Annotated in this window: 56 protein-coding genes; 20 read left to right on the plus strand and 36 right to left on the minus strand. The window is 64.1% G+C overall.

Features of this window, described 5'->3' with window-relative positions; all coding sequences use genetic code 11:
* Positions 1-254: 254 nt before the first annotated feature.
* Positions 255-518 (minus strand): hypothetical protein, encoded by a 264-nt coding sequence (locus tag IVA74_RS12600; RefSeq protein WP_247343685.1) that lies wholly within the window; start codon positions 516-518, stop codon positions 255-257.
* Positions 519-662: 144 nt separating this feature from the next.
* Between IVA74_RS12600 and IVA74_RS12605 the strand changes: the two genes are divergently transcribed.
* The gene (locus tag IVA74_RS12605) at positions 663-2,159 is read left to right on the plus strand and encodes a diguanylate cyclase (RefSeq protein ID WP_247343688.1); all 1,497 of its coding nucleotides are present in this window, start codon (positions 663-665) and stop codon (positions 2,157-2,159) included.
* 100 nt (positions 2,160-2,259) lie between these two features.
* Here the strand turns inward: IVA74_RS12605 and IVA74_RS12610 are convergent, their stop codons facing one another.
* On the minus strand, positions 2,260-3,135 hold the full coding sequence (locus tag IVA74_RS12610; RefSeq protein WP_247343690.1) for a UTP--glucose-1-phosphate uridylyltransferase: 876 nt from the start codon (positions 3,133-3,135) through the stop codon (positions 2,260-2,262).
* A 202-nt stretch (positions 3,136-3,337) separates the two neighbouring features.
* On the opposite strand from IVA74_RS12610, the gene IVA74_RS12615 reads away from it, so the two are divergent.
* Complete coding sequence (locus IVA74_RS12615; RefSeq protein WP_247343693.1) at positions 3,338-4,735, plus strand: lytic murein transglycosylase; 1,398 nt, start codon at positions 3,338-3,340, stop codon at positions 4,733-4,735.
* A 183-nt stretch (positions 4,736-4,918) separates the two neighbouring features.
* The gene (locus IVA74_RS12620) at positions 4,919-6,613 is read left to right on the plus strand and encodes an SGNH family hydrolase (RefSeq protein ID WP_247343697.1); all 1,695 of its coding nucleotides are present in this window, start codon (positions 4,919-4,921) and stop codon (positions 6,611-6,613) included.
* Between the two features lie 162 nt (positions 6,614-6,775).
* On the opposite strand, the gene IVA74_RS12625 is transcribed toward IVA74_RS12620, so the two are convergent.
* Both IVA74_RS12625 and IVA74_RS12630 read right to left on the minus strand, forming a co-directional pair.
* The gene (locus IVA74_RS12625) at positions 6,776-7,144 is read right to left on the minus strand and encodes a CsbD family protein (RefSeq protein ID WP_247343700.1); all 369 of its coding nucleotides are present in this window, start codon (positions 7,142-7,144) and stop codon (positions 6,776-6,778) included.
* 60 nt (positions 7,145-7,204) lie between these two features.
* On the minus strand, positions 7,205-7,942 hold the full coding sequence (locus IVA74_RS12630) for an SDR family oxidoreductase (RefSeq protein ID WP_247343703.1): 738 nt from the start codon (positions 7,940-7,942) through the stop codon (positions 7,205-7,207).
* A 96-nt stretch (positions 7,943-8,038) separates the two neighbouring features.
* Between IVA74_RS12630 and IVA74_RS12635 the strand changes: the two genes are divergently transcribed.
* Positions 8,039-8,818, plus strand: coding sequence for an SDR family NAD(P)-dependent oxidoreductase (locus IVA74_RS12635; RefSeq protein WP_247343707.1), 780 nt, complete (start codon positions 8,039-8,041; stop codon positions 8,816-8,818).
* Positions 8,819-8,959: 141 nt separating this feature from the next.
* On the plus strand, positions 8,960-9,847 hold the full coding sequence (locus IVA74_RS12640; RefSeq protein WP_247343709.1) for a TauD/TfdA family dioxygenase: 888 nt from the start codon (positions 8,960-8,962) through the stop codon (positions 9,845-9,847).
* A 169-nt stretch (positions 9,848-10,016) separates the two neighbouring features.
* Here the strand turns inward: IVA74_RS12640 and IVA74_RS12645 are convergent, their stop codons facing one another.
* Positions 10,017-10,661 carry a YqgE/AlgH family protein gene (locus tag IVA74_RS12645; RefSeq protein ID WP_247343712.1) on the minus strand — a complete coding sequence of 215 codons (645 nt, stop codon included), beginning with the start codon at positions 10,659-10,661 and terminating at the stop codon, positions 10,017-10,019.
* Positions 10,662-10,812: 151 nt separating this feature from the next.
* On the opposite strand from IVA74_RS12645, the gene IVA74_RS12650 reads away from it, so the two are divergent.
* The 3 genes from IVA74_RS12650 to IVA74_RS12660 all read left to right on the plus strand — a co-directional run bounded on the left by IVA74_RS12650 (position 10,813) and on the right by IVA74_RS12660 (position 14,183).
* On the plus strand, positions 10,813-11,652 hold the full coding sequence (locus tag IVA74_RS12650) for a protein-disulfide reductase DsbD domain-containing protein (RefSeq protein WP_247343715.1): 840 nt from the start codon (positions 10,813-10,815) through the stop codon (positions 11,650-11,652).
* Between the two features lie 141 nt (positions 11,653-11,793).
* Entirely contained in the window at positions 11,794-13,161 is a 1,368-nt protein-coding gene (locus IVA74_RS12655) for a flippase (protein ID WP_247343718.1), read from the plus strand.
* Positions 13,162-13,358: 197 nt separating this feature from the next.
* Positions 13,359-14,183 (plus strand): sulfite exporter TauE/SafE family protein, encoded by an 825-nt coding sequence (locus IVA74_RS12660; protein WP_247343720.1) that lies wholly within the window; start codon positions 13,359-13,361, stop codon positions 14,181-14,183.
* Between the two features lie 46 nt (positions 14,184-14,229).
* Here the strand turns inward: IVA74_RS12660 and IVA74_RS12665 are convergent, their stop codons facing one another.
* The 12 genes from IVA74_RS12665 to cysG all read right to left on the minus strand — a co-directional run bounded on the left by IVA74_RS12665 (position 14,230) and on the right by cysG (position 25,448).
* Positions 14,230-15,018 (minus strand): 3-hydroxybutyrate dehydrogenase, encoded by a 789-nt coding sequence (locus IVA74_RS12665; protein WP_106941870.1) that lies wholly within the window; start codon positions 15,016-15,018, stop codon positions 14,230-14,232.
* Positions 15,011-16,195, minus strand: a complete 1,185-nt coding sequence (locus IVA74_RS12670) for a patatin-like phospholipase family protein (protein ID WP_247343723.1) — start codon at positions 16,193-16,195, stop codon at positions 15,011-15,013. The genes IVA74_RS12665 and IVA74_RS12670 overlap by 8 nt, the downstream gene beginning before the upstream one ends.
* A 79-nt stretch (positions 16,196-16,274) precedes the next feature.
* A complete protein-coding gene (locus IVA74_RS12675; RefSeq protein ID WP_247343726.1) occupies positions 16,275-16,778 on the minus strand; it encodes a CAP domain-containing protein in 504 nt (167 codons plus the stop codon).
* A 90-nt stretch (positions 16,779-16,868) separates the two neighbouring features.
* The gene (locus IVA74_RS12680) at positions 16,869-17,906 is read right to left on the minus strand and encodes a sulfate ABC transporter ATP-binding protein (protein ID WP_247343729.1); all 1,038 of its coding nucleotides are present in this window, start codon (positions 17,904-17,906) and stop codon (positions 16,869-16,871) included.
* Positions 17,896-18,807: a sulfate ABC transporter permease subunit CysW gene (gene cysW, locus IVA74_RS12685; RefSeq protein ID WP_247343732.1), complete on the minus strand. Its 912-nt coding sequence runs from the start codon at positions 18,805-18,807 to the stop codon at positions 17,896-17,898. Before cysW ends, IVA74_RS12680 begins: the two co-directional genes overlap by 11 nt.
* A gap of 9 nt (positions 18,808-18,816) precedes the next feature.
* Positions 18,817-19,653 carry a sulfate ABC transporter permease subunit CysT gene (gene cysT / locus IVA74_RS12690; RefSeq protein ID WP_346730946.1) on the minus strand — a complete coding sequence of 279 codons (837 nt, stop codon included), beginning with the start codon at positions 19,651-19,653 and terminating at the stop codon, positions 18,817-18,819.
* 33 nt (positions 19,654-19,686) lie between these two features.
* The gene (locus IVA74_RS12695) at positions 19,687-20,688 is read right to left on the minus strand and encodes a sulfate ABC transporter substrate-binding protein (protein WP_247343735.1); all 1,002 of its coding nucleotides are present in this window, start codon (positions 20,686-20,688) and stop codon (positions 19,687-19,689) included.
* Positions 20,689-20,812: 124 nt separating this feature from the next.
* Positions 20,813-21,544 (minus strand): phosphoadenylyl-sulfate reductase, encoded by a 732-nt coding sequence (locus tag IVA74_RS12700; RefSeq protein WP_247343738.1) that lies wholly within the window; start codon positions 21,542-21,544, stop codon positions 20,813-20,815.
* Positions 21,541-22,056, minus strand: coding sequence for a DUF934 domain-containing protein (locus IVA74_RS12705; protein WP_247343742.1), 516 nt, complete (start codon positions 22,054-22,056; stop codon positions 21,541-21,543). The genes IVA74_RS12700 and IVA74_RS12705 overlap by 4 nt, the downstream gene beginning before the upstream one ends.
* A complete protein-coding gene (locus IVA74_RS12710; protein ID WP_247343745.1) occupies positions 22,043-23,698 on the minus strand; it encodes a nitrite/sulfite reductase in 1,656 nt (551 codons plus the stop codon). The genes IVA74_RS12705 and IVA74_RS12710 overlap by 14 nt, the downstream gene beginning before the upstream one ends.
* Positions 23,699-23,709: 11 nt before the next feature.
* On the minus strand, positions 23,710-24,027 hold the full coding sequence (locus tag IVA74_RS12715) for a DUF2849 domain-containing protein (RefSeq protein WP_247343749.1): 318 nt from the start codon (positions 24,025-24,027) through the stop codon (positions 23,710-23,712).
* Positions 24,024-25,448: a siroheme synthase CysG gene (gene cysG / locus IVA74_RS12720; RefSeq protein WP_247343752.1), complete on the minus strand. Its 1,425-nt coding sequence runs from the start codon at positions 25,446-25,448 to the stop codon at positions 24,024-24,026. Before cysG ends, IVA74_RS12715 begins: the two co-directional genes overlap by 4 nt.
* A gap of 245 nt (positions 25,449-25,693) precedes the next feature.
* Here cysG and cysD point away from each other — a divergent pair, with 245 nt between their 5' ends.
* The 3 genes from cysD (at position 25,694) to IVA74_RS12735 (ending at position 30,876) form a co-directional block, all read left to right on the plus strand.
* Entirely contained in the window at positions 25,694-26,488 is a 795-nt protein-coding gene (cysD, locus tag IVA74_RS12725; protein ID WP_247344330.1) for a sulfate adenylyltransferase subunit CysD, read from the plus strand.
* Between the two features lie 19 nt (positions 26,489-26,507).
* Positions 26,508-28,424, plus strand: a complete 1,917-nt coding sequence (cysC, locus tag IVA74_RS12730) for an adenylyl-sulfate kinase (protein WP_247343755.1) — start codon at positions 26,508-26,510, stop codon at positions 28,422-28,424.
* Positions 28,425-28,710: 286 nt separating this feature from the next.
* Entirely contained in the window at positions 28,711-30,876 is a 2,166-nt protein-coding gene (locus IVA74_RS12735; protein ID WP_247343757.1) for a malate synthase G, read from the plus strand.
* Positions 30,877-30,944: 68 nt separating this feature from the next.
* Here IVA74_RS12735 and IVA74_RS12740 read toward each other — a convergent pair whose 3' ends face one another.
* Positions 30,945-31,100, minus strand: coding sequence for a Thivi_2564 family membrane protein (locus IVA74_RS12740; protein ID WP_007599832.1), 156 nt, complete (start codon positions 31,098-31,100; stop codon positions 30,945-30,947).
* 274 nt (positions 31,101-31,374) lie between these two features.
* Between IVA74_RS12740 and IVA74_RS12745 the strand changes: the two genes are divergently transcribed.
* Positions 31,375-33,468: a methyl-accepting chemotaxis protein gene (locus IVA74_RS12745; RefSeq protein ID WP_247343760.1), complete on the plus strand. Its 2,094-nt coding sequence runs from the start codon at positions 31,375-31,377 to the stop codon at positions 33,466-33,468.
* A gap of 66 nt (positions 33,469-33,534) precedes the next feature.
* Here the strand turns inward: IVA74_RS12745 and IVA74_RS12750 are convergent, their stop codons facing one another.
* Both IVA74_RS12750 and IVA74_RS12755 read right to left on the minus strand, forming a co-directional pair.
* Positions 33,535-34,188, minus strand: coding sequence for a DUF2865 domain-containing protein (locus tag IVA74_RS12750; protein ID WP_247343762.1), 654 nt, complete (start codon positions 34,186-34,188; stop codon positions 33,535-33,537).
* A gap of 16 nt (positions 34,189-34,204) precedes the next feature.
* On the minus strand, positions 34,205-34,993 hold the full coding sequence (locus tag IVA74_RS12755; RefSeq protein WP_247343764.1) for a L,D-transpeptidase: 789 nt from the start codon (positions 34,991-34,993) through the stop codon (positions 34,205-34,207).
* Between the two features lie 209 nt (positions 34,994-35,202).
* On the opposite strand from IVA74_RS12755, the gene IVA74_RS12760 reads away from it, so the two are divergent.
* The 5 genes from IVA74_RS12760 to IVA74_RS12780 all read left to right on the plus strand — a co-directional run bounded on the left by IVA74_RS12760 (position 35,203) and on the right by IVA74_RS12780 (position 39,343).
* Positions 35,203-36,318, plus strand: a complete 1,116-nt coding sequence (locus IVA74_RS12760) for an AI-2E family transporter (protein ID WP_247343766.1) — start codon at positions 35,203-35,205, stop codon at positions 36,316-36,318.
* A gap of 77 nt (positions 36,319-36,395) precedes the next feature.
* Positions 36,396-36,767: a DUF883 family protein gene (locus IVA74_RS12765; protein ID WP_247343768.1), complete on the plus strand. Its 372-nt coding sequence runs from the start codon at positions 36,396-36,398 to the stop codon at positions 36,765-36,767.
* A 91-nt stretch (positions 36,768-36,858) separates the two neighbouring features.
* The gene (locus IVA74_RS12770) at positions 36,859-37,314 is read left to right on the plus strand and encodes a hypothetical protein (RefSeq protein ID WP_247343771.1); all 456 of its coding nucleotides are present in this window, start codon (positions 36,859-36,861) and stop codon (positions 37,312-37,314) included.
* A gap of 189 nt (positions 37,315-37,503) precedes the next feature.
* Complete coding sequence (locus IVA74_RS12775; protein WP_247343773.1) at positions 37,504-38,646, plus strand: OpgC domain-containing protein; 1,143 nt, start codon at positions 37,504-37,506, stop codon at positions 38,644-38,646.
* A gap of 88 nt (positions 38,647-38,734) precedes the next feature.
* Entirely contained in the window at positions 38,735-39,343 is a 609-nt protein-coding gene (locus IVA74_RS12780) for a TetR/AcrR family transcriptional regulator (RefSeq protein WP_247344333.1), read from the plus strand.
* A gap of 7 nt (positions 39,344-39,350) precedes the next feature.
* On the opposite strand, the gene IVA74_RS12785 is transcribed toward IVA74_RS12780, so the two are convergent.
* From IVA74_RS12785 to urtA, 16 genes are all read right to left on the minus strand, one after another.
* The gene (locus tag IVA74_RS12785; protein ID WP_247343776.1) at positions 39,351-41,009 is read right to left on the minus strand and encodes an HWE histidine kinase domain-containing protein; all 1,659 of its coding nucleotides are present in this window, start codon (positions 41,007-41,009) and stop codon (positions 39,351-39,353) included.
* A gap of 300 nt (positions 41,010-41,309) precedes the next feature.
* Positions 41,310-41,933: an urease accessory protein UreG gene (ureG, locus tag IVA74_RS12790; RefSeq protein WP_247343779.1), complete on the minus strand. Its 624-nt coding sequence runs from the start codon at positions 41,931-41,933 to the stop codon at positions 41,310-41,312.
* 51 nt (positions 41,934-41,984) lie between these two features.
* Positions 41,985-42,713 (minus strand): urease accessory protein UreF, encoded by a 729-nt coding sequence (locus IVA74_RS12795; RefSeq protein ID WP_247344336.1) that lies wholly within the window; start codon positions 42,711-42,713, stop codon positions 41,985-41,987.
* Complete coding sequence (locus tag IVA74_RS12800) at positions 42,694-43,269, minus strand: urease accessory protein UreE (RefSeq protein ID WP_247343781.1); 576 nt, start codon at positions 43,267-43,269, stop codon at positions 42,694-42,696. Before IVA74_RS12800 ends, IVA74_RS12795 begins: the two co-directional genes overlap by 20 nt.
* An 11-nt stretch (positions 43,270-43,280) precedes the next feature.
* A complete protein-coding gene (locus IVA74_RS12805) occupies positions 43,281-43,580 on the minus strand; it encodes an antibiotic biosynthesis monooxygenase family protein (RefSeq protein ID WP_247343784.1) in 300 nt (99 codons plus the stop codon).
* Between the two features lie 24 nt (positions 43,581-43,604).
* Positions 43,605-43,904: a putative quinol monooxygenase gene (locus IVA74_RS12810; protein WP_247343788.1), complete on the minus strand. Its 300-nt coding sequence runs from the start codon at positions 43,902-43,904 to the stop codon at positions 43,605-43,607.
* 129 nt (positions 43,905-44,033) lie between these two features.
* On the minus strand, positions 44,034-45,749 hold the full coding sequence (gene ureC, locus IVA74_RS12815; RefSeq protein WP_247343792.1) for an urease subunit alpha: 1,716 nt from the start codon (positions 45,747-45,749) through the stop codon (positions 44,034-44,036).
* Between the two features lie 37 nt (positions 45,750-45,786).
* Positions 45,787-46,326, minus strand: coding sequence for an HD domain-containing protein (locus IVA74_RS12820; RefSeq protein ID WP_247343795.1), 540 nt, complete (start codon positions 46,324-46,326; stop codon positions 45,787-45,789).
* Between the two features lie 57 nt (positions 46,327-46,383).
* Positions 46,384-46,689, minus strand: a complete 306-nt coding sequence (locus tag IVA74_RS12825) for an urease subunit beta (protein WP_247343798.1) — start codon at positions 46,687-46,689, stop codon at positions 46,384-46,386.
* A gap of 10 nt (positions 46,690-46,699) precedes the next feature.
* The gene (locus IVA74_RS12830) at positions 46,700-47,002 is read right to left on the minus strand and encodes an urease subunit gamma (protein ID WP_247343801.1); all 303 of its coding nucleotides are present in this window, start codon (positions 47,000-47,002) and stop codon (positions 46,700-46,702) included.
* A gap of 37 nt (positions 47,003-47,039) precedes the next feature.
* Positions 47,040-47,870: an urease accessory protein UreD gene (locus IVA74_RS12835; RefSeq protein WP_247343804.1), complete on the minus strand. Its 831-nt coding sequence runs from the start codon at positions 47,868-47,870 to the stop codon at positions 47,040-47,042.
* Between the two features lie 37 nt (positions 47,871-47,907).
* Entirely contained in the window at positions 47,908-48,603 is a 696-nt protein-coding gene (gene urtE, locus IVA74_RS12840; RefSeq protein ID WP_247343807.1) for an urea ABC transporter ATP-binding subunit UrtE, read from the minus strand.
* Between the two features lie 3 nt (positions 48,604-48,606).
* Positions 48,607-49,368 carry an urea ABC transporter ATP-binding protein UrtD gene (urtD, locus tag IVA74_RS12845; RefSeq protein WP_247343809.1) on the minus strand — a complete coding sequence of 254 codons (762 nt, stop codon included), beginning with the start codon at positions 49,366-49,368 and terminating at the stop codon, positions 48,607-48,609.
* 4 nt (positions 49,369-49,372) lie between these two features.
* Positions 49,373-50,542, minus strand: a complete 1,170-nt coding sequence (urtC, locus tag IVA74_RS12850; protein WP_247343811.1) for an urea ABC transporter permease subunit UrtC — start codon at positions 50,540-50,542, stop codon at positions 49,373-49,375.
* Positions 50,539-52,146: an urea ABC transporter permease subunit UrtB gene (urtB, locus tag IVA74_RS12855; RefSeq protein WP_247343815.1), complete on the minus strand. Its 1,608-nt coding sequence runs from the start codon at positions 52,144-52,146 to the stop codon at positions 50,539-50,541. Before urtB ends, urtC begins: the two co-directional genes overlap by 4 nt.
* An 82-nt stretch (positions 52,147-52,228) precedes the next feature.
* Entirely contained in the window at positions 52,229-53,551 is a 1,323-nt protein-coding gene (gene urtA, locus IVA74_RS12860) for an urea ABC transporter substrate-binding protein (protein ID WP_247343819.1), read from the minus strand.
* A gap of 521 nt (positions 53,552-54,072) precedes the next feature.
* Here urtA and IVA74_RS12865 point away from each other — a divergent pair.
* The 3 genes from IVA74_RS12865 (at position 54,073) to IVA74_RS12875 (ending at position 56,356) form a co-directional block, all read left to right on the plus strand.
* Positions 54,073-55,566, plus strand: a complete 1,494-nt coding sequence (locus tag IVA74_RS12865) for a DEAD/DEAH box helicase (RefSeq protein WP_247343822.1) — start codon at positions 54,073-54,075, stop codon at positions 55,564-55,566.
* Positions 55,567-55,589: 23 nt separating this feature from the next.
* A complete protein-coding gene (infA, locus tag IVA74_RS12870; protein ID WP_007599789.1) occupies positions 55,590-55,877 on the plus strand; it encodes a translation initiation factor IF-1 in 288 nt (95 codons plus the stop codon).
* A gap of 266 nt (positions 55,878-56,143) precedes the next feature.
* On the plus strand, positions 56,144-56,356 hold the full coding sequence (locus tag IVA74_RS12875; RefSeq protein WP_247320093.1) for a cold-shock protein: 213 nt from the start codon (positions 56,144-56,146) through the stop codon (positions 56,354-56,356).
* The last annotated feature ends 51 nt before the right edge of the window (positions 56,357-56,407 follow it).

Here is a 56,407-nt window from a genome sequence, read left to right on the forward strand (position 1 = left end):
CCAGACCGTAATCCATCCCAGACATCGCTCGCTCCCGCGAATCATCACTCAACTCACGGAATCAGCAATCAAATTCCTCCGCAATATGTGTGAATTCGATAGCCTTGTTGTGGGAGAGGGTCCGCTCGTAAAGCGAGCGGGGGTGAGGGGTATCTCTCCCCGAACGCTGCTATCTCAATTGCGGATGCAACCCCTCATCCGGCGCTTCGCGCCACCTTCTCCCGCAAGGGGAGAAGAGAAGAAAGCGCACGGCGCTACTGCCGCCGGTCGCTCTTCCGCTTCGTGAACCGCACGCTCTGGCCATCCGGCATTCGCATTGCCACGAAGCCCGCGGCGAGGCAGGCTTCGCGCTGCGGCATCTTGAGGTCGGGGCTGCGCAGGCTGTCCCACCATGAGGCACGATTCGCGGCGCGCGGCAGGGCCGCGCCGATGATCTCCTCGATCTGCTCATAGGTCAGCACGAATTCCGCCTGCTTGTGCCGCATCAGATAATCGCGCAACGCGTCGTAATCGTTCACCGCTGTCCTCTTCGCTGGTCGAAGCCCCGCTTTGCCAAAAAACGTCAGCCGCGGAAACCAATTTTTAACTCATTACGGCAGCGCCGTCCCGGCTTAAACACTACTCAAGCTTTCGGGCGCATTCACTGATGTCGGGAGCGAATGATGTTGTCTGGATGGCGCGAAGTCATGGCCCGCCGGCCGTGGCGGCTTTCGGCGAAGCTGCTGATCATCTCGTCCGTGGTGACGGTGATCGGCTTTTCCGCCATTTGCGTCAACGTCATGCTGGACATGCGCCGCGGCGAGGAGGCGCTCGCCCGCCAGACGCTGGAAAACCTCGCAACGACCATCGAGTCCGACGTCACCCGCAACATCGAGATCTACGATTTGTCTCTGAAGGCGGTCGCCGGCAACATGCTGCTGCCGGAGATCGCGACGGTCTCAAAGCCGATCCGGCACCTGATCCTGTTCGACCATGCGACCACGGCGAGGAACTTCGGCGCGATCCAGGTGTTCGATGCCGAGGGCAGGCTGACCATCGATGCCTCCACGCTCGATCCCCTGCCGGAGAACCGCAGCGAGGAGGACTACTTCAGGATTCATCGCGACAATCCTGGAGCCGGGCTCTACATCAGCCGTCCCATGCTGTTCCGCGGCGCCTACGCGATCGTGCTGAGCCGGCGCATCAGCGACACTGACGGCGGCTTTCTCGGCGTCGTCGCCGGCTCGATCCGCTTCAGCTATTTCCACGAATTGTTCGAGCGGCTGAACCTCAACCCCGATGACACCATCACCGTGCTCAAGCGCGACCGCACCATCATGATGCGGCGGCCGTTCGACCTCGACGTGATCGGCACGAACCTGAATGATCGCCGGACCTGGAGCGCCGACAATCTCCGGGCCGGCGCCTCCTATGCAGGCCAGGGCCCGGTCGATCCGACGCCGCGGCTCTATGTACGCAGCACCGACAGCGGTCCGCTGTTTGTGGTGGCAGGCAAGCCGCTGAACGCCGTGTTCGAGCTCTGGCAGAAGGAAGCCTACCGCATCGGCGCCGTGGTCCTGGCGCTGATCCTGTTCATGCTGGCCTCGACGCTGGTGCTCGCGCGCGAGATCGGCCGGCGCGCCGAAGCCGAGCGCAAGCTCGAGGAGATGGCGACGACGGATGCGCTCACCGGCCTGAGGAACCGCCGCAAGTTCGACCAGGTCATCGACGTCGAATGGCGCCGCGCCATGCGTCAGAAGACGCCGGTCGCGCTGCTGATGATCGATGCCGATCACTTCAAGGCCTACAACGACACGTTCGGCCATCAGGCCGGCGACCAGGTGCTGGTCGGCATCGCCATCTGCATTTCCGACTCGGTGAGCCGCGCCGGCGATTGCGCCGCGCGCTATGGCGGCGAGGAATTCGCCGTGCTGCTGCCAGGCACCTCGGTCACCGACGCCTTAGAGGTCGCCGAGGCGATCCGCATCAAGGTGCAGGGCTGGTCCGACGACCAGACAGCCTCGACGGTATCCTGCGGCATCGCGAGCTTCGTTCCCACCACCGGCATGGACTGGCCGATCCTGGTCGCCGCCGCCGACAAGGCGCTCTATGCCGCGAAAGCCGGCGGCCGCAACCAGTCGGTGGTCGCGAGCTTGCCGAAGCTGTCGCTGGTGGCGTGAGGGCTACGCTGCTTGCCGCCGTCATTGCGGGAAGCTCTTGCGACGAAGCATTCCGGATCGCTTCGCTTCGCTTGCCGTGACGAGTAGAAACAGCCGACGTCTATTCCCCCAGATACTTCTTCATTTCCGCGATCAGGCCATCGCGCAGTTCGGGCCGCTTCAGGCCGTAGGCGATGTTGGCGCGGAGGAAGCCGGGCTTGGAGCCGCAATCGTGGCGTTCGCCCTCGAATTCGACGCCGTAGAATTTTTGCGATTTGGCGAGTCCGATCATGGCGTCGGTGAGCTGGATCTCTCCGCCGGCGCCGCGCTCCTGGGTCTCCAGGATCTTGAATATCTCCGGCTGGAGGATGTAGCGGCCGGTGATCGAGAGGTTGGAGGGCGCGGTGCCCTTGGCCGGCTTCTCGATCATGCCGTCGACCTCGAACATCTTGCCGGTGCGTTTGCCGACGCCGCAGATGCCGTATTGATGGGTGAGATGGTCGGGCACCGCCTCGACCGCGATGATGTTGGATTTTTCGCCGAGCTTGCTGGCGGTCTCGATCATCTGCTTCAGGCAGCCGGGCGAATTGAGCACGAGTTCGTCGGGCAGCACGACCGCGAACGGTTCGTTGCCGACGATGTCCCGCGCGCACCAGACCGCATGACCGAGGCCGAGCGGCGCCTGCTGGCGGGTGAAGCTGACGGCGCCGGCTTCGGGCTGGTTCTGCGCCAGAACGTCCTGCTCGGTCTTCTTGCCGCGCGCGGCCAGCGTCGCATCGAGCTCGAACATCCGGTCGAAATGATCTTCGATGACACTTTTGTTGCGGCCGGTGACGAAGATGAAGTGCTCGATGCCGGCTTCCCTGGCCTCGTCATAGACATACTGGATCAGCGGCTTGTCGACGATCGTCAGCATTTCCTTCGGCATCGCCTTGGTGGCGGGCAGGACGCGGGTGCCGAGGCCGGCAACGGGAAATACGGCTTTGCGGATTTTCATGGGATTGATCGAATACCTGAGGAACACGTGAAGGAAGCAATGGCATCTTGCTAGCTTGTTTGCAGCCGCCAACAAAGGCGGATGTGGGGCCTCGTCCTCACAGAGTTAAGAAAAAGGCCACCATCAAAATTTCACCTTTGTTAAGCAGTTGGCAACCGTAACCAGGCCTCCTGAGGGCGGATTTGGCCGGACAGGTGAGGACATGATGCAATCAATGGCAGGGCTGGCAAAACGGGGCGGGTCCGTGACCGGTGCGATGATGATTGCGACCGTCCTGCTGTTCCCGCTCCCCGCCGGCGCGCAGACTCAGAACGGTCTGTCAAATCTGTTCGGCGGCATTTTTTCCGGTCCGAACCCGGCGCCCTCGCAAGCAACGCCCGGCCCCGGGGGCGCTCAAACGGGAGCTCAACCTTGGAGCGGCGAGGACGGCGCCTCCGGTCATCCGCTGATGACGGCCGCCGCGATCCGCAAGGCCGCGGGTGACTTCAACAATTGCGTCGCAGGCATGTGGCCCGATGCTGCACGGCGCAACATCACGCAGGAAAATTTCCAACGCTTCACGGCAGGCCTTGCGCCCGACCTGCGTATCATGGACCTCATGGACTCGCAGCCGGAGTTCACCAAGTCGATCTGGGACTATCTCGACATCCTCGTGAACGACAACCGCCTCGCCAAGGGCCGCGAGGTCCTCGCCAAATACAAGGCGCAGTTCGACGCCACCGAAAGGGCCACCGGCGTCGATCGTTATATCATCGCGTCGATCTGGGGCATCGAGTCCAACTACTCGACCCAGATGGGCGACCGCAGCGTGCTGCAATCGACCGCAACGCTCGCCTGCATCGGCCGCCGCCAGGCCTATTTCAAGGACGAGTTCCTCTCGGCACTGGAGATCCTGAACCGCGGCGACCTCAGGCCCGAACAGTTGCGCGGCTCCTGGGCCGGCGCCTTCGGCCCGACCCAATTCATGCCGACCGCGTTCAAGCGCTTTGCCGTGGACGGCGACGGTGACGGACGGCGCGACGTCGTCGACAATCCCTCCGACCTGATCGCCTCGACCGCCAACAATCTGAAGAAGGACGGTTGGCAGGCCGGCCAGACCTGGGGCTACGAGGTCGTGGTGCCGGAGGGATTCAACTACATGCTGGCCGATCGCGCCAAGGCGATGACGATGGCGCAATGGGAGAAGCTCGGGCTCAAGCGCCCGGCCAACCAGCCGTTGCCGCACCCGGCGGAGAAAGCCTATCTGCTGGCGCCCGCCGGCGCGCAGGGGCCGGGCTTCCTGATGCTGCAGAACTTCCGGGTCATCATGAAGTACAACCCTGCCGAGGCCTATGCGATGGCGATCGGCCATTTCGCCGACCGCCTGCGCGGCGGCCAGCCCTTCGTGCAGCCCTGGCCGCGGCAGGAACGCGAGCTGTCCCGCACCGAGCGGCTGGAACTCCAGCAGCTGCTGGCCCAGCGCGGCTTCTACAAGGGCACCCCCGACGGCCAGTTCGGCGGCCAGACCCGGGAAGCCCTGCGCAACTTCCAGGCCTCGATCGGGGTCCCCGCGGACGGATTTGCCTCCTCCGACGCGCTGAACCGGCTGCGCGGGCGGTAAAATCGCGCCGAAAGTAACCCTGAACAGGGATTTTGGCAGGTAGCCTTGACGGGGGCGGCTGTTCCCCGTGTATGGGCCAAGAGAATCTGAAGAGAATCTGAAAAGAGAATCTGCCCGTTTGGCGCCTGATTCCGTTATTATATTGAACTACTCCCGATCCCCATTGCGCGTGCCCGAGATCGCATGTCGAAGAAGTCCCTGTTCAAGGCGCTGACCGAGACCGGCCCGCTGATCGCGCTGGGGACGGCGCTTGCGATTCTGGTCTTGATCGCGGGGCCGGCCTCGGCGCAATTCTTCAATTTCCCTGGCTTCGGCGGCCCGCCGCAACGCCAGGCCCCGCCACCGCGAAGCGGCGGTGAACGTGGCGGATGGTTCGGCGGCGACTTCTTCGCGCCGTTCCAGCAGCAGCAACAGCAGCAGCAGGCGCCGCGCCAGGATTTTTCGCGCGCACCGGCGCCGGCCAAGCACGACACGACGCCTGACAAGAACGTGCTGGTGATCGGCGACGCCATGGCCGACTGGCTCGCCTACGGCCTCGAAGACGCCTACACCGAGCAGCCCGACATGGGCGTGATCCGCAAGCACAAGACCACGTCCGGCCTGATCAAGTACCAGCCCAAGGGTGAGCCCTCGGACTGGGCGGCAGCCGCGAAGGGCATCCTCGAAACCGAAAAGCCCGATGTGATCGTGGTCATGCTCGGCCTCAACGACCGCATCGCCATCCGCGAGGCAGCAGCCCCCGATAAGTCGGACAAGGCGACGGACAAGGACAAGAAGAACGACAAGGGCGCGCGTGGCAAACCACCGGCCAAGCCCGGCGATGCCAAGCCCAACGACAGCGCGGCCAAGCCGGACGACGCCGACCTGCCGCAGGATGATGCCGACAACGCTGACACACCGGCGGTCGCAACGCCCGAGAAGACCGCACGCAACCCGAACGGCCTCTACGAATTCCGCGACGAGCGCTGGGTCGAGCTCTACGGCAAGAAGATCGAGGAGCTCGCCAACGTGCTCAAGAGCAAGGGCGTGCCGGTGCTCTGGGTCGGCCTGCCCGCGATCCGCGGCCCCAAGGGCACCGCGGACATGCTGTTCCTGGATTCGCTCTATCGCGAAGGCGCGGCCAAGGCCGGCATAACTTACGTCGACGTCTGGGACGGCTTTGTCGACGAGGCCGGCCGCTTCCTCCAGAAGGGCCCGGACTTCGAAGGCCAGATCCGTCAGCTCCGCAGCTATGACGGCGTCTATTTCACAAAACCCGGCGCGCGCAAGCTCGCTCACTATGTCGAACGCGAGATCACGCGCCTGCTCGCCGGGCGCTCCGGCCCGATCGCGCTGCCGAGCGAACCCGCAACGCCCGACACCAGTGCCGAACCCGGCAAGCCCGCGCCGCGGCCGCTGGCCGGCCCGATCGTGCCGCTGGTTGCGGCCTCGATCTCGACCGATCAATTGCTGGGCGGACCGGGCTCGCGCCCTGCCGCCGTCGATGCGCTCGCTGCGAGAACAATGGTGAAGGGCGAGCCATTGGCTGCGCCCGCGGGCCGTGCCGACGATTATGCCTGGCCGCGCCGCGAAGTCGGCCGCGAGCAGGCCAAAGGCGATGCGCCGATGGCCGCGACGTCGCCCGAGGGCAATGCTGCTCCGGGTTCACCGGGAGCCGCCGCAGCGATCGCGCCGCAAAAGCTCGCGCCGAAGAAGCCGTCGGTGCCGCAGCAGCCGGCACAGGCAACGCCGTCAATTCGTGATTTCTTCGGCTTCGGCTCTCCGCAAGCACCGCCGCGTCAATTGACGCCCGCGCCAGGGCCGCGCAATCCCAATCAGAACCCCGCGATCCCGCGGCCGCCGGGCAATGTCGGGCGATCAGCGGAAGTGGCTCGGTAGTTTACCGAGCTGAGCCCTCGTGTCCCGGACGCGTTGCAGCGTGTAACGCTGCTGCGCAGAGCCGGGACCCAGCCCTTGACTCACAAAAATAGGCCCCGGCCGCAATGTGGCGCTTCACGCCGCATTGCATCCGGGGCACGTTGGATGGCGTTTAGCTGAGCCCTAATAGCGCCAGCGCGGCGGCGGGCGGCGCGAAGGCCGCGCCATCAACAGCGCGAGTGCAAAGCCGATGCCGCCGGCGACCAGCAGCGCGCCGAGCGGGTTGTCCTGCACCTTCTGGGCAATTGCCTGCGAACCATCGCGGAAAGTGTCGCCGCTGTTCTCGTAGGCACCCTTGGCGTAACCCGCCGCCGTTTCACCAGCGTCACGGACGGCATCCTTGGCCTGGCCGTAGAGATTTTGCACGGTGCCTGCGGCTTCCCGCGCGTTGCCCGACGCCTGTGTCTGCGCATCGCCTGCGAGATCACCGACAGCGCCTTCCGCGCGTCCGGCGAATTCCTTGGCCGATCCGACAATCCGATCCTTATCCATGATGCTCCTCCTCGGGGGTCAGCCCAAGTAACCGATCAGGAGCGGCACGGTTCCTTCGCGCTAGAGAATAAGCCCGCCGTCGACGACCAATGTTTGGCCGATGATGTAGGACGACAGCGGCGATGCCAAAAACAGCGCCGCGCCCGCCATGTCAGCCGGGGTGCCCAATCGCCGCAGCGGAATGCGTGAAAGTGCACCTTCGAGCCGCTTGGGATTGTCGGTCGTCACCTTGGTCATCTTGGTGTCGACGAGACCGGGCGCGATGCCGTTGACGCGGATGCCGTCCTCGGCCCAGGCCTCGCCCAGCGTCCGCGTCAATCCGACCGCGCCGGTCTTCGATGCGTTGTAAGCGGGATTGCCCATCGTAGAATGATAGGCCGCGGTCGAGGACACCATGATCAGCGACCCTTGCGAGTCCCGCAGCATGGAATGAAACCGCGTGGCGCAGGCCATCAGGCTCATCAGATTGACCTCGACGACCTTGCGGAAGCCGGCCATCTCGAACTCACCGCGGCGATAGAGCACCGCGCCCTGCGCGAGCACCAGCACGTCGAGCCTGTCGAAGGACGGCTTGAAGGCTTCGACCGCTCCGGCATTGCCGACGTCGAGCTGCGCGTAGGAGAGACCGGCGAGATCCGAGCCTTCCTCCTGCGAATATTCCTTGGCGTGAGCACGCGTACCGCAGACCGCAACTTGCGCGCCCCTGACGCGAAAGGCTTGCGCGATGCCGTTGCCGATGCCGCTGGAGCCGCCGACGACCAGCACCTGCTTGCCTGACAAATCGAGTTCGTTCGTCATCGCCACTTCCCCTTTTGCTTTGCTTGTTTGACCTGTCTGCGGATCGATGCCAGCCTTGTCAATCATAACAAGAACAAGCAGGCGCGAGGAAACAGCATGTCCGATTTCAAACAGCTCAGCCGGTCCGTGAAGGGTCTGACCGTTCTCGTCACCGGCGCGGCCAGCGGCATGGGGCGCGCGACGGCGCGTGTGTTCGCCACTGAGGGCGCGAACGTGGCGCTCACCGATTATGACGAGCAAGGCGCGCAAGCCGTGGCGGAGGACATCGCGAGAGCCGGCGGATCGGCGAAAGCCTGGAAGCTCGACGTTGCCGACGGCGCCGAGATCAAGCGCGTGGTTGGCGACGTCGCCGCGCATTTCGACGGGCTCGACATCATCGTCAACAATGCCGGCATTTCCGTGCGCGTCGCGATCGACGACGAGGCCTATGAAGACGCCTGGGCCAGGGGCATCGCGGTGATGCTGACGGCGCATCCGCGCATCGTCCGCGCCGCGCTGCCTCACTTGCGCAAGTCAAACAGCCCGCGCATCGTCAACATCGCTTCCACCGAGGCGCTCGGCGCCACCGCGTTGCACAGCCCTTATTCGGCGGCGAAGGGCGGCGTCGCCAGCCTCACCCGCTCGCTGGCGGTGGAGCTCGGCCGCGAAGGCATTACCGTCAACTGCATCTGCCCGGGTCCGATCCGCACAGCCATCACCGACCGGATATCGGAAGAGCACAAGACGATCTACGCCAAGCGCCGCACCGCACTGGGCCGCTACGGCGATCCCGAAGAGGTCGCGCACATGACGCTGAGCCTGTGCCTGCCGGCAGCGTCCTTCCTCACCGGCGCGGTCATCCCCGTCGACGGCGGCCTGATGGCGCGCAACGCGTAAGAGCTGTGGCCCGGATGGAGCGTAGCGCAATCCGGGCTACGGGCAGCTATGCGCACCGAGCGTTGACAACGCCTATTACGGGAGTAGCTTTTTCAGCGACAGAGCGGGACCAACCGCTCGCGGTTCGCGGGAGAAAACGTCATGACGATCGCCATCCGGCAGCTTCAGAAGCATTTTGTCGGGGAGGTCTCGGGCCTCGACCTGAGACAGCCTCTCACACAGGACCAGGCGCGCGAGGTCGAGGCTGCCATGGACAAATATGCGGTGCTGGTCTTCCACGACCAGGACATCACCGACGAGCAACAGATGGCTTTTGCGCTGAATTTCGGCCAGCGCGAAGACGCGCGCGGCGGCACGGTGACGAAGGAGAAGGACTACCGGCTCCAGTCCGGACTGAACGACGTCTCCAATCTCGGCAAGGACGGCAAGCCGCTGGCGAAAGACAGCCGGGCGCATCTGTTCAATCTGGGCAACTGCCTGTGGCATTCCGACAGCTCGTTCCGCCCGATCCCGGCAAAATTCTCGCTGCTGTCGGCCCGCGTGCTCAACCCGAAGGGCGGCAACACCGAATTCGCCGATATGCGCGCGGCCTATGACGCGCTCGACGACGACACCAAGGCGGAGATCGAGGACCTCGTGTGCGAGCACTCGCTGATGTATTCGCGGGGATCGCTCGGCTTCACCGAATACACCGACGACGAGAAGAAGATGTTCAAACCGGTGCTGCAACGTCTCGTGCGCACCCATCCCGTGCATCGTCGCAAGTCGCTTTATCTCTCATCGCATGCCGGCAAGATTGTCAGCATGAACGTGCCGGAGGGCCGGGTACTGCTGCGCGATCTCAACGAGCACGCGACCAGCGCGGAGTTCGTCTACGTCCACAAATGGAAGCTGCATGATCTCGTGATGTGGGACAACCGCCAGACCATGCACCGCGTCCGCCGCTACGACCAGTCCCAGCCCCGCGACATGCGCCGCGCGACAGTGGCGGGGACCGAGCCGACGGTGCAGCAGCAGGCGGCGGAGTAGGGATACAGCCACACATTCCACCGTCGTCCCGGCGAAGGCCGGGATCCATAACCACTGAATGTAGTTTGACGAAGGCTAGTGGCGTCAGCTCGCTTCAACAATCACTTCCTGTGGGTATGGGTCCCGGCCTTCGCCGGGACGACACCGGAGGGTGTTGCGATACCAACAGCTACGCGTGGCCCGCCTCGTTCGAGAGCATGCCGGGATCGATGCCGATCTTGCGCAGCGCGCGGCCGTATTTTTCATCGACGTCATCGCCGAAGATCAAATCCGAATCCGCATCGCAATGCAGCCAGCCATTGCTCTGGATTTCGGTCTCGAGCTGGCCCGGCGCCCAGCCGGCATAGCCGAGCGCGAGGATGGCGTGCTTGGGGCCGGAGCCGTCGGCGATCGCGCGCAGGATGTCGACGGTCGCGGTGAGGCAGACGCCGTCGTCGATCCGGAGCGTCGCGTTCTCGATGTAGAAATCGCTGGAGTGCAGCACAAAGCCGCGGCCGGTATCAACCGGACCGCCGCGTAGCACCTTCATGCTTTCGGCGTTCTCCGGCAGCTTGATGTGCTCGCCCTTCTTGATGATGCCGAGCTGTTGCAACAGCTCTGGGAAGTCGATGCTGCCGGCCGGATGGTTGACGATGATGCCCATGGCGCCTTCGGCGGAGTGAGCGCAGAGGTAGATCACGGAGCGCTCGAAGCGTTCATCGCCCATCACCGGCATCGCGATGAGGAGGCGGCCGTCGAGGTAACCCGCCGAACTGGGGAGCGCGGGGCCGGGCTTGCGGGTGCTTTCGCCCATCCTCTTTCCTGTGGGAGCCATCGGTGAAGCACTCCGGTTTCAATTCCTATCCTGATGTCGGGCCGGTCCGCTGTCAAATCAAGGCTTGCAGGGTCAAGACTTGCAGGACTTGATTCAAGTCATCACAAGCAATTCAATGGTTTGCCCCGGGGTGACCCTGTAAAGACGTATCATGCTGACAAGAGTTCCCCTGCATGCGGCGATTGGCGTCGCGACAACCCTGCTTGTGTCATCGCTGGCGCTTGCGGCCCATGCCGACGACGCATCGCCGTGGCAGCGCGACGGACATTCCGCGGTGCGGTTGCTCGCGGGATCGCGCAGCGGCGCCGTCCTGCTCGGCGGTATCGCCTTCCAGATCCAGCCCGGCTGGAAAACCTATTGGCGCATGCCGGGCGATTCCGGCGTTCCGCCGCGCTTCGATTTCTCGAAGTCTGACAATGTCGAAGCGGTGACGGTGATGTGGCCGGCGCCGCTGAAGTTCGACGACGGCGCCGGCGGCCATTCGATCGGCTATCACGACCAGATCGTGCTGCCGCTGCGCATCATCGCCAAGGCGGCCGACAAGCCGGTGACGCTGCGCGCCGAGATCAATTACGCCGTGTGCGAAAAGCTTTGCATTCCGGTCGAGGCCAAGGCCGAGCTTGGCTTCAACAGCGTCGCGTCGACCGAGGACGCCAATCTGCGTGCGGCGCTCGACACCGTGCCCAAGCCCGCCAATATCGGCGATCCCAACCCGATCACCATCCGCGACGTCAAGCGTGACGGGCCCAAGAATGTGGTGGTCGACGTGGTGACGCCGGATGCGGGCAACGTCAATTTGTTCGTGGAAGGCCCGACGCCGGATTGGTCGTTGCCGATCCCCGCGCCGGTCGAGCCCAGCCCGCCGGGCGTGAAGCGATTTTCTTTCGAGCTCGACGGACTGCCACCGGGCGCCAAGCCCGACGGCGCCGCGCTGAAGTTCACGCTGGTCGGGCCGCAGAAGTCGTACGAGTTCAATACGAATTTGGAGTAGTCGTCGTCCTCCCCCGTGCGCAATTGCGCACGGGGAGACGACGGAAACACCCAACCGAATCTTAACGAATGGTTGCTAATCCCCAAGGCTACTGCAGCAAGGCTGCCGCAGCATGCGCGTGCGCCTCGGGGATCCTTCGAATTGGCCGTGATGGATGCAGAACCCGCAACGACCGGACCTGCCGGCCTGATCGCGCGGCTGCGCGGAAAATTGACGGGCGGATCGAGCGAGGCGTCGCTGACGCGGCGGCTGGCGGGCACCATCTTCATCATCCGGGTGATCAGCGCGGGCCTTGCATATTTCTCGCAGGTCCTGCTCGCGCGCTGGATGGGCACGTCCGACTACGGCGTCTACGTCTATGTCTGGACCTGGGTGCTGCTGCTCGGCAGCATGATGGATTTTGGCATCTCGGCCTCCGCACAAAAAATCATTCCGGAGTACCGCACCAGCGGCGAGCAGGCGCTGCTGCGCGGCTTTCTCTCCGGCAGCCGCTGGCTGACCTTTGCCGTCTCCGCGCTGGCGTCGCTCGGCCTTGCCGGTATCGTCAAATTGCTGTCGCCCTGGATCGATCCGGCCGAGGTGCTGCCGCTCTATATCGGCTGCATGACGCTGCCCGCTTTCGTCGTCGCCAACACCCAGGACGGCATCGCGCGCTCGCATGACTGGATGCAGCTCGGCCTGATGCCGCAATTCATCATCCGCCAGGCGCTGATCATCGGCATCACGGCCTGCGCCTTTCTGCTCGGGTATCATCTCGGCGCGGTCGCCGCGATGGTCGCGAGCGCCGGCGCGGTGTGGATCGCGATGACCGGGCAGATGATGGTGCTGAACCGCAAGCTTGCCAATCACATCGAGCCGGGCCCCAAGGCTTATGACATCGGCGGCTGGCTCGCCGTCTCGCTTCCGATCCTGCTGGTCGAAAGCTTCTACTTGCTCTTGTCCTATACCGACGTGCTGGTGCTTCAGCAGTTCCGCCCCTCCGACGAGGTCGGCGTCTATTTCGCCGTGGTGAAGACGCTGGCGCTGGTCTCCTTCATCCACTACGCGATGTCGGCGACCACCGCGCATCGCTTCGCTGAATACAACGCAGCTGGCGACAAGGTGCGGCTGTCGGCTTACGTGGCGCATGCCATCAACTGGACGTTCTGGCCGTCGCTGGCGGCGACCATCGTGCTGCTCGCGCTCGGCAAGCCGCTGCTCTGGCTGTTCGGGCCGCAATTCGTGGTCGGCTACGACATCATGTTCGTCGCCGCGATCGGGCTCGTGGTGCGCTCCGCGATCGGCCCGGTCGAACGCCTGCTCAACATGCTCGGGCAGCAGAAGATCTGCGCGCTGGCCTATGCGCTGGCCTTTGTGATGAACTTGGTACTCTGCATCGCGCTGGTGCCGCGCTACGGCGGTCATGGCGCCGCCACCGCGACCTCGATCTCGCTCTGCTTCGAGACGGTGCTGCTGTTCTGGATCGTGCGACAGCGCCTCGGCCTGCACGTGCTGGCGTTCGGTAAATAGGCGCTTCACACCTGCCCTCGCGTGCTGCCCTCGGGGAACGGCTGTTTCGCAGCAGGCCCGGGAACAAAGAGAAATGCCTACCTATCGTCGGCATGCAGCACGATTTTTCTTATTGCTCCCAGCCGGTTGCGCCTCCGGGAAATTTTATTCTACGTCATATTGCCCAACTGACGAGATAAACTTAAGATTCCCTGGACATGATCGATCCACTCTACGTCGCCTCCGGTTTCGGCGTCGGCCTGCTGGTCGGGATGACCGGCGTCGGCGGCGGTTCGTTGATGACGCCGCTGCTGATCCTGTTGTTCGGCATTCATCCATCGACCGCGGTCGGCACCGACCTGCTCTATGCGGCCGCCACCAAGACCGGCGGCAGCGTGGTGCATGGCTGGTCGCGCAGCGTGCACTGGCCGGCCGTGCTGCGGCTCGCCTGCGGCAGCCTTCCGGCGAGCGCGCTGACGCTGCTCGTGCTGTGGAAGCTCGACCTCAAGAGCGATTCCGAGCGCGGCCTGGTCAATCTGGTGTTGTGCTTTGCGCTGTTGCTGACTGCGACCTCGCTGATCTTCCGCAAGGCGATCATGGAGCGTTATCGGCGGCGCCTGGAGCAGGTCGATGACCGCACCACTGCGATCGCGACGGTCGTCACCGGAATCGTGCTCGGTGTGCTGGTCTCGATTTCATCGGTCGGCGCCGGCGCCGTCGGCGTCACCGTCCTGCTGCTGCTCTATCCGCGCCTGCCGATGGCGACCATCGTCGGCTCCGACATCGCCCATGCGGTCCCGCTGACGCTGGTCGCCGGAATCGGGCACTGGGCGCTTGGCGACGTCGATTGGGCGCTGATGGGCGTGCTGCTATTGGGTTCGCTGCCCGGCATCATCGTCGGCAGCTTCAGCGCGACGCGCGTGCCCGAGACGGTACTGCGCCTGACACTTGCCAGCGTGCTGTTCGTGGTCGCCGGCAAGATCATGTTCGCCGAGCTGAACCTGTCCTCGGCATTCGTGACGGCGCTGGCCTGGACACACTGAACGAAAATGGCGGAGCTCGGCTCCGCCATTCGCCAGCCGTAGTCCCCTACTCCGCGGTCCAGCCGCCGTCGATCGAGAGGTTGGTGCCGGTGATCTGCGCGGCATCGTCGCCGCACAGGAACAGCGCGAGCGCCGCGACCTGCTCGGAGGTGACGAACTCCTTGGTCGGCTGCGCATCGAGCAGCACGTCGTTGATGACCTGCTCGCGGGTGAGATTGCGGGCCTTCATGGTGTCGGGGATCTGCTTCTCCACCAGCGGCGTCCAGACATAGCCGGGGCTGATGCAGTTGCAGGTGATCTTGCTGGTCGCGACCTCCAGAGCCACGGTCTTGGTCAGGCCGGCGATGCCATGCTTGGCCGACACATAGGCCGACTTGAAGGGCGAGGCGACCAGCGAGTGCGCGGAAGCGGTATTGATGATGCGGCCCCAGCCCTTCTTCTTCATGCCGGGCACGGCGGCGCGAATGGCATGGAAGGCCGAGGACAGGTTGATCGCGATGATCTGGTCCCACTTCTCCGGCGGGAATTCCTCGATCGGCGAGACGAACTGGATGCCGGCATTGTTGACGAGGATGTCGACCGAACCGAAACTCTTCTCGCCGAGCGCGATCATCCCGGCGATCTCCGCCGGCTTGGTCATGTCGGCGGGCGAATAGACGGCCTTGACGCCGAAATCGGATTCGATCTTGGCGCGCTCCTTCTCGATGTCCTCCGGCGAGCCGAACCCGTTGATGACGACATTGGCGCCGGCGGCGGCGAAGGCGCGCGCATAAGCAAGCCCGATGCCGCTGGTCGACCCGGTCACGACGGCATTCTTGCCTGACAGACTACCCATATTCATTCGCTCCTTTTTGGCGGGGGGCGGTGACGTCCCCCGTGAGATCGTAAGTCACCATGGTCTCGCCGGATTGCGGCCGCTCGAGCCAGTCCTTGTGGCGCATCGACAGATGCACGTCGCGCACGCCGGCTTCCCAATGCTCGACCATGGCGACATGCGAGAAATCGTAATCCTTGGACGAGGATTCGTAGTTCTTGCTGCGGTAGATCAGGTGCACCACAGTAACAGTGCTTTCGCGCGATACCTTGGCAAGGAATTCCACGGAAGGGTCGTTCTTGAGATAATCGGGCAATTTGGAAATCAGGTCGCGCACGGCCCTGCGGGCGTTGTGCACCTGCTTGTTCTTGTCGGTGTTCATCCGCGTGCGGCTGGAGAAGCGGATGTCCTTCTCGCGCTCGGTGGCCTCGAGCAGCGACGTCGGCAGATCGCCGCGGGCGCTGAACAGGTCGATCTGGAAGATCAGGAGGTCGCGGTCGACCTCGGCGTCCAGCACGTAGTCGAGCGGCGTGTTGGAGGCGATGCCGCCGTCCCAATAATGCTCGCCGTCGATCACGACGGACGGAAAGCCCGGCGGCAACGCGCCGGAGGCCATGATGTGCTCCGGGCCGATTTTCTTGCCACGCTTCTTGAATTCGTAATTGTCGAAATACTTGAAGTTGCCGGAGGTGACGCCGACCGCACCGACCGACAGCCGTGTCTTCAAATCATTGATGCGGTCGAAATCGACAAGGCGCTCCAGTGTCTTCTTCAGTGGCGCGGTGTCGTAGTAGCTCTGCGCCTGTGGGCTGCCGGGGGGCCAGAGCAGCGCGGGAGGCAGGCGAGGCACGAAGAAGCCGGGCACGCCGAACGTTGCAATGAGCGCGGCGCTGCTGGAGTTGAACAGCTCGCGGCTGTGATCGCTCTTGCCGATCGGCTTCCACGGCACCGGCGCGGAGACCATCTCCCAGAATTCCTTGAGCCGCTTGACCCGCGTCTGCCCTTCGTTGCCGGCAATGATCGCGGCGTTGATCGCGCCGATCGAGATGCCGGCCACCCATTCCGGCTCGAAGCCGGCATGGCAGAGCGACTGATAGGCGCCGGCCTGATAGGAGCCGAGCGCGCCGCCGCCCTGGAGGACCAGGACGCGTTGCGCATTCGCGGGGACTGTTGCGACTTCCGGGCTATGATCTGTCATATGGGAACAATAGCAAAAGGCGAGCCACCGTGGCGACAGTTTCGCCGCGGCGTCAATGCATCCCAAGATCAAGTCTGGCTTATCGGGGGTCGGTCGAGGCCAGGATCATGGTCCAGAACACCTTGTATTTGGTGCCGGGAGCATAACCCGCCGCTATGCCCAATTTTGTGACACCGCTCTTGAGCATGTTGGCGCGGTGCGGGGGCGAGTCGCGCCAGCCGGAAAACGCTTCCGCCAGCGTATGATAGCCGGCCGAGACGTTCTCAACCGCAACATTCGCCGGATAACTGCCGGCGCTGAGGCGCTTGGCCAGCGGCGCGCGGACGTCATGGTCCATCTTGTTGGCCGCCGCCATGGCCTGTGACTGGGATTCGGCGAGCCGCATCAGATCGGGGTCGATCACGACGGTGCCGAGCCCGTTATTCTGGCGGTATTGCGAGATCATGATCGCAGCCGCCTGCGCATCGAGCTTGGTGCCCGGGACGGACATATCGGCATACATGGACGGCTGCTGGACCGGCGCTTCGTTGCCGGCGCAGCCGGCGAGCAGCAAAGTGATGAGTATCGCGGCCGCGGCGCGCATGAACAGAAGCCCCCAAATCAGGGGCCGTTGTTGCATATCAACCGTGGCTGAAAGGTGAATATTGAAGAAAAATTGACCCGTCGAGCCGGCTCAGGCGCCCGCAAATATCCGGTAGCGGCGGGGCTCCAGGCCAATCGTATCGCCGGCGCGCAGTTCCCTGTCGCGGGGGGCGTCGATCTCGATGGTCTCGCCGCCTGACAGGGCGACCTCGGCCCGCTGCACGGGGCCGAAATTCCGAACGTGCTGAACCGCGCCCTCGAAAGCGCCGCTGCCGGGCGGCCCGACCAGCATGTCATGTCGCCGCACGAACAGTCTTGACGCGCCAGGCGCAAGGCCGTCTGCCGCGAGCCGCAGCGGCCGATCGCCGAGCCTGATGACGCCACCTTCGATCTTGACCGGCAGCTCGATGGATTCACCGATGAAGCCGTGGACGAAGGCCGTCGCCGGAGTTTCGTAGACGTCGTCGGGCGAACCGATCTGCTCGATCCTGCCCTTGTCCATCACCACGACACGGTTGGCGACTTCCAGCGCCTCCTCCTGGTCATGGGTGACGAAGATCGATGTGACGTTGATCTCGTGGTGCAGCGACCGCAGCCATCTGCGCAGCTCTTTCCGCACCTTGGCGTCGAGCGCGCCGAAGGGTTCGTCGAGCAGCAGGATGCGCGGCTCGATAGCGAGCGCGCGGGCGAGTGCGATGCGCTGGCGCTGGCCACCCGAAAGCTGGCTCGGATAGCGGTCGGCGAGCCAGTCGAGCTGCACCAGATCAAGCAGCTCCGTGACGCGTGCACGAATGGTAGACTCATCCTTGCGGATGGCGCGCGGCTGCACGCGGAGGCCGAAGGCCACGTTCTCGAACACCGTCATGTGGCGGAACAGCGCGTAGTGCTGGAATACGAAGCCGACGTGCCGCTCGCGTGCCCCCTGCGCCAGCGCGTCCTCGCCGTTGAAGGCGACGTCACCTGAATCCGGCCAATCAAGGCCGGCGATGATGCGCAGCAGCGTGGTCTTGCCGGAACCGGACGGGCCGAGCAGCGCCAGCAGCTCGCCGTTGTCGACCTTGAGGTCGACGCCATCGAGGGCTTTGAAGCTGTCGAACTTCTTGACGAGATTCCTGACTTCAATGGTCACTTGCGTCGTGTCCTTCGTCGAGATGATGTTCGAGAACGGTCTTGGCGATCAGCGTGATCAGCGCCAGCATTGCGAGCAGCGATGCGATCGCGAACGCCGCGACGAACTGGTATTCGTTGTAGAGGATCTCGACCAGGAGCGGCATGGTGTTGGTCTCGCCGCGGATATGGCCGGAGACGACGGACACCGCGCCGAACTCGCCCATCGCGCGCGCGTTGCAGAGCAGGACGCCGTAGAGCACGCCCCATTTGATGTTGGGCAGCGTGACGCGGAAGAAGGTCTGCAAGCCCGAGGCGCCGAGCGAGATCGCGGCCTCCTCCTCCTGCGTGCCCTGCTCCTGCATCAGCGGGATCAGCGCACGTGCGACGAAGGGGAAGGTGACGAAGGTGGTCGCGAGCGCAATGCCGGGCACGGCGAACAGGATCTGGATGTCGTGATCGCGCAGCCAGCTCCCGAAATAGCCCTGCGCGCCGAACAGGAGCACGAAGACGAGGCCCGAGATCACCGGGCTCACCGAGAACGGCAGGTCGATCAGCGTGATCAGGAAGGTCTTGCCCCTAAACTCGAACTTCGCGATGGCCCAGGCCGCGACGAGACCAAACACGAGGTTGAGGCCGACTGAGATCGCCGCTACCACCAGTGTCAGCTTGATCGCGGACAACGCCTCCGGGTCGGTCAGCGCGGCGAGATAAGCGAGGATTCCCTTCGAGAAGGCCTGCGCGAACACGACCACCAGCGGCAGCACAACGAAGACAGAGAGAAAGGTCATCGCCAGCGCGATGATGACGATGCGGACCGCGCGTGGTTCGGTGCGAAGGCTGTTCCGCGCAGCCGCCGCATGCGCGCGTACCTTGGCGTCGGGGGCCGAAAGTGATACGGAATCAGCGATCTGCATCGTCATGATCCGCCCTCAGCGCGCCGGGATCCGGCTCCGCGCCCAGCGCTGGAGCCGGTTGACGGCGAAGATGATGACGAAAGACACGACGAGCATGACCACAGCGATGGCGGTCGCATCGGCATAGCGAAATTCAGAGAGGCGGATCACGATCAGGAGCGGCGCGATCTCCGACACGTTCGGCAGATTGCCGGCGATGAAGATCACCGAGCCGTATTCGCCGACGGCGCGGGCGAAGGCGAGCGCGAGCCCGGTGAGCAGCGCCGGCCCGAGCGAGGGCAGGATCACGCGAATGATGGTCTGCCAGCGGCTGGCGCCAAGGCTGCCCGCGGCCTCCTCGATCTCGGGATCGAGATCCTGGAGCACCGGTTGAACCGTGCGCACCACGAAGGGAATGCCGATGAAGATCATCGCGACGAAGATGCCGAGCGGCGTGAACGCCACCTTGATGCCGGCCGCCGCAAGTGGCGCGCCGAGCCAACCCTTCTCGGCGAACAACGCGGTCAGCGCGACGCCGGCGACCGCCGTCGGCAACGCGAAGGGCACGTCGACGATGGCATCGAACAGTCGCCTTCCAGGGAAGCGGTAACGCACCAGCGCCCAGACGATGATGCTGCCCATCACCAGATTGACGCAGGCCGCCGCAAAGGCGAGGCCGAAGGAAACCCGCAAGGCATTCAGGGTGCGACGGCTGGAGAGGATGTTCCAGAACTGCTCGGGACTGAGCTCGAGCGATTTCAGAAGCAGCCCGGCGAGCGGAATCAGGATGATGATCGACAGCCAGGAAAGCGTCAGCCCCATCGTGAGACCGAAGCCCGGCAATGTCCGGCGTCGTGCTGCTATTGCGCTCACCCGGACCCCTAAAGCCCCTCCGACAGCGCCCGATCAGTTCTTGTAGATCTGATCGAAGACGCCGCCGTCGGCAAAATGTTCCTTCTGCGCCTTGGTCCAGCCGCCGAACACATCGTCGATCGTGAACAGCTCGACCTTCGCGAAGGAGTTTTCATGCTTTTTAGCGATCTCGGGATCGCGCGGGCGATAGAAATTGCGCGCCGCGATTTCCTGACCTTCCTTGGTGTACCAATATTGCAGGTAGGCATCGGCGGCGTTGCGGGTGCCTTTTTTATCGGCAACTTTGTCGACGATGGTCACCGGCGGTTCCGCCAGGATCGAGAGCGGCGGCGCCACGATCTCGAATTTCTCCGGACCGAACTCCTTCAGCGCCAGATACGCCTCGTTCTCCCAGGCGAGCAGCACGTCGCCGACGCCGCGTTCGACGAAGGTCACGGTCGCGCCGCGCGCGCCGGTATCGAGCACCGGCACCTGCTGATACAATTTGCCTATGAAGTCCTTGGCTTTGTCGACTGAACCGTATTTCTTCTGCGCAAAACCCCAAGCCGCGAGATAATTCCAGCGCGCACCGCCCGACGTCTTCGGGTTCGGCGTGATCACCGCGACACCCGGCTTGAGCAGATCGTCCCAGTCCTTGATCCCTTTGGGATTGCCCTTGCGGACCAGAAACACGATGGTCGAGGTGTAGGGCGATGAATTTTGCGGCAACCGCTTCTGCCAGTCGGCCGCCGTGAGGCCTTTGCCCGCGATAGCGTCGATGTCGTAGGCGAGCGCAAGCGTCACCACGTCGGCCTGCAATCCGTCGATCACAGCGCGCGCCTGCGAACCGCTGCCGCCATGCGACTGCTTGATCTCGACGCTCTTGCCGGTTTCCTTCTGATAGGCATTCGCGAACGCCTTGTTGAACTCGACGTAGAGCTCACGCGTCGGATCATACGAGACGTTCAGCAGATTGATTTCGGCGGCGAGGGCCGAGCTTGCCAGCAAGCCAGTCACGAGAAGTCCTGCAGCGAGCGGAACGATACGGCGCATCATGTCCATCTCCATTCACTTCGATGACGTCGATGTCAGCGAAGACCTGCAGGCATAACTCGGACCCAAACGGGCTTAAGTCAACGGAACCGGATTTTCTTGTTCGTAGCCGGGCAGCGCGACTGTGCTACGAAATCTTCATCGTGTGGATGCCGCATTCTGTCTTGGCCCGGCCGCGCCACCGACCGGCGCGTTCGTCTTCGCCTTCAGCCGTTCTGCTCGTGCAAGGCATACACCCAACCGACAGGAAACCGGACTCCACCAGAGGATGGCGCGGCAATTTGGCGCGGGCGAAAATCGCCTCGAGTTCCTCGCGCGAGACATTGGCGAAAGGATTGAACTTCAACCGCGCGCCGTCGTCCTCGACCACCGGAATGTCGGCGCGCGTGCTGCCCTGGAAGCGCTTGCGGCCGTTGAGCCACGCATCGAACGGTTTCAGCGCACGCGCCAGCGGCTCGACCTTGCGGATACGGCAGCAAGCGTCGGGATCCGAGAACCAGAGGTCGCGGTCGGGATCTTCGCGCGACAGCGTCTCTTCGGCAGGTTTGATCGAGCGGACGTCCGTCAGGCCCAGCGTCGCGATCAGCGTGTCGCGATAGGCCAACGTCTCCTCGAACAGCCAGCCGGTATCGAGGAAGATCACGGGAATCGCCGGATCGACGTCAGCCATGACTTTCAGCAGCGTCGCCGATTCCGTGCCGAAGGACGACACCAGCGCCAGCTTCTCGCGCCCGACCGTCTTCAGCGCAGCGGCAATGATTTCAGCGGGCGAGGCATCGCGTAGGGCATGATCGAGCTCCTCCGCTGAGGGCAGCGCAGAGACGGACATCGACGGAACCTGAGGCGCGATTGCGTTCACGTGCCGACACCCTCAGAGTGACGCAGCTGCATGCGCCGGTGCAGTGCCGTGATCCGGCCGTCGCCGGTCGGCTGGTAGAATACCGAATAGCGCTTCGCGGTCTGCATGAAGGCTTCCGCGTCGGCCTGCTTCTTGACGTCGAAGGAATCGAAGCCGGCGCGGAGCATGAACACGAACTGGTCGCGCAGGATCTGGCCGGTGGCACGCAGGTCGCCGCGATAATTGTAGCGCTCGCGCAGCAGCCGCGCCTGGCTGTAGGCGCGTCCGTCGCGGAAGGTCGGGAACACCAGCGCGACGACGGCAATCTTGCCGAGATACGGCACCAGCTCGGCGATGTCGCGATTATTCGGCCAGATCACGCCGATCTTGCCGGTCCGCTTGAGCAACGCATCCGCCTCGCCGACGAAGCGCTCGGCCGGCACCAGGATGTCGCCGCCCTCGGGCAGCGGCGTGTCTACGGCGAGCTTGACGAAGCTGTCGTCGACGATCTTTCCGCCGTTAACGAGTGGCATAAACGCGCTCCTTGAAGGGTTCGACGCCGAGGCGCTTTACGGTGTCCATGAACAGCTCTTCCGGCCGCTCGCGCAGCGCCAGATAGGCCTCCACGATGTCCTCGACGACGTCGGCGACCTCGTCGAACTTGACGCCAGGGCCGATCAGATTGCCGAGTGCGGCGCTCTCGTCGGCGCGGCCGCCGATGGTGATCTGGTAGACTTCCTCGCCGTTCTTCTCGACGCCGAGAATGCCGATATGGCCGACATGGTGATGGCCGCATGCATTGATGCAGCCGGAGATGTTGATGTGGAGACGGCCGATCAGATTGGCGAGCTCGTGATTGGCGAAGCGCCGCGTCAATTCCTGCGCGATCGGGATCGAGCGCGCATTCGCCAGCGAGCAATAGTCGAGCCCCGGGCAGGCGATGATGTCGGTGATCAGATTGACGTTCGGTGTCGCCAGCCCGAGCTTGTCCAGCGCCTTCCACAGGGCCGGCAGGTCGCGCTGGGCAACGTGCGGCAGAGCGAGGTTCTGCTCGTGGCCGACGCGAATCTCACCGAATGAGTATTTGTCGGCGAGATCGGCCAGTGCATCCATCTGCTCTGCGGTGGCATCGCCCGGAGGCGCGCCGATCGGCTTCAGCGAGATCGTGACGATGGAATAGCCCTGGACCTTGTGCGGGGCGACCGAGTTCTTGCGCCACGCCTCGAAATCAGGATCGGCCGCGGCTTGGCGCAGCTGGTCCGGCATGTGCGGCAGCTTCTCGTAGGACGGGTAGGCGAAGCGCGAGCGGATGTCCTCGATCACCTCGTCGTCGATCTGGAGCGAGGAGTTGCGGATGTGCTGCCACTCTTCCTCGACCTCGCGCGAGAATTTCTCGATGCCGAGCTCGTGCACCAGGATCTTGATGCGCGCCTTGTAGATGTTGTCGCGGCGGCCGTACTGATTGTAGACGCGCAGGATCGCTTCGATATAGCTGAGGATGTCGCGGCCATGCACGAAGTGCTTGATGGTCTTGGCGATGAACGGCGTGCGGCCGAGCCCGCCACCGACCAGTACCTCGAAGCCGGTCTCGCCCTTCTCGTTCTTGATCAGGCGCAGGCCGATATCGTGGATCTTGATCGCCGCGCGGTCATGGTCCGACGCGGTGATTGCGATCTTGAACTTGCGCGGCAGGAACGAGAATTCCGGATGCAGCGTGGTGTGCTGGCGGATCAGCTCCGACCAGATGCGGGGGTCTTCGATCTCGCCGGGCGCGACGCCGGCCCACTGGTCCGAGGTGACGTTACGCATGTTGTTGCCGGAGGTCTGCATCGCATGGATGCCGACCTCGGCGAGATCAGCCAGCGCATCCGGCAATTCGGCGAGCTTGATCCAGTTGAACTGGATGTTCTGCCGCGTGGTGAAATGGCCGTAGCCGCGGTCGTATTTGCGCGCGACATGAGCGAGCGCCCGCAACTGGTTCGATGCCAGCGTCCCGTAGGGGATCGCGACGCGGAACATGTAGGCGTGCAGTTGCAGGTAGACGCCGTTCTGAAGCCGCAGGATCTTGAACTCGTCCTCGGTGAGCTCGCCGGAGAGGCGGCGCTTCACCTGGTCGCGGAACTCCGAGACGCGCTCGTTGACGAGCGTGCGGTCGATTTCATCGTAAGCATACATAAGAAAACGCCTTAAACCTGTACCGGCTGTCCGATGGTCACGCCGGTGCGGCGGATCTGTTCGCGCAGATTTCCGGGTTCGATCTTGCCGTCCGCACCGACCTGTACTGGTGCGATATAGGGACCGATCGCGCCGACGTCATCGGCAACAGACTCCGCAAGCAACGCTTTCGCCTCGTCGGAGTTGCGCACGATCGCGGCTTCCGACAGGTCCGCGGACCAGCTCATGGCGGCGGTGCGGTAAACGACGATGCCGTCCCAGGTACGGTTGGCGGTTACGACCGAGGGGCCGGCGATTTTGATCTTCTTCTGTTCAAGCGGGGAGGTCATTCGGCTGCATCCAATAGGTCAGAGATGATTTGCTTTGGGGTTTGGCGGCGAAGCGAGCCGGCATGCCGGACCACATCGCCGATGATGAGAATGGCGGGGCCGCCGTTGGTCCGCCGCACCAGTTCGGGCAGGTCGCGCAGCGTGCCGATCGCGCCTTGCGCATCGGGACGCGTGACGCGGGCGAACACGCCGACCGGCGTCTCCGGCGAACGGCCGGCGGCAAACAGGCCGGCGCGGATCGCGGGGGCAGCCGTCATGCCCATGTAGACCACGACGGTCATCTTTGCGTCGGTCAACGTCGACCAGTCCACCGTCTCCGCGTCGCGCGCCTTGTGCGCGGTGAGGAAGGTGATGCGGGTCGCTTCATGACGGTAGGTGAGCGGCACCTCGAAATCGGCGGCGCCGCCGAGCCCTGCGGTGATGCCGGGAATGATCGAATAGGCAACGCCAGCTGCACGCAGGGCTTCGACTTCTTCGCCACCGCGGCCGAACACGAAGGGATCGCCGCCCTTCAGCCGCACCACGCGCTGGCCGGATTGCGCGGCCTCGATCATGCGCCTGTTGATCGCGTCCTGCCCGATGCCGGGCTTGCCGACGCGGCGGCCGACCGGCACGCGCGTGGTGTCGCGGCGGATGCGGTCGAGAATTTCGGGCGAAACCAGTTCGTCATGGAAGACGGTATCGGCGTCCTGCAATGCGCGCAGCGCCTTGATGGTGAGCAAATCCGGATCGCCGGGTCCGGCGCCGACCAGTGCGACGGAGCCTTCCGGCTTGTCGGCGCGCGCGAACGCGGACGGATCGGTGATCCTGTTCAGCGCCGCTCCAGCCTCGCCCTTGCGGCCGGCCAGAACGGCGGCGCCGATCGGGCCGTCGATGACGCGCTCCCAGAAGCGGCGGCGCAGCGGAAACTCGGCAATACGTTCGTTGATGGATTTGCGGAAGCCGCCGATGAACTCGGCAAGCTCGCCGATCCGCGCCGGCAGCAACGCCTCGATCTTTTCGCGCACGCGCCGCGCGACGACCGGCGACGTTCCGCCGGTACCGACAGCGACCACGACATCGCCGCGATCGACGATCGCAGGGAAGATGAAGCTGGAATGTTCGAGATCGTCCATGACGTTGACGGGCAGGCCGAGCGCCTTGGCGCGGGCCGACATCGCCACACCGATATCCCCCGCGCCTGCGCAAACGATGGCGATGACGCCGGCGAGATCGGCGGCGAGCGGATCGCCGGCCACAACTTCGATACGCACTGCGTCCGCAGGGCTCAAACCCAAGTCCTGATTGCCGTCGATCATATGCACGCGAATGCGCGCACCGGCAGCGGCGAGCACACGCAACTTGGCGCGCAAAAGCTCACCCGCGCCGATGAGGACCACCGGGCCGGCCTTGAGATCGAGAAACACCGGCAAGAACCGCATGCGATACTCGCTTCCCCCACATCCGGGGTTGACTGGAATTATTTTCTATATATGTGTCGTTTCGAGCGCGCAAAGAGAAAATTTTTTCTTCTCTCCCGCACCGCAACTATAGAATTTTCGCCTCCAAACGCAAAGTGGCAGAGATGCATCTTCTCAAGGACGATTCCGCAGCAAACGGACTGAGCAGCCCCGCATTCACCGTGCGCGCGCCCGCGAAAGAATTTTCTGCTGACCTTGCCCCGAGCATGGACCATCTCGACCAGCTTGAAGCCCAGAGTATCTATATCTTCCGCGAAGCCTTCGGTCGCCTCAAGAAGATTGCCCTGCTGTGGTCGCTCGGCAAGGACTCCAATGTCATGATCTGGCTGGCGCGCAAGGCGTTCTTCGGCCGCCTGCCGTTCCCGGCCCTTCATGTCGACACCGGCAAGAAGTTTCCGGAGATGTATCGCTTCCGCGATCACTACGGCAAGGAGTGGGAGCTGGATCTGCGCGTCGAGCCCTGCCCGCCCATCGATGCCGTCGACCCAACGCTGCCCCCCGCCGCCCGTTCCGCCGCGCGCAAGACCGAGGGTCTCAAGATGGCGCTCGGCAAATACGGTTTTGACGGCCTGATTGCCGGCATCCGCCGCGACGAGGAGGCGACGCGCGCCAAGGAGCGCGTGTTCTCGCCGCGCGGCCTGGAGGGCAATTGGGACGTGCGCGACCAGCCGCCGGAGTTCTGGGATCATTTCAACGCCTCGCCGCCGCAAGGCGCGCATCTGCGCATTCACCCGATCCTGCATTGGACCGAGTCCGACATCTGGGCCTACACCAAGCGCGAGAACATCCCGATCATTCCGCTTTATCTCTCGCAAAACGGCAAGCGCTACCGCTCGCTGGGCGATCAGGACATCACCAATCCAGTCGCTTCGACGGCGTCGAACATCGACGAGATCCTGGTCGAGCTCGAGGAGACCAAGGTGCCGGAACGTGCCGGGCGCGCGCTCGACCACGAGACCGAGGACGCTTTCGAGCGCCTCCGTGTCGCCGGCTATCTCTGATCAAGGACGCGAGCGCCGTATGAACATGATCGTCACCCCCGCTTCGCCCGCCACGCCGAACGGCACCACGCGGCCCCAAGTCCGCATCGTCATCGTCGGCCATGTCGACCACGGCAAGTCGACGCTGGTCGGCCGCCTGCTGCACGAGACCGGCAGCCTGCCCGACGGCAAGCTCGAGATGCTCAAGGCCGTCAGCGCGCGGCGCGGCATGCCGTTCGAATGGTCATTCCTGCTCGATGCGCTCCAGACCGAGCGCGACCAGGGCATCACCATCGACACCACGCAGATCCGCTTCCGCACCAATTCGCGCGACATCGTGCTGATCGACGCGCCCGGCCACGCCGAATTCCTGCGCAACATGATCACCGGCGCCTCGCAGGCCGACGGCGCGGTGCTGATCATCGACGCGCTCGAAGGCGTGCGCGATCAGACCCGACGACACGGCTATCTCTTGCATCTGCTCGGCGTGAAGCAGGTCGCGGTCGTCGTCAACAAGATGGACCGCGTCGACTTCTCCGCCGAGCGCTTCAACGAAATCAGCGACGAGATCTCGGCGCATCTGCTGGGCCTCGGCGTGAAGCCCACGGCCGTGATTCCGATTTCCGCCCGCGACGGCGACGGCGTCGCCGAGCGCACCGACCGGATCGGCTGGTACAAGGGCCCGACTGTGGTCGAGGCGCTGGACAGGCTCGAGCCGGCCCAGCCGCTGGAGGCGCTGGCGCTGCGGCTGCCGGTGCAGGCGATCTACAAATTCGACGACCGCCGCATCGTGGCTGGCCGTATCGAATCCGGCAGCCTCATCGCCGGCGACGAGATCGTGATCATGCCGGCCGGCAAGATCGCCAGGATCAAGACGGTCGAGAGCTGGCCGGTGACGCCGGTTGCGGGACGCCAGGGTGCGGGCCGGTCGGTCGGCATCACGCTCGACCGCGAGCTGTTCGTCGAGCGCGGCGATATCATCGCGCATGCCAACAGCGCCCCGCGTGAGACGCGGCGGTTGCGCGCGCGGATCTTCTGGCTGCACGACAAGCCGCTGGCCAAGGGCGACCAGCTCCTGGTGCGCTGCGGACCCAAGGAAAGCCGCGCCACCGTCGTCGCGATCGAGAAAGCCGTCGATCCGGGCGAACTGTCGAGCGTCGAGAACAAAGCGATCGGCCTCAACCATGTCGGCGAGATCGACATCTCTCTTTCGAATTCGATTGCAACCGACCCCTACACCGAGAACCCGCGCACCGGCCGCATCGTGATCGAGGTGTCTGGGCGCATCGCGGGCGGCGGCCTCGTGCTGTCGGTCGATGCCGGCCAGCGCGCCCTGCCCGTGGACATCGTGCCGGTGGAATCCGCGCTGCGGCCCGACGAACGGTCTGCGCGCTATCAGCACAACGGCGCCGTGGTCTGGCTTACGGGCCTGCCGGCGTCCGGCAAGTCGACGCTGGCGAAGGCGCTGGAGCGGCGGCTGTTTTCGAATGGCGGCTCGCCGATCCTGCTCGACGGCGACACGCTGCGCGCCGGGCTCAACAGCGATCTCGGCTTCTCGGCCGCCGATCGCAGCGAGAACATCCGCCGTCTCGCCGAAGTGGCGACGCATCTCGCGCGCAACGGCCACATCGCCATCGTCGCCGCGGTCTCGCCCGCCCGCGAGGACCGCGCCGCCGCGCGCCACATCGCCGACACTTCGTTCCGCGAGATTCATGTCGCGACCCCGGCCGGCGTGTGCGAAGAGCGCGATCCCAAGGGACACTACAAGAAGGCCCGCGCCGGCGCGCTCGCGTCGTTCACCGGCATCGGCAACGATTACGAGACGCCGCAGGCCGCCGAGCTCGTGATCGACACCTCGACGCGGACGGTCGCCGAGGCGGCCGACGAGATCGAGCAGATGCTGAAGACGACCGGCGTGCTGTTCGACGAAGTCGTGGACCTCGCCGCGAATATTTGAAGCCGGGCTGCTGCTCCGCTGTCGTCGGCCGGCTTGCCCCGGCGACCCAGTATTCCACCGACAGCAGTGATTCAGCCAGAGGCCGCGGCGTACTGGATTCCCCGCCTTCGCGGGGAATGATGCCGGTGCGTGGGCCGCCCACCGCGCCTTGACATTTTTCGGGGGCCTTCTCACGGCCCCGATTTTGGGGCTAATAAGGCCCCGAAAGCTGCTCCCTTGGGGCGCATTTTGCTGCTGTCTGGTCAAAAGCAGCCAAAAACATCGATTTCCAACGAGAAAGCCCATCATGGAACGCGTCGACGCCCACGGATTGAAGATCGCTCCCGTCCTGTTCGATTTCATCGCCAAGGAAGCGGCCCCGAAGACGGGAATCGCGCCGGATGCGTTCTGGGCCGGGCTCGCCGCTATCATCAAGGAGCTGGGGCCGAAGAACCGCGCATTGCTGGCGGTGCGCGACACGCTGCAGGCCAAGATCGACGACTGGCACCGCGCCAACAAGGGCAAGGCGTTCGACCTCAATGCCTATACCGCTTTCCTCAAGGAGATCGGCTATCTCGTCCCTGAGCCGGTGACGCAGAAGGTCGAGACGACCAATGTGGACGAGGAGATCGGCAAGATCTGCGGCCCGCAGCTCGTCGTGCCCCTGACCAATGCACGCTACGCGTTGAACGCGGCGAATGCGCGCTGGGGCTCGCTCTATGACGCCTTCTACGGCACCGATGCGATCCCGCACGATCCTTCCGAGAGCGGCAAGGGCTACAACAAGGCGCGCGGCGACAAGGTAATCGCGAAAGCAAAAGCGTTCCTCGATGCCGCCGTGCCGCTGGCGACCGGCAGCCACACCGACATCACCGCCTATAGCGTCGTCGCGGGCCAGCTCGCGGTGAAGCTGAAGAGCGGCAACGCGACCGCGCTGAAGAACGCCGCCCAATTCGCGGGCTTCCAGGGCGATGCTGCCGCACCGAGCGCGGTGCTGCTCGTCAACAACGGCATGCATGTCGAGGTAAAGATCGACCGCAGCAGCACGATCGGCAAGGACGATCCGGCCGGCGTCGCCGACATGATCATGGAGTCCGCGGTCTCCACGATTCTCGACATGGAGGATTCGGTCGCGGCGGTCGATGCCGAGGACAAGGTGCTGGTCTATCGCAACACGCTCGGCCTGATGAACGGCACGCTGACGGCCGATTTCGAGAAAGGCGGCAAGACGCTGACGCGCTCGCTCAATGCCGACCGCAGCTACAAGACGCCGGATGGCAAGGGCGAGGTCAAGCTGCACGGCCGCAGCCTGCTGCTGATGCGCAATTGCGGTCACCACATGTTCACCGACGCGGTGCTGGACGAAAAGGGCGAGGAGATTCCGGAAGGCCTGCTCGATGCAGCCGTGTCCGGGCTTCTTGCCGTTCACGACGTCAAGGGCAACTCCAAGGTCAAGAACAGCCGCACGGGATCTGCCTATATCGTCAAGCCGAAGATGCACGGCCCCGACGAGGTGTCGCTGACCTGCGAGATCTTCGACCGCGTCGAGAAGATGCTGTCGCTGCCCGAGAACACGCTCAAGGTCGGCATCATGGACGAGGAGCGGCGCACCACCGTCAACCTCAAGGCCTGCATCCAGCGCGCCTCCAAGCGCATCATGTTCATCAACACCGGCTTCCTCGACCGCACCGGCGACGAGATCCACACCTCGATGGAAGCGGGTCCGATGATCCGCAAGAACGAGATGAAGGCGCAGCCCTGGATCAAGGCCTATGAGGACTGGAACGTGGATATGGGCCTGACCTGTGGCCTGCCCGGCCACGCCCAGATCGGCAAGGGCATGTGGGCCGCGCCGGACAAGATGGCGGACATGCTGGCGCAGAAGCTCGCCCATCCGCAGGCCGGTGCCACCACCGCCTGGGTGCCCTCGCCGACCGCCGCGACCCTGCACGCGCTGCACTACCACCAGGTCAACGTCGCCGCGCGCCAGCAGGAGCTCACCAAGGGCGGCCCGCGCGCAAAACTCTCCGACATCCTCACTATTCCGGTGTCGAAGTCGAACTGGGCGCCCGACGACGTCAAGCAGGAGATCGACAACAACTGCCAGGGTATTCTGGGCTATGTCGTGCGCTGGATCGACCAGGGCGTCGGCTGCTCCAAGGTGCCCGACATCCACGACGTCGGCCTGATGGAAGACCGCGCCACCTTGCGCATCTCCAGCCAGCACCTCGCCAACTGGCTGCACCAGGGCGTCATCACCGAAGCGCAGGTGATGGAGTCACTCAAGCGCATGGCGGTCGTGGTCGACAAGCAGAATGCCGGCGATGCCATCTACAAGCCGATGGCGCCGGCGTTCGACGGCACAGCCTTCAAGGCCGCCTGCGACCTCGTCTTCAAGGGCCGCGAGCAGCCGAACGGCTACACCGAATACATTCTCACCGCCCGCCGCCGCGAGGCCAAGGCCAACGGCTGAGCCCGATCGGTCTCATGCCAAAGCCCCGGCTCGCGCCGGGGCTTTCTTGTTTGCGGTAGCACCGTCCGCTAGAACACTGCGAGATATTTCAGCAGCGACACGATACCGATGATGATGACGACAACGCGCGCGATCTGCTTGGCTCGGCCATCCATCGGCAACATGTTGATGAGGTAAAGCACGAGAATGACGACGAGAAAGGTGACGAGTACGCCGACCAGCATCGCTGGGACCCCCCTTTAGGCAAAGTTGCTGACGGTTTCACAACGCGCAACTCCCGCACCGGTTCCATCGCCGCAACCCTCTGCAACTTCTAGTAAATACGTACTTCTACGATCCGCCGGCCTGCCTAAAACTTTACCCTTTTCCTTTCAGATGCAGAAACCGTTTGGGTCCTGAGCCGCAAACGGCATGCGATTGCCGATTCTTGCGTGCCCCTCTTTTCCGATGTTGCCCGGGGCGACGTCACGAACTTTGCAACGGGAATTGGGGACTTCGATGCTGAATCGTCTGACCGTATCCGCGCTGCTGAAGGCGGTGATCGCGATCACGTCGGTCTGTGTGGTGATCTCGCTCTCGCTTACTGCCTACGAGTCGTGGGATCGCCTCAGGACCGCCAACCGCATCTCGCAGATCGCCGACGCCTCCGCCGATTTGTTCAAGGCGATGCACAATCTGCGCACCGACCGGTCGACCACGTCACGGCTGCTGAACGCGACCGAGCCGATGGACCCCGAAATCGAGAAATATCTGCGGAGCCTGCGCGATGCGCAGATGCCGGCGATGGCTCGCGCGCTCAAGCTGCTGCCTAGCATCGACTTTCCGCAATCGGGCACGATGGTGCCGGAGCTGGCTCGCCTCTACAAGCTGCTGATCGAGGAGCAAACGCAGTTCTGGGACGACGTCGCCAAGGCCAAGGATCAACGCCGGGCCGGCCTGACCAAGGAATACATGGAGACGACCCAAGGCCTGCTCGATGTGCTCGACAGGCTGTCGAACACGCTAGCCGGCACTGTCAACCATCAGGACGCCACGATCGACCAATTGCTGTCGATCAAGCAGAACGCCTGGCTGCTGCGCAACACTGCAGGCGAAGCCTCGCTGATCGTCTCGACCGGGCTGGCGGCGGGGAAGATCACGCCAGAGGGCCGCTACAACTACACCCAATATGTCGGCGGCACGGCGGCGATGTGGAAGGCGCTGGAATTGTCGACGTTTGGCATGCAACTGGCACCGGCGCTGACCTCTGCCGTGGCTGCTGCCAAGACCGCCTATTTCGAGCCGCAATATTTGGCCTTGCGCGACCGCCTTGCGGACGCGCTGGTAAAGAGCGAGAAGCCCGAGATGACCGCCAACCAGTGGAGCCCGCTCACGGTCGGCCGCATGGCAAGCGCGGTCGCGGTAGCGGAAGCCGCGCTCGACGCCGCCAGGACGCATACGCTGGAGCAGCGCAGTGGCGCGCAGCGCGCCCTGATCGTGCAGCTCACGCTGCTAGCGCTCGCCATGGGGCTCGCCGTCGGCGCGATCATGCTGGTCAGCCGCCGCGTCATCACTCCGCTCAACACCATCCGCAATGCCATGCTGAAGGTCGCCGGCGGCGACCTCGCGGTCGACAGCGGCTATCTCGATCGCCAGGACGAGATCGGCGCGCTTGCCGGCGCACTGGAGACCTTCAAGCAGCAGGCCAACGAGAAGCTCAAGATCGAGGCGCACGAGCGCGAGCGCAATGTGGGCGCCATCGCGCGCCAGCGCGCGGTCGAGGCCTATGTCGGCGAGTTCGAGGGCGCGGTGCGCAAGACGCTCGGCGAATTGAGCGAAGCCTCCGGCGAAATGCGCAAGACCTCGGGCGATCTGTCCGCGGTGTCGCGCCAGACCAACGACCGCGTGCAAATCGCCGGCAAGGCCTCCAACGACGCCTCGATGAGCGTCGACAGCGTCGCTGCCGCCGCCGAGGAGCTGTCAGCCTCGATCAACGACATCAGCCAGCAGGCCGCGCACGCCGCAGGCATCGCCAGCCGCGCCGTCAACCAGGCCCGCGAAACCGACAGCACCGTTCAGGGGCTAGCACAATCCGCGGGACGCATCGGCGAGGTCGTAGGTCTCATCAACACCATTGCGGCACAGACCAATCTGCTGGCGCTGAACGCCACGATCGAGGCCGCGCGCGCCGGCGAAGCGGGGCGCGGGTTTGCGGTTGTGGCATCCGAGGTGAAGTCACTGGCGAGCCAGACCGCCAAGGCGACCGAGGAGATTTCGGAGCAGATCGCCGACATCCAGAAGGTCGCCGGCGATGCCATCAACGCGATCCAGGCGATCGGCGGCATCATCGGCGAGGTCAATGAAGTCGCCACCGCCATCGCCGCCGCCGTACAGGAGCAGGGCGCGGCGACCCAGGAGATCACCCGCAGCACGCAATACGCGGCGCAGGGCACCAAGAACGTTTCGGAGAATATTTCCGGCGTAAAGGCCGACGCAGATACCGCAGCCGGGGCCGCCGAGAACGTCAAGCAAGCCTCCGAAACGCTGGAAACGCAGAGCCGCCAGCTCGGTCATCAGGTCAGCGACTTCCTGGGCAAGATCCGGGCGGCGTAGGGCTGCGGGCGCTATCCGCTCACAGTCATCCTGGAGAAAGCCAGGACGACGTGGAAAGAGCTCCCCCTACTCCTTCGCCACCACCGGCACCTGGCGGAATCTTGCGCGCACCGAGTCCGGCAGCGGAGAGAAGTTCATCGCGACGCCGCGACGGTCGTTGGCATTGCGGCTGGCGACCACCAGGCCGTCCGCGCCCGCGACGATGTCGCCCTTGCGCAAGGTGGGATCGTCGTCGACCTTGACCTGAGCGAGCCCGGCCGGATCCTTGCCATTGCAGGTGCAGCCCGTCACGATCTCGTTGCGGTACCGGAAGGCGTTCGGCAGCTCGGAATAGGATTTTCCCTTATCCGTCGTGGCGTCGTCGATATTGCCGCCATAGACCAGCGAAGTCTCCGAGGCCGGGCAGAAGCTCTTGCAGGACTGCGCCTTGCTCTCGGCATCGTTTCCCTGCGCCGGGAAATAGCGACCGTCGCAGCCGCGCACGCAATAGGCCGTGCCGCCGCCATAGGAGGCCCGCTGGCGCGGCGTGTCGTATCGCGGCATGTCATCGCCGGGGAACGGCATGCGGATCTCCGGCGCCAGCCGCGCGCGGAAGCCGCCGAACAGCGCCGAGAAAAAGTCCTCCGCGTGCGCCGACGGCGTCAGCGCGAGGCCGAAGGAGGCGACGGCGAAGAACGCCGCCGCGCCACTTGCCAGTTTGCCGATCGAACGTCTCTTCATGTAACCTCGCTCAACTCTAATTCACGGCCGACGTCGAAATGTTCAGCGCCTGCCTGCCTGAAGGTAACGTCGTCGGTGCCGGGCGCTTGCGCACGGAATCTCCGCCTCTCGCCATCAGCGGCGCGTTCTTCGGCAGCACCACGACCTTGGCGCCCACATTGACGCGGCTAAACAGGTCGGTGACGTCCTCGTTGGTCAGGCGGATGCAGCCGGACGAAACGAACTTGCCGATCGTGGTGGGATCGTTGGTGCCGTGGATGCGGTATTCGCTCGAACCGAGATACATAGCGCGCGCGCCGAGCGGATTGCCGGGACCGCCAGCGACGAAGCGCGGCAGATAGGGCTGGCGTGCGATCATCTCCGCCGGCGGGTGCCAGTCCGGCCATTCCGCTTTGCGGCTGACGCTCTGCACGCCCGACCAGGTGAAGCCCTCGCGGCCGACGCCGACGCCATAACGGATGGCGCGGCCCTGGCCGAGCACATAATAAAGATAGGTGTTGTTGGTATCGATGACGATAGTACCGGCCGGCTCGCTCCGGTCGAAGCTGACGATCTGCTTGCGCAGGCGATCGGGCAGTGCGGCATCCTCGTCGGAGGCCTGCGACTCCTGACTCGCATAACCCGGCCTGGCATAGCCCTGCGAATAACCCTGATCCTGCGGATAGGTCTGCTCCTGCGGGTACGTATAACCCAGCGTCTGCGCGCTCGCGGTGCCGAACGGCACTGCCAGCAAAGCGGTTGTGAAGGCGAAAGCGGTGATGCGGCGCGGCGAAAAGCGGCGTCGGACTGCAGAGAACTTGGTCATGTGCTGCCCCGTTGGATGCCTGCATCAGGGTGATGCGCTGATCCGATAAACGCGGCCGAGCCGCTATAAGTTCCGCGGCGGGATGCGGCCGCCAAGTCACAGTCAAGCGAGCGTCTCTTCACGAAGCGGCGATGGAACCGGTGGCGCGTTGGTACGTTTCTCATTTCATAGGGCACGCGGACCGAAGCCTTCCGTGCCGGAGAGGTATTGTGCGCGTCCTTCCCAGTGAACGTATGATTCCCGGCAACAGCGAAGGCACACCGCTCCCCGAGCGCCACGACGAACTTCCGCCAGTGATCCGGCGCACCGAATTCGTCGCATTCGCGCTTGCGGGGCTGCTGCTGATCGCGGTGATCGCCGTTCTCTACGTCGGAAAGGCGTTCTTCCTGCCTGTCGTGATGGCGTTCGTCACCGGCACGATGCTGTCGCCGGCGGCAACCTTCCTGGAGGAGCGGAAGGTGCCGCGCGGGCTCGCGGCCGCGTCGATCGTGATCGCGGTGACCGCCGTGGTCGGCTTCATGGTCGCGCTGATCGCCTCACCGCTGATGGAATGGAGCTCGCGCCTGCCCGAACTCGGCGCGCAATTGAAGGACAAGCTGCACGTGTTCGACCGGCCGCTGGCGTTGTGGCAGGAGCTGCAGACGATGGTCGGCGGCGGCTCGGACGGCTTGCACAGCTTCCAGATGCTGAAATTCGAGTGGGTGCAGCCGACGCTGGAATTTTTGTCGCCAACCTTCACCGAATTCCTGCTGTTCTTCGTCACCCTCATCCTGTTCATCGCGAGCTGGCGCGACCTGCGCCGCGCGATGATCATGACCTTCGGCGATCACGACGCACGGCTGCGCACGCTTCGTATCCTCAACGAGATCGAGGTCCATCTCGGCAACTATCTTCTGACCGTGACTGTCATCAATGTCGGCGTCGGCGTCGGCGCGGGCCTGGTCTGCGCGCTCATCGGCATGCCCAATCCCGCCGGCCTCGGCGCCCTCGCGGCCACCCTCAACTTTATCCCGATCATCGGGCCGGTTGCGATGTTCGCCATTCTGGTCGTGGTCGGACTGGTCACTTTTCCGACCATTGGAGGTGGCCTGATGGCGGCGCTTGCCTTTGGTGGCCTCACCTTCCTGGAGGGGCACTTCGTCACACCAACCATCATCGGCCGGCGGCTGGAGCTCAATGCGCTCGCCGTGCTGCTGGCGCTGGCATTCTGGACATGGCTGTGGGGCCCGATGGGCGCGTTCCTGTCGTCGCCGCTTCTGATCGTCGCGCTGGTCCTGAAGGAGCATCTGCTGCCGACGGATTCGCCGCAGCTCCCACAAGGTTGAGAGGTTTCGATGACGGAACTTCCGTCACGACGAAACGTTCTCCGCCCATCTCAACCGCCAACAGTTCGGAGCTCCCGATGTCAACGTCCGACGGCGAAGCCAGGATGAGAGACTGGACTGACAAGGCCACCGCAGAACGCCTCGAGAAGGATGTAGCAGCCGTGAAAAACGATATCGCCGCCCTCACCGACCAGATCACCGACGCGCTCAACGTCTTTGCCAATTCTGCCGGCAAGCAAGCCCGCCGCGGCTACCGCCAAGCGCGCGAAAACGTGGATTCGACCTTCGACGACATGTCGGAGCGCGGCAGCGCCATGATGGGCGCAGCGCAAGATGCCTACGGCTCGATCGAGGAGAGGCTGGAAGACGCGATCACGCAGCGACCGCTCGCGACCGTCGGCATCGCGCTCGGCATCGGCTTCCTGATTGGTGCCGCCTGGCGCCGCTGAGGTCGTGAACGAGCTTTGAAACGGCGGCGCTGCGGCGCCGTCGGTGCCGGCATGTGACGATTCGGCTCGTGGGGGTTTGAGGAGCAAGGCCATGTTTCAGCGCATCATCGACGGGATCAGCGCATCCACCGGCACGACTGTGCGGCTGACCTCGTTGGCGGCGGGCGCGGCGCTCGCGCTCTTCATCACGACATGCTTCCTGTGCGCGGCGGCATTCATCTCGGTGCTGGAAAAATATGGTCCGGTGCAGGCTTGCCTCGCCGGTGCCGGCGTTTTCTTTCTGCTGACCCTGACTGCTGCAGTGAGCTATTGGGCCTACAAGCGGCAGTTGCGCAAGCAAGCCCATATCGCGGCCGAGCGCGCCGCGAAGTCGACGGCCGCGAGCATGCTCGCGGACCCCATGCTGCTCGCCACGGGACTCCAGATCGTTCGCGCCATCGGGATCAAGCGGCTGTTGCCGATCCTGGCGATCGGCGGCGTCGCCCTCGGAATCATGGCGAGCCGCGCCGGCGTGCCCGACGAGACGTCGGCTGAACCTGCCGAGTGACGGCTCAAGCGGGTTAGAAAATTTCGTCGTAAGTCTCACGAGCGCATTTATCGGAATTGGGCACGGACGCCGCCGCGCAATTTTGCGCCATTTGGCACCAATGCCCCCTTCATCACGCAATCGCTACTCGGATAGGCAGGAGGTTGCCGCTACAAGCAGCGCCCCTGATTCCAAAAGCTATTTTTTTCGATGAAACCGTCCGTCAAGGCGAACCTCGCCGCATTCAATCACGACGCCCGGCTCTATTTGACGCTCGGCATCGCCAACTGGTCGATTTTCGTCGACCACATCCCGAACAATGTCGTCAACTTGCTGACGCTGCGAAACTTCGGCTTCAGCGGCGCCGCAGATCTGTTCGTGTTCGTGGCCGGCTATGGCATGGCCATCATTCATGGCAAGATGGTGCTGGAGCGTGGTTACGTCGTCGCAGCGACGCGCATCTTCCAGCGCGTTTGGCGGCTCTACGCCGCCTATGTCGTTCTGTTCGTGATCTACATCGACACCATCGCCTATGTCGCCTCGCAATCGATGGCGCCCGAGATCATCCACGAATACAACATTTCCGGGATCATCGAGCATCCGCTGCGCATCCTGGTACGCGGACTGGTGCTTCAGGAGGAGCCGCTGAACCTCGATCTCCTGCAACTGATGATCCCGCTGATGGCGTTTCTTCCGTTCGCGCTGTGGGGGCTGTTGCGGCGTCCGAACCTGACGCTGGCGGCATCGGTCGCCCTGTACTTCGCGGCGCGCTGGTTCGATTGGAATTTCCGGGTCTATCCGGACCAGGAGTGGACCTTCAACCCGTTCTGCTGGCAGATGCTGATGGTGCTGGGCGGCTGGTTCGCCGTCACCGGTACGTCGGGCCGCACCCTGCACGGCCTGACCTGGCTGCGCGTGCTTGCAGGCGCTTATCTCGTATTCGCGATGGCGATCACGCTGATGCGCCACTCGCCGACGCTGGCCGTCTACTTGCCGGATATCGTGCTCGACAACATCACGCCGACCGACAAGGAAAACCTCGCACCCTATCGCGTGGTCCACTTCCTCGCGCTCGCTTTCCTCGCGACCCATCTGGTCCCGGCCGATCATCCCGGTCTGCAATTGAGGCCGCTCCAGGCGGTCATCAGATGCGGCGAGGAATGGCTCGCCGTGTTCTGCGTCGGCGTGTTCCTGTCCTTTGCCGGACATCTCATCCTGATCACCGGCGCCAATCTGGTGGTGATGCAGATCGCCGTGAGTCTGGCCGGCTTCGCGGCGATGGCCGCGGTCGCGTATTACATCGCTTGGTCGAAGCGGCAGGACCTGCCCGCGGCCTTGCGCCAGCAGGCCTAGCCCGGCACCTTCCGATTCCGCTAGGCCGACCATCACGGCTGCGCTATGCGGAGCGGGAGCGGATTGCGCGAGGAGGCCGGGCGTGGCGATGGCGAAAGGCGGGGGTGAGGGAGCCGACAGCGCGCCCCGGCGCGGCCGGCCAAGGTCGATCGAGACCACCAACGCCATTCTCCAGAGCGCCTATGCGCTGATGGCCACGACCGGCCTTGCCGCCACCACCATCGACGCGGTCGCGCGGCGTTCCAGCGTCTCCAAGATGACGATCTACAAATGGTGGCCGTCTCGCGAGGCGTTGCTGATCGACGCCTTCCTCCAGCATGCCGCGCAGATGCTGCCGCTACCGCCTGCAAGCTCCGGCAGTGCCGCCGCGCGCGCACGCCGCCACGCCGCGGCCTATGCCGAAGCGCTCCAGGGCGAGTTCGGCAAGGTCCAGCTCGCCGTGATCTCCGAATGCATTTCCAAGACCGGCTCAGCCGAGCTGTTCTACGCCCGCTATCTGCAATTCCGCCGCGACGCCCTGGTCGAGATGATCGCCGCCGGCCAGAACGACGGCAGCATTCTGGCGGAAGCACCGCCGGAGGATCTCTACGACGCGATCTATGGCGGCCTGTTCTACCGCTACGTCTTCGGCATCGCGCCGATCACGCCGGCCTACGCGCGCAATCTGGTTGACCTCGTGCTGCGGCCGAAGAGCTAGCCTCGCATTACCGCGCCGGCCGGATCGGTGCTGAAAGCTTGTCAGTGCGGTCGCGCTCGGTCATGTCCTCGACCGTGTCCATCGGCGCGGTCAGCTCGTAGACATAGGAGACGTCGGTGAAATAGCGCTTGGCGGCGCCGCCGAGCGCCTCGGGCGCGACCCGGTCGAGCAGGATCAGGCCGAAATCGGAATCGGGGCGGCGCGTCGCCTCGCTGGTGTTGAACTCCTCCCAGCGGAAATGAAAAACCTCGCCAGTCCCCTCGCTCGTCACCGTCCAATTGGCGGTGATGTGCGGATGCTTGCCGACCAGCGACAGGCCCTCGTCGGAGTGCGAGGCCAGTTCGAAGAACAGCAGCGACAGGCTCTGCGCCGCGCGCGCGCTGACTGCGATATCCGGACCGGTGACGGCGATGCGGTCGGCGTGCGGGATGGCGCGCGCCTCGAACAGGCCCTTCAGCTTGACGCCCTGCCACTGACTCTCGCTGAGCAGCGAGACGACGTTGGACATGGCGTGAATGCGGCCGATCAGGAGTTCACGCGCGACATCGATGTCGGAGCCATGGCGCAGCGTGCGCGTCACGATCGACTGGATCACCGCCAGGATGTTCTTGACCCGGTGGTTGAGCTCGTCGATGACGGCCGTCAGCCGGCGCTCGAAGCCGATTCTGACCTGGATTTCCCGACTGAGCCGCAGATTGTTGTAGGCGACATAGCCGAACAGGCCACACACCATCGCGGTGATCGCAAAGCCGATCGCCGCCACGATGATCGCAGTCTGCTCGGCGCGGCGCGCCGAGTTCGTCTTGGCGTAATAGCTGAGCTGCCAGTCGCGACCGCCGAAGCTCACCGTGCGCGTCGCCGATGGCGCCGGCCCATCCGCCGCCGTCGTGCGGGCCGAGACCACGCCTTGATCGTTGGCGACAAGCTCGCCACCCTCCCTGCGCGGATCCTTCAGCGCGACCGCGAACAGCGACATGTCGTCATTGGTCAGCATCAAGGAGGCGAGCTCGTAGGAAAATGTGATGAAGCCCACCGGCTCCGTCGCGCCCTCGGGGATGACCGGAGCGGCCACGATGATGCCGACCGGTCCGTCGCCGCGCAGGAGAGGAACCGGCTCGGAGGCAACCGACCTCTTCTCCACTCTGGCGCGTGTCAGCATGGCGCTGCGCACCTGATCCTGGTCGTAGCTGCGGCCGGGCAGCGCCTTGGTCTCATTGCTGCGCGGTTCGAGGTCCATCAGCACGTCGATCGGCTGAGTGACACGCGCCGGATCGATCGGCTTGTCGTCATAGCTGCGGATCTGCGGATTGGGGAAGCCGGCGCTGGCGATGGCGGTCTGCGCTGCGGCAAGCTCGTCCGGCTTCAGGCGGGCGACCCAGCCGGCCACCACGAAATCGGTCTTGAAGGCGTAGATCGCCGAGCGCAGCGGCTCGAGCATGTTCGGTTTGAGCACCGACGGCGTCCGGAACAGGCCGGAGGCGACCCGCGCAAGCAATTCGCGCTCGGTGAGCCGGTCCTGGACCAGGCTCGCATGGACGTCGATCGCGCGCGCCAGCGCGATCCGGTCCAGCGCCAGCTCCTGGTCGTGGACGCGATAGGCCGCAAGCCCGGAGAGCAAGGCTCCGAGCAGGGCGATGAAGCCGATGATGAAACCCAGCCGGACCACGCGACTACTCAGGCGAAAGCGGGAGGTCGGCAATAAACAAGGAACATATGAACGCCGCTCGAACGGCCATGTGCCGAAACAGGGTGAACCCCGGTGGCGGAGATAATGAAGGAGGAGGCATCAGTACGCAACTTGGGTCGCCTGAAAAGCATAATCCGCTCGGCCGATGGTCCGGCCGGGATGGTTCGGCCCCCGGGGCACCGGAGGTAGATAATCGCCGTGTCCGAAATTGGTTCCGCGGATGGCTCCGCCCACTGGGCGTTAACGGAGAGAAACGCCTGCGTTAAGTCGTCGCGTCGGTCAGCTGTCCCGTTTCAAGCCGCCTTTGGCCTCGATGAAGCCGATGATGCGGTCGAGCCCCTGGCTCTTCTTCAGGTTGGTCATGACGAACGGACGCTCGCCGCGCATGCGCCTGGCGTCCGTCTCCATCTTTTCCAGCGAGGCGCCGACATGGGGCGCCAGGTCGATCTTGTTGATGACAAGGAGGTCGGACCGGGTGATGCCGGGGCCGCCCTTGGACGGGATCTTGTCGCCGGCCGCGACGTCGATGACGTAAATGGTGAGGTCGGCGAGCTCCGGGGAAAAAGTGGCAGCGAGATTATCACCGCCGGATTCGATCAGCACGAGATCGAGCCCGGGAAACTTGGCGCGCATGTCCGCCACTGCGGCGAGATTCATCGAGGCATCCTCTCGGATCGCGGTATGCGGGCAGCCGCCGGTCTCGACCCCTGCAATGCGATCTGGCGTCAGCGAGCCCGAGCGCACGAGGAATTCCGCATCCCATTTGGTGTAGATGTCGTTGGTGATCGCCGCGATGTCGTAGCGCTCGCGCATGGTCTTGCAGAGCAGGTCCATCAGCGCGGTCTTGCCCGATCCGACCGGGCCGCCGATGCCGACACGCAAGGGGCCGTGAGACGTAGCCATCGTTTCTTTCCTATCGTCGTCCTGGCGATTGCGGAATGTACTGGCCCGCAATCATGATCTGAACAGCCGCGTATATTGCGTTTCGTGCCGCAGGCTGGCGAGGTCGGCGCGAAACGTCGCGCTGCCGAGATCGTCCAACGTCGCATTCAGCGCACGATTGGCCGTCGCGGCAACCGCGGCTTCCAGCTTCACCAGCACGCGCTGGCTATCGGTCTGGCCGAGCGGAATGAGCCGGCTGGCCGCGGAAATCCAGTTCGAGACCAGCGCATGCAGGAAGCCGTGCAAGGTCGGCGCCAGCGGCACGCCATGCACGGCAGCGACGACGCCGACGGCGACGGGATAGACCAGTGGCGTTCGGCATGCCGCAACCATGGCATCCAGCCCGTCGGCATCCCAAGCGGCGCGGGCGATGTCGACGAAGGCGCGACCCTGCGACGTCGTCTCCAGCTGCCGCTCGCGCGACGGCACAAAGGCCGCGGCGAGCTCGGCGACATCGCTCAAGGTGGCGTCCTCGTCCGCTTCAGTGGCGCGATAGGCGTGGACCAGAAACGTCGCATCGCAGAAGCCCGAGCCGTCGCAGAGCATTGCGTCGAGCCAGTCCGCCAGCGTCGCTGTGTCCGCGATGTCTCCGGCTTCGACCGCCCATTCGATGCCGCTGGAGTAGGAAAAGCCGCCGACGGGAAACGCCGGCGACAGCCAGGTCATCAGCCGGTACAGCGCCGCCGCCTCGCGCCCCGCGAGATCGCCGGCGCCGACCGGCTCATTTGTGGTCGTGAGCATGCTTGTGGCCGTGGTGATGGTCGGGGTGATCGCAATGCTCGTCGTGGTGATGATGATCGTGGCTGTGACCATGGTCATGCGCAACATGGTCATGCGCGTGGTCGTCGTGTCCATGTGCGTGGCCGGCATCGGCATAAGCGCCGCCTTCGGGATCGAATGGCGCCTCGATCTCGATCACGCGCGCACCGAGGCCCTTCACCATGGCCTCGATGACGTGGTCGCGGCGAATGCGCAGCCCCTTGGCCATGATCTGCGTCGGGAGATGGCGATTGCCGAGATGCCAGCCGACGCGGATGAGGTGGTGCGGATCCTGGCCGCGGATCTCCAGCAGCGACTCGGGCGCGGCGACCACCTCGACCAGCCGACCGTCCTCCAGCACCAGCGCATCGCCGCCGCGCAGCGCAACGGCATTCTCCAGGTCGAGCAGGAAGGCGAGCCCCCGCGTCCCCGTCATCGCCATGCGGCGGCGGTGTCGATCGTCGAAATCGAGCACGACTGTATCCGCCGGCGCTTCTGTGAAGCGGTGTTGTCCCTTGACCTGCGTCGCCCGGATCATGCGCTGCTACCTCAGAGCTTCTCGACCTTGCCGTCGCTGATGATCTCGATCACCGTCGGCGCCGTCTTCATCTGCGCGGAATATTCGCGCCACACCTTCATGTGCGGCGCCTTGGCATGCGCCGTGAGATCGTCGCGGGTCTCCCAGCGTTCGACCACCACGTATTGATTGGGGTTATTGACACTGACACTACCGTCGTAGGAGAGGCAGCCCTTCTCCTTGAGCGTCTCGACGGTGCAGGCCTTGTGCCCCTTGATGAAGTCGTCCTTGTTTTCCGGCTTCATGGGCGTGGTGGCGATGACATAGATCATGAGGGTTATTCCCTGTTGTTCTTGTTAGCGTATGTCGACCTTCTCGGGCGTGATCACTTCGATCTTCGGCGGTGCCGTGAAGCACTTCACCGCGACGCGGCCGAATGTCTTCATGTGCTCCTGGCCGCGATGCGGCACCAGCGCCTCGGCATTCTCCCACTGTTCGACGAACACCATCTTGGCGGGATCGGTGACACTCTCGTGCAAATCATAGGCGATATTGCCGGGCTCTTTCCGGGTCTCCTTGATGCAGGCAGTGGCAGCTGCAATGAATTCGGCGCGCGTTTCGGGCTTGATGGTCAGGGTGGCAACGACGTAGATCACGAGAAATCCTCCCGGCTTTTCTTTTGAGTTCAAGATACCGGGCGGGACATTAGACCAGGCGGGATCGAACGCAACACCGTAAATCCGCTCCCCCGGGGGCGCGCCGGGGGCATGTGTCGAGGCGCTATTTCAGTACATGAAATATCGCTGCGCCATCGGCAGCACTTCGGCCGGCGCGCAAGTGAGAAGCTCACCGTCGGCGCGCACCTCATAGGTCTCCGGATCGACCTCGATATTGGGCGTGGCGTCGTTGTGGATCATGCTCTTCTTCGAGATTTTTCCGCGGGTGTTCTGGACCGCATAGAGCTTCTTGTCGATGCCGAGTTTTCGCGCGAGGCCGCCGGTGATCGCGGCCTTCGAGGTGAACACCACGGAGGATGCGGTCCGCGCCTTGCCGAAGGCACCGAACATCGGCTGGTAGTGCACCGGCTGCGGCGTCGGGATCGAGGCGTTGGGATCTCCCATGGGCGCGGCGACGATCATGCCGCCCTTGACGATGCAGTCCGGCTTGACGCCGAAGAAGGCCGGCGACCACAGCACGAGATCGGCGAGCTTGCCCTTCTCCACCGAACCAATCAGCTTCGAGACGCCATGGGCGATCGCGGGATTGATGGTGTATTTGGCGATATAGCGCTTGACGCGAAAATTGTCGTTGTCCTTGCCCTTGTCCTGCGGCAGCGAGCCGCGCTGCTTCTTCATCTTGTCGGCGGTCTGCCAGGTGCGGATGATGACTTCGCCAAGGCGGCCCATGGCCTGGGAGTCCGAGGACATCATCGAGAGCGCGCCGAGATCGTGCAGGATGTCTTCGGCGGCGATCGTCTCCTTGCGGATACGGCTCTCGGCGAAGGCCAGATCTTCCGCGATCGAGGGATCGAGATGGTGACACACCATCAGCATATCCAGATGCTCGTCGATGGTGTTGCGCGTGAAGGGGCGCGTCGGATTGGTCGAGGACGGCAGCACGTTCTTCAAGCCGGCGACCTTGATGATATCAGGGGCGTGACCGCCGCCGGCGCCCTCGGTGTGGAAGGCGTGGATGGTGCGGCCTTTGAAGGCCTTGATGGTATCCTCGACGAAGCCGGATTCGTTCAGCGTGTCGGTGTGGATCATCACCTGGATGTCGTAATCGTCGGCCACCGACAGGCAATTGTCGATGGCAGCCGGCGTCGTGCCCCAATCTTCGTGCAGCTTCAGCGCACAGGCGCCGGCCTTGATCATCTCGACCAGCGCGGCAGGCCGCGAGGCGTTACCCTTGCCGGAGATGCCGAGATTGACCGGAAAGGCGTCGAACGACTGGATCATCCGCCCCATGTGCCACGGCCCCGGCGTGCAGGTGGTGGCGAACGTGCCGTGCGAGGGACCGGTGCCGCCGCCGAGCATCGAGGTCACGCCAGACATCAGCGCGTGCTCGATCTGCTGCGGACAGATGAAATGGATGTGACTGTCGAAGCCGCCGGCGGTGAGGATCTTGCCCTCGCCCGCGATCACGTCGGTGCCGGGACCGATGACGATGGTGACCCCCGGCTGGATGTCGGGATTGCCGGCCTTGCCAATACCGGCGATCATGCCGTCCTTGATCGCGACGTCGGCTTTCACGATTCCCCAGTGATCGACGATCAGCGCATTGGTGATGACGGTATCAGCCGCGCCCTGCTTGTTGGTGACCTGTGATTGCCCCATGCCGTCGCGGATCACCTTGCCGCCGCCGAACTTCACCTCCTCGCCGTAGGTGGTGAAATCCTTCTCGACCTCGATGACGAGGTCGGTGTCGGCCAGCCGCACCCTGTCGCCGGTGGTCGGACCGAACATGTCGGCATAGACGGAACGCTTTATTTTGACGGACATCACAAGCCCCGTTTGCGTTTGAATTTCGGATCGGTGCTCACAGCGAGGCCCTCGCTGTGAGCACCATGTCGTCGAATGTCGTATCGAGCCAGGCGTTGTCGCCGCGGCAGCCCGCGACCACCTGCTCGGACCAGCCGACGTAGTCGGTGAGGTCGTCACGCTCTTCGGCGGCTGGATCGGAATGAATGCGCGCGCCGATGTTGCTGATCTTGTCGGCGATCTTGATCAGCCTGGCACCGGCCGACTTTTTCTGTGCTTCGATCACCTGCCGACGCCGTCGCTCGGCCTTCGGCAGACTCATGTCGTCGGTGCACTCGACGACGAGTGACGCGACACGGTCGGAGAATTTTTGCGCGAGCTCCTCGCGCGTGGTGTCGGTGTCCTCGATCGCATCATGCAGCCAGCCGGCCGCAACGAGTTCGGCGTCGGCGCCATCGGTCGCGGTCGCAAGCAGGTTCGCGACCTCGGCGAGGTGGTTGATGTAAGGCTCATGACCGCGGCCCTTGCGCGCCATCCCGTTGTGGCGGCGCGCGGCGAGCTCGGCGGCTTCGGAGACGAGGCGGACGGGTGACAGCATGGCAAAGACCTCCGTTTTCGTCTTAACCGTGCCGTGCCGCGCTCGTTCCTGTGGAGCTCACAGCTTCCCCATCACGTCGCCGCGGAAGCCGTAGATGGTTTTCTTGCCGGCCACCGCGACGAGCTGGACGTCGCGGGTCTGGCCCGGCTCGAACCGGACGGCCGTGCCGGCGGCGATGTCAAGGCGCATGCCGCGGGCCTTCTTGCGGTCGAACTTCAGTGCCGGGTTGGTCTCGAAGAAATGGTAGTGCGAGCCGACCTGGATTGGGCGGTCGCCGGTGTTGGCAACCGTCAGCGTCACGATCTTGCGGCCGGCATTGAGCTCGATCTCGCCGTCCTGGATGAAGAGTTCACCGGGGATCATGCTCTCGCTCCTACCTGATCGGCTCGTGCACGGTGACGAGCTTGGTGCCATCCGGAAACGTCGCCTCGACCTGGATGTCGTGGATCATCTCGGGGATGCCGGGCATCACCTGTTCACGGGTGAGGACCTGCGCGCCGGATTGCATCAGCTCGGCGACGGTGCGCCCATCGCGTGCGCCTTCGAGGATAAAATCGGAAATGATCGCGATCGATTCGGGATGGTTGAGCTTGACGCCGCGATCCAGCCGGCGGCGGGCCACGATGGCCGCCATCGAGATCAGAAGCTTGTCCTTTTCGCGGGGAGACAGATTCATGCGAAATCTCTTCCGTTCAACGCATCAATTCAGCCGGTCAGTTCAGCCAGAGCCTCGGCAGCGCCGCACCGCTGCGCGCCAGCACGGCCATCATGTCGGCACGCAGGCGCGCCGCATCTTGGGCACAGAACCGCGCCATTGCAAAGCCATTCCAGGCAGACATTCCGACCTCGCCGGAGAATGAGTCCGACGCTTCCCGGATGCGCTCGATCAATGCCTCGTCGCCGGGCACGATCAGCGCCGTGCCGATCGCCGCGCCGCTTTTGGCCATCGCGGATCGCGCGAGTTTTGCGCCGATATTGCCGTCGAGCCTGACGGTTTCCGCGAACACGAGCTTGCCGCCGCGGGAGAGCCGCCAACGGTCGACGAATTCGCCCTGCTCCACCCGCTCGCCCATGGCGGTGCGGCCGAACACGACGATCTCGCAAAGCAGGAGCGAGGCCGTCTCATCGAGAGCGATGTCGAAGCTACGATGGACGCGGGCCCGATCGAACAGAATCGTCTCTTGCGGCAGCCATCCGATATGCGCACCCGCGGCGACCTTCAAGCCGATATTGAGCTGCGCCGCCGCTCCGGGGGCACGATAGACCTTCTCGGCCGCCGCCGTGGTCAAGGTCAGGCGCGAACCCTCGCCCGCGGCAATATCGATATCAAAATTGTCCCCGCCGGCAACGCCGCCGGCCGTGTTGACGAACACGCCGGAGAGGCCCTCGCCTTCCGGAGAGGGAAAGCGGACGCGCAGCGAGCCGGATTCATGCAATATCCCTCGCCGCGTCACGCCGTCGCGCGCGTGGACGTCGAAGCGCACTACGCCACGGGCGCGGTTGGCTTCAAACACCGAAGATGTCGTTAAAATGTCGCTGCGCATCCGTCTCCCCAGCCCGGCCGCGGCAGAAATTTTGGGATTACAGCGCCATCTGGCGGCTGATTTCGGCCGGGTCGAGATTGGAGCGGTCGCAGGTGAACTTCACCGCGCCGCGATCCATCACCGCAAAACTGTCGCCGAGTTCGCAGGCAAAGTCGAGATATTGTTCGACCAGCACGATGGCGATGTTGCCGAGGTTGCGCAGGTACGAGATGGCGCGGCCGATGTCCTTGATGATCGAGGGCTGGATGCCTTCGGTCGGCTCGTCAAGCAGCAGCAGCTTTGGCCGCATCACCAGTGCGCGGCCGATCGCGAGCTGTTGCTGCTGGCCGCCGGAGAGATCGCCACCGCGCCGGCCGAGCATGGATTGCAGCACCGGGAATAGCGAGTACACGTCGTCCGGAATGTGCCTGTCCTCGCGCCTGAGCGGGCCGAAGCCGGTCTTGAGATTTTCCTCGACCGTCAGAAGCGGAAATATCTCGCGGCCCTGCGGCACGAAGCCGATGCCTTTGCGCGCGCGCTCATAGGGCTTCAGGGCCGTGATGTCGCTGCCGTCGAGCACGATCGCGCCCGATGAGATCGGATACTGGCCGACCATGGCGCGCAAGAGCGAGGTCTTGCCGACGCCGTTGCGTCCGAGCACGCAGGTCACCTTGCCGGGCTCGGCCGCGATCGACACACCGCGCAGGGCCTGCGCCGCACCGTAGAACAGGTTGATATCCTTGACCTCGAGCATCGTTCAGCGTCCCAGATAAACTTCGATGACCCGCTCGTTGGCCGAGACCTGGTCGATGGTGCCTTCGGCGAGTACGGTACCCTCGTGAAGGCAGGTGACCTTGACGCCGAGCTCGCGCACGAACGTCATATCGTGCTCGACCACCATCACTGTGTGGGTCTTGTTGATTTCCTTGAGCAGTTCGGCGGTGAGATGCGTCTCGACGTCGGTCATGCCGGCGACCGGCTCGTCGACCAGCAGCAGCTTCGGATCCTGCGCAAGCAGCATGCCGATCTCGAGCCACTGCTTCTGGCCGTGGCTGAGGCTGCCGGCGAGACGATTGCGGGCATCGGTGAGGCGGATCGTCTCCAGCACCCTGTCGATGCGCTCGGACTCGTCCTTGCTGCCACGCCAGAACAGCGTGCCCTTGACACTGTGGTCGACATTGAGCGCCAGCAGCAGGTTGTCCTGCACGGTCTGGCTCTCGAACACGGTCGGCTTCTGGAATTTGCGGCCGATGCCGAGTTCGGCGATGCGGGTCTCGTCCAGGCGCGTCAGGTCGGTGACGCCGTCGAACAGCACCGTGCCTTCGTCGGGCTTGGTCTTGCCGGTGATGATGTCCATCATCGTGGTCTTGCCGGCGCCGTTCGGGCCGATGATCGCCCGCATCTCGCCGGGCTCGAGCGTCAGCGACAGGTTATTGATGGCATGGAAGCCGTCGAAAGAGACGTGCACCCCGTCGAGATAGAGCATTGCGGAAGTGGCGCGGGTGTCCATGACGTTCATCGCGCTACTCCGCCATCCTGGGTTCGGTTATGCCGTCTTCGGCCGCGGCGCTCGCCGTCGTCGCAGCGGCGCGCTTTTCCTTCGACGAGTCCCACCATGCATTGAAGGTGCCGACGATGCCCTTCGGCAGCAGCAGCGTCACCAGGATGAACATCGCGCCCAGCATGAAGAGCCAGTAGGGCGCGAGCATGCCCGAGGTGAAGACCGTCTTGGCGTAGTTGACGACGACGGCGCCGAGCGCCGCGCCGACCAGCGTGCCGCGGCCGCCGACCGCGACCCAGATCACCGCCTCGATCGAATTGCCCGGCGCGAATTCGGACGGGTTGATGATGCCGACCTGCGGCACGTAGAGCGCACCGGCAACGCCGGCCATGCAGGCCGACAACGTGAACACGAACAGCTTGTAGGATTCGACCCGGTAGCCGAGGAACCGGCTGCGCGATTCCGCGTCGCGGATTGCGATCAGCACCTTGCCGAGCTTGGAGGACACGACGGAGCGGCAGATCAGGAAGCTCGCGATCAGAGCCAGGCAGCTCAGCGCGAACAGCGCTGCGCGGGTTCCTTCCGCCTGGACGTTGAAGCCCAGGATGTCCTTGAAATCGGTCAGACCGTTGTTGCCGCCGAAGCCGAAATCGTTGCGGAAGAAGGCCAGCAGCAGCGCGTAGGTCATCGCTTGCGTGATGATCGACAGATACACGCCAGTGACGCGCGAGCGGAAGGCGAGCCAGCCGAAACAGAAGGCGAGCAGTCCCGGCACGACCAGCACCATCAGGGCTGCGAACCAGAACATGTCGAAGCCTTGCCAGTACCAGGGCAGCTTCGAATAGTTCAGGAACACCATGAAGTCCGGCAGGATCGGGTTGCCGTAGACGCCGCGGCTGCCGATCTGGCGCATGAGGTACATGCCCATCGCATAGCCACCGAGCGAGAAGAAGGCGCCGTGACCGAGCGAGAGGATGCCGCAATAACCCCAGATCAGGTCGATCGAGAGCGCGAGAATTGCGTAGCAGACATATTTGCCCCAGAGCGCGACGAGATAGGTCGGCACCTGCAGGAACGAGCCCGCGGGCAGCAGCAGGTTGGAGAGCGGGATGAGGATGCCGCAGGCCGCGACGACGGCAAGGAAGATCGTCGCGCCGCGGTCCAGCGACCGCGTCAGCATGTGAGGGGTCATGCTTCCACCGCACGGCCCTTGAGCGCGAACAGGCCGCGCGGCCGCTTTTGAATGAACAGGATGATGAGAACGAGGATCGCGATCTTGCCGAGCACGGCGCCGGCGACCGGCTCCAGGAACTTATTGGCGATGCCGAGCGTGAAGGCGCCGACCAGCGTGCCCCAGAGATTGCCGACACCGCCGAACACCACGACCATGAAGCTGTCGATGATGTAGCTCTGGCCGAGATTGGGGCTGACATTGTCGATCTGCGACAGCGCCACGCCGGCGATGCCGGCGATGCCCGAGCCGAGACCGAAGGTCAGCGCGTCGACCCGCGAGGTGGCGATGCCCATCGAAGCCGCCATGCGGCGGTTCTGCGTCACCGCGCGCATCTCGAGCCCGAGCGCCGTGTAGCGCAGCATCGCGAGCAGAATGACGAACACCGCAAGCGTGAAGACTAGGATCCAGAGCCGGTTATAGGTGATGGTGATCTGGCCGAGTTCGAACGCACCGCTCATCCAGGAGGGGTTGCCGACCTCGCGGTTGGTCGGACCGAACATGGTGCGCACCGCTTGCTGGAGCACCAGCGACAGGCCCCAGGTCGCCAGCAGCGTCTCCAGCGGACGGCCATAGAGGAAGCGGATGATGCTGCGCTCGATCAGCACGCCGAGGGCGCCGGCGACGATGAAGGCGAGCGGCACGGCGATCAGCAGCGAATAGTCGAACAGGCCGGGATAGCGGGTGCGGATCACGTCCTGCACCACGAAGGTGACGTAGGCGCCGATCATCACCATCTCGCCATGGGCCATGTTGATGACGCCCATTACGCCGAAGGTGATGGCGAGCCCGATCGCGGCGAGCAGCAGCACCGAGCCGAGCGAGAGGCCGTACCAAGCATTCTGCACGGTGGACCAGACCGCCAGCGAGCTCTGGATCGAGCCGATCGCGCTCGCGGCGGCCTTGGTCACCGAGGCCGGCTGGTCGCCCATGCCGGTGAGCAGCGCCAGCGCCTCCTGGTCGCCGCGCGCCTTGATGGTGGCGACGGCTTCGAGCTTCTCGACCTCGGCGGTATCAGGCTTGAACAGCAGGATGGCGGCGCGGGCGTCGCCGAGCGCAGCCTTGACGGATTTGTTGGTTTCCTTGGCGAGCGCACCATCGACCGCCTCGAGCGCGGTTTCGTCGTGCGACTTGAACACGGATTGCGCAGCCTGGAGCCGCGTTCCGACATCCGGCGACTGCAGCGTCAGGCTGCCGATCGCAGCGTCGACGCTGCGGCGCAGGCGGTTGTTGAGACGCACTGCGCTCGCGCTGTCGGGAACGCTGGCGACGGATTCACCGGTCGCCGCGTCGATCGACTTGCCGTCGGCGCCGGTGACGTAAACCTTCTTGCTATCAGGATCGGCCATGAGGCGGCCGTCCTGGAGCGCGCTGATGATGGGAAAGGCCAGCTTGTTGCCGCTGCTCGCGACGGCGCCGATCGCTTCATCCGTGTCGGAAAAATCATCGTTGGCGAATTTGGCGACCGCATCCTCGAACGGACCGGCGAAGGCCGGCAGCGCGAACGCGATCAGGAACAACGAGAGCAGGAGCGAACAGAAACGGGCGGACAAATTGGCTGGCACTGTGAAAGACCCCGGCAGAATGGTGGAGAAGGCGGCGGGATCGCCGCCTTCTCCAATCGTGCAATGGAGCGTCAGATCCGGATCAGGAGCCCGAACCGAGGCACTTGTTGGTCTTGGTGTTGAAGTTGCCGCACTTCTTGCCGACCCAGTCGCCGACCAGGTCCTTGGAGCCGTCGAGCTCCTTCGACCAGGCGTCGCCCGCGACAAGACCCGGGGTCTTCCACACCACGTCGAACTGGCCGTTGGCTTTGATTTCGCCAATGAACACCGGCTTGGTGATGTGATGGTTCGGAAGCATCTTGGACGTGCCGCCGGTCAGGTTCTTGGCTTCGATGCCCGGGAGCGCATCGATCACCTTGTCCGGATCGGTCGACTTCACTTTCTCGACCGCCTTGACCCACATGTCGAAACCGATGACGTGAGCCTCCATCGGATCGTTGGTCACGCGCTTCGGATTCTTGGTGTAGGTCTGCCACGCCTTGATGAACTTCTCGTTCTCCGGCGACTTGATGGACTGGAAGTAGTTCCAGGCGGCGAGATGGCCGAGCAGCGGCTTGGTGTCGATGCCGGCGAGTTCTTCCTCACCCACCGAGAACGCGACGACCGGGATGTCCTTTGCCTTGATGCCCTGGTTGCCGAGCTCCTTGTAGAACGGAACGTTGGCGTCGCCGTTGATGGTCGAGACCACCGCGGTCTTCTTGCCGGCCGAGCCGAACTTCTTGATGTCGGCCACGATCGTCTGCCAGTCGGAATGACCGAACGGCGTGTAGTTGATCATGATGTCTTCCTGGGCGACACCCTTGGACTTCAGATAGGCTTCCAGGATCTTGTTGGTGGTGCGCGGATAGACATAGTCGGTGCCCGCGAGCACCCAGCGCTTCACCTTCTCGTCCTTCATCAGATAGTCGACGGCGGGGATCGCCTGCTGGTTCGGCGCGGCACCGGTGTAGAACACGTTGCGCTCGCTCTCCTCGCCCTCGTACTGGACGGGGTAGAACAGGATGCTGTTCAGCTCCTTGAACACCGGGAGCACCGACTTGCGCGACACCGAGGTCCAGCAGCCGAAAACGACCGCAACCTTGTCCTTGGTGATCAGCTCGCGCGCCTTCTCGGCGAACAGCGGCCAGTTCGAAGCGGGATCGACGACGACGGCTTCGAGCTTCTTGCCGTTCACGCCGCCCTTCTTGTTCTGCTCGTCGATCAGAAAGAGGATGGTATCCTTCAGCGTGGTTTCGCTGATGGCCATGGTGCCGGAGAGGGAGTGAAGCACGCCGACCTTGATGGTGTCGTCAGCGGCCTTCGCACTGGAAATGGAAGCCAGACCGAGCATCAGTCCGGCGGTCGCGGCGAGAACGCCACGGCGGCTAAATGACGCCGCTATATCGTGAGTGGATTTGCTATGCATGAGTGTCTCATCTCCCTGACGCAGACGTGAAAAACGCTGCGAAACGGCCCCACGGCCGCCTGCGATTAACGGATTCGCAAGAACCGTGCCATGGATTGGACACCGATCAAGTCATTGTTTTTGTTTGTAAAACTGCCTGAAAACGAAGTATCGCCACTATTCGCCAGCCCAAAATTTAGGCAATTCAAATGTATGCGAAAGCGGCAGGCAGGTTACTTTCTGAGCAGGCTGCGCACTCTGGCTAAATTTCCGGCATAACTATTTCTGCACCGCAATCGCCATTTGTGGCCCACGTGCCTTGAAAGCGCCCCCTCAATGTTCCATATGGTGGCCGAGGCCTCTTGCGAATCAAGAGGCCGTTGCGAGCCGCGTGTTCTTAAGCCCTTTCGGGCGTCTGGCTTGCCCCATCTCACCAAGCCATCCGACACCCCAAACACGCAGGTGTCCCATTTGACACCCCTATTGCGCGTGCCCCGCTAACTGCGCCGGGCGCCTGCTTTCGACATGGAAAGAACCCCTCTTTGACTTCCTTTCAGGATTTCGGCCTCGCCGAACCCATCGCACGTGCCCTCACCGAAGAGAACTACGTCACCCCCACCCCCATCCAGGCCCAGACGATCCCGATCGCGCTGACTGGCCGCGACGTGGTCGGCATCGCCCAGACGGGAACCGGCAAGACCGCGGCCTTCGCGCTGCCGATCCTGCACCGCCTGCTCGAGAACCGCATCAAGCCGCAGCCGAAGACGACCCGCGTCCTGGTGCTCTCGCCCACCCGCGAGCTGTCCGGCCAGATCCTCGACAGCTTCAACGCCTATGGCCGCCACATCCGCCTGTCTTCGACGCTTGCCATCGGCGGCGTGCCGATGGGCCGTCAGGTCCGCTCGCTGATGCAGGGCGTCGAGGTGCTGGTCGCCACTCCCGGCCGCCTGCTTGACCTCGTGCAGAGCAACGGACTGAAGCTCGGCAGCGTCGAATTCCTCGTGCTCGACGAGGCCGACCGCATGCTCGACATGGGCTTCATCAACGACATCCGCAAAATCGTCGCCAAGCTGCCGATCAAGCGGCAGACGCTGTTCTTCTCGGCCACCATGCCGAAGGACATCGCCGAGCTGGCGGACGCCATGCTGCGGGACCCGGCCCGCGTTGCGGTCACCCCGGTCTCCTCGACGGTGGAACGCATCCAGCAGCGCATCATCCAGGTCGACTTCTCTTCCAAGCCCGCCTTACTGGCCAAGCTGCTGAAGGACGAGCCGGTCAACCGGGCCCTGGTCTTCACACGCACCAAGCACGGCGCCGACAAGGTCGTAAAGACACTCGAGAAGGCGGGCATCGCCGCGAGCGCCATCCATGGTAACAAGTCGCAGAACCATCGCGAACGGACGCTCGCCCAGTTCCGCACCGGTGAAATCCGTACGCTGGTCGCCACCGATATCGCCGCTCGCGGCATCGACGTCGACGGCATCACCCACGTCATCAATTTCGACCTCCCCAACGTGCCCGAGACCTACGTGCACCGCATCGGCCGCACCGCGCGCGCCGGCGCCGAGGGCACCGCGATCTCGCTGGTCGCAGGCGGCGAGGAACTCGCCTATCTCCGCGACATCGAGCGGTTGATCAAAGTGACGCTGCCGCGCGAAGACCACCGCACCGACGCGGGCCGCCGCGATGCGGGTCCTCCCCCGTCCCAGCAGCGTCAGGGCCGGCCCGGCCGCCCAGGCCAGCGTCCGCAAGGCGCACGGAATGGCGACGGGCGGCGTGCCGACGAAAGGCATGCTGACGGTCGCCACCACAGTGCCGGCAAGCAGGGCGACGGACGGCCCGGCAGCGGCCCGAAGGCTTCCAAGCCATCTCGTCACGCCCGCTCCGGCGGCAAGGCGCATTCTTCGCCAAACGGCCGTCCTGAACAGCGTTCCGCGCATAGCGCCGGGACGTCTGATGGGATACAAGGCGTTGCCTTTTTGCGCCGCGAGAGTCGGCCGAACGGCCAACCGAGCCGCAAACCCCATTCGCACTAGCCGTCCACGACCTGGAGAAATTCATGGCTAAGGAAGAGCTGATCCAGTTCGAAGGACTGGTCACCGAAATCCTCCCCGACGCGCGCTACCGCGTGCAACTCGACGCCGGACACGAGATCGTCGCCTACACCGCCGGCAAGATGAAGAAAAACCGCATCAAGACGCTGGCGGGCGACCGCGTGACGGTGGAGATGTCGCCCTATGACCTCGAAAAGGGCCGGCTGATTTTCCGCCACAAGGATGAACGCCCGAGCGGCATGGGCGGACCTCCGCGTCCCGGGCAGCGCGGTGGCCAGTTCCGCCGCCGCTAACAGGGGTCAGCGCGCGAGCGCGGACCCAAAATCTCGACCTGTATGCTGATCCGCCGTGACCGTCACGGCGGATCAAAAAAACGTGCATGCAGGATTGTTATGCGGCCTTGTTTCCAGTAAAAACACCTCATCGATTTTCGGCCGGACGACATTGGCATCCACCGGTACAGCCGGTTCAGACACGCTGACGACCCTTCCAAAATTCGATCTAACCTGTCCGCGCAAGCGGGCTCTTACATTGTGTTATCTGAGAAGGGACTACCCCCATGAGCATGGGAACCGTGAAGTGGTTTAACGCGACCAAGGGCTTCGGCTTCATCCAGCCCGACGACGGCGGCCAGGACGTGTTCGTCCACATCAGCGCCGTCGAGCGCGCTGGCCTCGGCACGCTGAACGAAGGCCAGAAGATCTCCTACGAGATCGTGGCCGACCGCCGTTCCGGCAAGTCGGCGGCGGACAACCTCCGCTCCGCCGGCTGAGCTAGCGCTTAGGGCCCGATCGGCTCAAGCGAACAAGTAAAGGAAAGGCCG

This window comes from Bradyrhizobium sp. 132, from assembly GCF_023074185.1.
Classification (GTDB): domain Bacteria; phylum Pseudomonadota; class Alphaproteobacteria; order Rhizobiales; family Xanthobacteraceae; genus Bradyrhizobium.

Bases quoted from the DNA above. Each gene is read 5' to 3' on its own strand.
- IVA74_RS12635 (WP_247343707.1), top strand. From the start codon at position 8,039: ATGTCCGATTTCAAACAGCTCAGCCGGTCCGTGAAGGGTCTGACCGTT.
- urtA (WP_247343819.1), bottom strand. From the start codon at position 53,551: ATGCATAGCAAATCCACTCACGATATAGCGGCGTCATTTAGCCGCCGT.
- IVA74_RS12750 (WP_247343762.1), bottom strand. From the start codon at position 34,188: ATGAAGAGACGTTCGATCGGCAAACTGGCAAGTGGCGCGGCGGCGTTC.
- IVA74_RS12755 (WP_247343764.1), bottom strand. From the start codon at position 34,993: ATGACCAAGTTCTCTGCAGTCCGACGCCGCTTTTCGCCGCGCCGCATC.
- IVA74_RS12650 (WP_247343715.1), top strand. From the start codon at position 10,813: ATGCTGACAAGAGTTCCCCTGCATGCGGCGATTGGCGTCGCGACAACC.
- cysC (WP_247343755.1), top strand. From the start codon at position 26,508: ATGAACATGATCGTCACCCCCGCTTCGCCCGCCACGCCGAACGGCACC.
- IVA74_RS12740 (WP_007599832.1), bottom strand. From the start codon at position 31,100: ATGCTGGTCGGCGTACTCGTCACCTTTCTCGTCGTCATTCTCGTGCTT.
- IVA74_RS12735 (WP_247343757.1), top strand. From the start codon at position 28,711: ATGGAACGCGTCGACGCCCACGGATTGAAGATCGCTCCCGTCCTGTTC.
- IVA74_RS12665 (WP_106941870.1), bottom strand. From the start codon at position 15,018: ATGGGTAGTCTGTCAGGCAAGAATGCCGTCGTGACCGGGTCGACCAGC.
- IVA74_RS12825 (WP_247343798.1), bottom strand. From the start codon at position 46,689: ATGATCCCCGGTGAACTCTTCATCCAGGACGGCGAGATCGAGCTCAAT.
- cysD (WP_247344330.1), top strand. From the start codon at position 25,694: ATGGACCATCTCGACCAGCTTGAAGCCCAGAGTATCTATATCTTCCGC.
- cysG (WP_247343752.1), bottom strand. From the start codon at position 25,448: ATGCGGTTCTTGCCGGTGTTTCTCGATCTCAAGGCCGGCCCGGTGGTC.
- IVA74_RS12675 (WP_247343726.1), bottom strand. From the start codon at position 16,778: ATGCGCGCCGCGGCCGCGATACTCATCACTTTGCTGCTCGCCGGCTGC.
- IVA74_RS12630 (WP_247343703.1), bottom strand. From the start codon at position 7,942: ATGACGAACGAACTCGATTTGTCAGGCAAGCAGGTGCTGGTCGTCGGC.
- IVA74_RS12800 (WP_247343781.1), bottom strand. From the start codon at position 43,269: ATGATCCGGGCGACGCAGGTCAAGGGACAACACCGCTTCACAGAAGCG.
- IVA74_RS12620 (WP_247343697.1), top strand. From the start codon at position 4,919: ATGTCGAAGAAGTCCCTGTTCAAGGCGCTGACCGAGACCGGCCCGCTG.
- IVA74_RS12745 (WP_247343760.1), top strand. From the start codon at position 31,375: ATGCTGAATCGTCTGACCGTATCCGCGCTGCTGAAGGCGGTGATCGCG.
- IVA74_RS12610 (WP_247343690.1), bottom strand. From the start codon at position 3,135: ATGAAAATCCGCAAAGCCGTATTTCCCGTTGCCGGCCTCGGCACCCGC.
- IVA74_RS12830 (WP_247343801.1), bottom strand. From the start codon at position 47,002: ATGAATCTGTCTCCCCGCGAAAAGGACAAGCTTCTGATCTCGATGGCG.
- IVA74_RS12625 (WP_247343700.1), bottom strand. From the start codon at position 7,144: ATGGATAAGGATCGGATTGTCGGATCGGCCAAGGAATTCGCCGGACGC.
- ureC (WP_247343792.1), bottom strand. From the start codon at position 45,749: ATGTCCGTCAAAATAAAGCGTTCCGTCTATGCCGACATGTTCGGTCCG.
- IVA74_RS12820 (WP_247343795.1), bottom strand. From the start codon at position 46,326: ATGCTGTCACCCGTCCGCCTCGTCTCCGAAGCCGCCGAGCTCGCCGCG.
- IVA74_RS12805 (WP_247343784.1), bottom strand. From the start codon at position 43,580: ATGATCTATGTCATCGCCACCACGCCCATGAAGCCGGAAAACAAGGAC.
- IVA74_RS12775 (WP_247343773.1), top strand. From the start codon at position 37,504: ATGAAACCGTCCGTCAAGGCGAACCTCGCCGCATTCAATCACGACGCC.
- infA (WP_007599789.1), top strand. From the start codon at position 55,590: ATGGCTAAGGAAGAGCTGATCCAGTTCGAAGGACTGGTCACCGAAATC.
- IVA74_RS12710 (WP_247343745.1), bottom strand. From the start codon at position 23,698: ATGTATGCTTACGATGAAATCGACCGCACGCTCGTCAACGAGCGCGTC.
- IVA74_RS12705 (WP_247343742.1), bottom strand. From the start codon at position 22,056: ATGCCACTCGTTAACGGCGGAAAGATCGTCGACGACAGCTTCGTCAAG.
- urtC (WP_247343811.1), bottom strand. From the start codon at position 50,542: ATGACCCCTCACATGCTGACGCGGTCGCTGGACCGCGGCGCGACGATC.
- IVA74_RS12660 (WP_247343720.1), top strand. From the start codon at position 13,359: ATGATCGATCCACTCTACGTCGCCTCCGGTTTCGGCGTCGGCCTGCTG.
- IVA74_RS12645 (WP_247343712.1), bottom strand. From the start codon at position 10,661: ATGGCTCCCACAGGAAAGAGGATGGGCGAAAGCACCCGCAAGCCCGGC.
- IVA74_RS12640 (WP_247343709.1), top strand. From the start codon at position 8,960: ATGACGATCGCCATCCGGCAGCTTCAGAAGCATTTTGTCGGGGAGGTC.
- IVA74_RS12770 (WP_247343771.1), top strand. From the start codon at position 36,859: ATGTTTCAGCGCATCATCGACGGGATCAGCGCATCCACCGGCACGACT.
- IVA74_RS12605 (WP_247343688.1), top strand. From the start codon at position 663: ATGTTGTCTGGATGGCGCGAAGTCATGGCCCGCCGGCCGTGGCGGCTT.
- IVA74_RS12715 (WP_247343749.1), bottom strand. From the start codon at position 24,027: ATGACCTCCCCGCTTGAACAGAAGAAGATCAAAATCGCCGGCCCCTCG.
- urtE (WP_247343807.1), bottom strand. From the start codon at position 48,603: ATGCTCGAGGTCAAGGATATCAACCTGTTCTACGGTGCGGCGCAGGCC.
- IVA74_RS12835 (WP_247343804.1), bottom strand. From the start codon at position 47,870: ATGCGCAGCGACATTTTAACGACATCTTCGGTGTTTGAAGCCAACCGC.
- cysW (WP_247343732.1), bottom strand. From the start codon at position 18,807: ATGACGATGCAGATCGCTGATTCCGTATCACTTTCGGCCCCCGACGCC.
- IVA74_RS12795 (WP_247344336.1), bottom strand. From the start codon at position 42,713: ATGCTCACGACCACAAATGAGCCGGTCGGCGCCGGCGATCTCGCGGGG.
- IVA74_RS12780 (WP_247344333.1), top strand. From the start codon at position 38,735: ATGGCGAAAGGCGGGGGTGAGGGAGCCGACAGCGCGCCCCGGCGCGGC.
- IVA74_RS12765 (WP_247343768.1), top strand. From the start codon at position 36,396: ATGTCAACGTCCGACGGCGAAGCCAGGATGAGAGACTGGACTGACAAG.
- IVA74_RS12875 (WP_247320093.1), top strand. From the start codon at position 56,144: ATGAGCATGGGAACCGTGAAGTGGTTTAACGCGACCAAGGGCTTCGGC.
- urtD (WP_247343809.1), bottom strand. From the start codon at position 49,368: ATGAACGTCATGGACACCCGCGCCACTTCCGCAATGCTCTATCTCGAC.
- IVA74_RS12670 (WP_247343723.1), bottom strand. From the start codon at position 16,195: ATGACAGATCATAGCCCGGAAGTCGCAACAGTCCCCGCGAATGCGCAA.
- ureG (WP_247343779.1), bottom strand. From the start codon at position 41,933: ATGGCTACGTCTCACGGCCCCTTGCGTGTCGGCATCGGCGGCCCGGTC.
- IVA74_RS12615 (WP_247343693.1), top strand. From the start codon at position 3,338: ATGATGCAATCAATGGCAGGGCTGGCAAAACGGGGCGGGTCCGTGACC.
- IVA74_RS12695 (WP_247343735.1), bottom strand. From the start codon at position 20,688: ATGATGCGCCGTATCGTTCCGCTCGCTGCAGGACTTCTCGTGACTGGC.